A 54,490-nucleotide genomic window follows, 5' to 3' on the forward strand; every position below is an offset into this window, starting at 1 on the left:
CCGCCGCCCGCTCCCGCGAGCGCTCACGCAAGCGGCCGGTCGGCGCATGACGCCCGGCCTCCTGGCCGGCGGCCAGAACAGCGTCGTGACCGACCCGGGCGCCTTCGCGGCCATGAAGCCGGAATGGGACGCCCTGTACGAGCGCTGCGCCACCTCCACCCCCTTCCAGTCGCACGCTTGGCTCACCTCCTGGTGGCAGTGGTACGGCGGGCGGTCCCGCCTGAACGTCCTGCTGCTGCGCCACCAGGACCGGCTGGTGGCCGCGCTGCCGCTGATGCGCACGCGGCGCTGGGGCTGCCGGGTCCTGAGCCCGCTGGGCGTCGGCCTGTCCGACTACACCGACGTACTCCTCGACGAGGCGCATCGCGACGGCCTCGCCCGTACCGCGGGCGAGGCGCTGCTCGGCCTGCCCGGCTGGGACGTCATGGATTTCCCCGAGGCCCAGCCGGGCGCCGCCCTGGAGACGTTGCACGCGTGCTGGCCGGGCCGCCGCTGGCTCATGGAGGGCTCCTCCTGCCTGTACATGCCCGCCCTTCCGCTGGAGGACCAGCTGGCCGCGCTCGGCACGCGTACGGCCGGAAAACTCCGCCGCGGCCTCTACAAGATCGACAAGCTGGACCTTCAGGTGCACGCGGTGACCCCGGAACAGGTGCCCGCGGCCATGGAGGACCTCCTGCGCCTGCACGCCCTGCAATGGGCGGGCCGGCCGATCAACAAGGAACACCTCAGCTCCCGCTTCCAGGCCCACCTCACCAGGTCCGCCACCGAGCTCATCGCCACCGGACGGGCCGCGCTGACGGAGTTCCGGGTCGGCGAGCGCCTCGTTGCCGCCGACTTCTGCCTCATCGGCGCCGACTTCGCCGGTGGCTACCTGTACGGGGCCGACCCCTGGCTGCGTACCCGCGTCGACACCTTCGCCATGGTCCTGCGGCACGGGCTGCGCCAGGCGCACGCGCGCAGGCTGGAGAAGCTGAGCCTGCTGCGCGGAGCCGAGCCGCACAAGGCCAAGTGGGGCGCAAAGGCCATCGGCAACCGCCGCATGATCTTCGGCAGGACGCACCGGGCCGGCCTCTACGCGGCGCTGGTGCGCGCCCGCATCCGCGCGGCCCGCACGCTCAAGGAACGCCTCCCAGTGAAGGCCGGCTCATGACCATCTCAGTCCTGCACGTCAGCCAGCCCGTCGAGGCGGGCGTGGCCGCCTACGTCAGCGCCGCCGCCGCCGACCAGGTACGGCGCGGCTGGCGGGTCACGGTGGCGGCGCCGTCGCGCGGCACGCTCCCCGACCGGCTCGCCGAGCAGAAGATCCCGCACGCGGCCTGGGAGTCGGCCCGCTCCCCCGTGCGCTCGTGCAAGGACGAGACCGTCGCGCTGCGCCGGATCGTCGACGAGCTCGAACCCGACATCATCCACCTGCACTCGGCCAAGGCGGGCCTGGTGGGACGCCTGGCCGTACGGGGCCGGCGGCCCACGCTCTTCCAGCCGCACGGCTGGTCGTGGCTGGCCTGCCGGGGCGCGACGGCCAGGACCGCGATCGCGTGGGAGCGCACCGCCGCGCGCTGGGCGGCCGCGATCGTGTGCGTCGGCGAAGGCGAGGCCGAGGCCGGGGCGGCGCGGGGGGTGGCGGCCCGGCTCGTCGTCGTGCGCAACGGCGTCGACCTCGACCACTTCACCCCCGCCGGCATCGAGGCGCAACTACGGGCCCGCGCCGAACTCGGCGTCCCCGAGAACGCCCGGCTCGCCGTCTGCGTCGGCAGGCTCACCCGGCAGAAGGGCCAGGACCTGCTGCTGCGTGCCTGGCCCCGGGTGCTGCGCTCGTGCCCGGACGCGCGACTGACGCTGGTCGGAGACGGCGAGCTCAAGGCCCAGCTGGAGGCCGACGCGCCCCCCGGAGTGCACTTCGCCGGCCCCAGCGCCGACGTGCGGCCCTGGTACGCGGCCTGCGACCTGGTCGTCATGCCGTCCCGCTGGGAGGGGCTGCCGCTGACCGCGCTGGAGGCGATGGCCAGCGCGCGTCCCGTCGTCGGCTTCGACATCCCCGGGCTGCGCGAGGTGATCGGCGAGGAGACCGGCGCGCTGGTGACGGCCGGCGACCTCAGGGGGCTGGCCTACGCGCTGTCCTCCCGCCTGTCCTCCCACGACGGTACGGCGTGGCGCGAGGGACAGGTCGCCGCTCTGCTCAGCAAGGAGTTCGACGCCCGGGTGACCATGGAGGTGCTGGCCGGGGTGACCGCCAGGGTGCTCGGGCGGGGCTGACCCCGGGTTCGCCGCCCGAGCGTCCGCGTTCAGGTCGGCAGCTCGTCCCCGGGTACGGCCGGCGGCATCACCGTGGGACTGGGCAGGTTGCCCGGCACCTCCAGCTGTACCGGCGGCGGCACGACGACCATCGTCAGCAGGCTCCGCCACAGGCCGACCAGCCAGGTGAGCATCGGCTCCCTGGTGACCTGCGGGGGCAGGGTGATGGCCGGGAGGGTGGGCGGCATGGGGTTCTGGATCGACGGCGGCACGGGGTTGGACGTCACGCCCAGAGGCGGGATCGCCCCGGTCGGCACACTGGTCGGCGCACCCGGCGCACCCGGCGCACCGGGGTCACCGGCGCCGAGCGGGATCGCGGGTGCGCTTGGAAGCGCGGACGTGCCGGGCAGGGCGGGCGCCGACGGCAGCGCCTCCGTGCTGGGCAGCGCGGGCGCGGACGGTAGCGCCGACGTGCTCGGCAGCGCGGGCGCGCTTGGAAGGGCCGACGTGGACGGGAGCGCGGGCTTCGACGGCAGCGCCTCGCTGCTGGGCAGCGCGGGCGCCGACGGCAGCGCGGAGGTGCTGGGCAGCGCGGGCTTCACCGGCAACGCCGACGCGCTCGGCAACGTGGAGGCGCTCGGCAACGCCGGTGCGCTCGGCAACGCCGACGTGCTTGGCAGCGCCGGCTTCGACGGCAGCCCCGGCGCGCTGGGCAGCGCGGGCTTGGGCGGCAGCGCGGGCGCGCTTGGAAGCGCCGACGTGGACGGGAGCGCGGGCTTCGACGGCAGCGCCTCGCTGCTGGGCAGCGCGGGCGCCGACGGCAGCGCGGAGGTGCTGGGCAGAGCGGGAGCTGAAGGGAGGGCGGACGTGCTGGGCAGCGCGGGCGCCGACGGAAGGGCCGACGTGCTCGGGAGCGGAGGGGTGGTCGGTGTGGGCGCCGCCGGGGTCGGCAGCATCTGCTGCAGCAAAGTCCGGAACCCCGCGGCCGACCGCGGGTTGGACGAGCACTGCCACACCCCGTGCGGGCAGTAGTCCGACAGCGAGTGGTAGGCGACGTTGTGCCGCCCGATCCAGTCGAGCATCTGCCGGACGTAGGTGGGCCGGTCGCCGTACCGGAACAGGCCCCACTCGGGGAACGACATGGGCTTGCCGTGGGCGGCGGCGAACTCGGCGTGGTGGCGCAGGCCGTACGGCTGGGAGACGTAGGACTGGAAGCCGTTAGAGGGCGGCTGATCGTAGTTGTCCATGCCGATGATGTCCACGACGTCGTCGCCGGGGTAGCACTCGGTCCACGGAATCGCGTCGCGCCCGCGGTTGGCGGTGAAGTCGAAGCGGAAGCGCTGCCCGGTCACGGACCGCATGCTGGTCACGATCCGCCGCCAGTACGCCTTCCACGCGGTCGGGTCGGGCGCGCAACGGCTGGAGTACGTCGTGCCGTTCATCTCCCAGCCCAGGACGATGATCGAGTCCTCGGCCCCCTCGTCGACCAGCCGGTCGGCCAGCTTCTTGAAGGTGAGGTCGAAGGCGCCGCTGGCTCCGGCGTTCAGCAGCACGGAGACCGCGGCGTCGGACAGCTTGCCCTCGTTGGGCGCCACCATGGGCACGTTGATCGCGAGGATCCTGCCCGGCTGGGCCGCGCGCCACTGGGTCCAGGGCTTCAGGATGAAGTCGGGGCCGTGGAAGGCCGCCCAGGTCTCGCCGGGGATGTAGGTCCTGCCGACGGTCACCTCGCGGCCGAGCCAGCGCTCGAAGCCGGGCAGGCGGGCGGCGCCGTTGGCGTCGGAGCCCATGAAGACGCCGAGCGCCGCCCGCTGCTTGGTCACCGCGAGCAGCTTGGGCTCGGGCTCGGCGACCGCGTCGGGCTGTACGGCGACGGCGGCCACGAGCAACACGGCGGCTCCAAGCGCGCCCCTGTGCCTAAGTCCGGGGAACATGTGCCTTCTCATCCGGCTAACTCACCATTCCTGCCCGTCAAAGCATTACTGCGTGGTTCCATTCCCCTTCCTGCTTGATGAGAACATCAAATCTCCTCCGGAATTTCGCAAGCAATGCACAGGATGACCGTTTCGTCACATAAGAGCTTTTCGCACCAGCTCGTCCCTGACATTGGAGAAACAATAACGCCCTCATGAAAAACAATTCACCGTGTCCATGATAGGAAAGACCGGTGAACGACGCTCCCCAACAGAAGCGGAATAACGATATCCGCAACTGCCTGCCCGTCGCCCCGAGGGCCCCGGCACTGGTCGTCAGGATGGATCGCAACCCATTCCATCACGGCACCCTCGCCGCCATTCGGTCGCTGGGTCGCATGGGCGTCGAGGTGCACGCCGTTCTCGAAGGCCCGCACGGTCCTGCGGCCCAGTCGAAATACCTCTCCAGCTGCGGCCACTGGGACACGGCGCCCACCGCGCCCGAGAGCTTTCTCCGCACAATGCTTTCCGCCGCCGACCGCATCGGCGGAAATCCGGTCCTGCTGCCAATGGACGACATCACCGCCATCTATACGGCGCAGCACGCACAGGACCTGTCCCCCAGATTCCGGATATCGAATCCGGCCGGCGAGCTCCCCGCCCAGCTCGCCGACAAGCACGCGCTCGCCACCATCTGCGCCCATCTCGGCGTCGCCCACCCGGACACCCACGTGGCCGAGACCCAGGACGACCTGCGCTTCGCCGAGCGCGCCTACGGCTTCCCGATGATGGCCAAGTGGGCCAGGCCCTGGCTGGCCGCCGGCGCCCGCGGCCTGCGCAGCACCACGCTCCTCCAGTCGCACGACCAGCTCCGCGCCCTGGCCGCACGGGCCCCGGAGCAGGACAGCGAACTGCTGCTGCAGCGCTACATCCCGCCGACCCGCGACGCCGACTGGTTCTTCCACGGCTATTTCCGCGAGGACTCCACCTGCGACTTCGCCGGCTCGGGCAGGAAGGAGCGCGCCTATCCCCCGGCGGCCGGGATCACCACGCTCGGCCGATGGCTGCCCAACCCCGAGATCGACCACACCGCCAGGACCCTCGCCAAATCCCTGCGCTACGCCGGAATCCTCGACATGGACTTCCGCTTCGACGTCAGGGACGGCAAGTACTACCTGCTCGACTTCAATCCCCGCGTCGGCGCGCAGTTCCGCCTCTTCGGCGACTCCAACCGCATCGACGTCATCAGGGCCGCCTATCTGGACCTGACCGGGCAGGACTCAAACTTCGGTTCTCCCCAATACGGCAGGACGTATCTGGTGGAGAATTACGACCTCTTGCGGAAGCTGGCCAGAAAGCCCGGAGGAAACGGCCGCCGCCGCCCGGGATGGCTGTCGTCCCTGCGCCGGGCCGACGAGCTGGCCTGGTACGCGAGGGATGATGTCAAGCCCTTCACCGGAATGGTGAAACAAACGTTTCTACGCGCCATGAGGGCATGCACACCAACGATCGAAAGAATGCCATGAACACCGAAACCGTCGACGTCGCGGTCATCGGAGCCGGGCCCTACGGCCTTTCCGTCGCCGCATACGCCATCAGCGCCGGCCTTGAGGCCCAGGTCTTCGGCCAGCCGATGAACGCCTGGGACAAGCACATGCCCACCGGCATGCTGCTGAAGTCCGAGCCATTCGCCTCGCACCTCGCCGACCCCGCGGGGGATTTCACGCTCGCGGCATACTGCCGTGCGCACGGATTCCCCTATGCCTATGCCCGGCCCACTCCCGTGGAACGTTTCGTCGACTACGGGAGATGGTTCTGCGAGCAGGCCGTCCAGGACCGTGTCACGCCGGTCAACGTGGTGGACGTCGCCAAGCAGGACGAGTTGTTCACCGTCACGCTGGAGACGGGCCGGCAGGTCCAGGCGCGGGCCGTGGTGCTGGCCGTGGGCTTCCTGCCGTTCGCCCGCATTCCGGCGGCGCTGGCGTCGCTGCCGTCGTCGGTGCTGGCCCACAGCTGCCAGCTCAACGATCTCAGCTGCTACGCCGGCGAGAAGGTGGCGGTGATCGGCGCCGGGCAGTCGGCCATCGAGACCGCGTGCCTGCTGCAGGAGGCCGGCGCGTACCCCCATCTGATCGCGCGCACGGCGGCGCTGAAGTGGAACGAGACGCCCGTCGAGGAGCGCACGATGCTGGCGCGCTGCCTCGCCCCGCGCTCGGGGCTGGGGACCGGCTGGCGGTCCTGGATGTGGTCGGAGAAGCCCGCGCTGGTGCGCCATCTGCCCGGACGCGTGCGGCGGCGCATCGTGCGCACCACGCTCGGCCCGGCCGGCTCCTGGTGGCTGAAGGACCGCTTCACCAGCGTCCCGACCAGCCTCGGCGCACGGCTGCGGCGGGCCGTCCCCGGCGAAGGCGTCGACCTGCGCCTGCAGGACGCGGCGGGTGGCCTCTTCCACCTGCACGCCGACCGCGTCATCGCCGCGACGGGGTACGTCGTCGACGTGCGCCGCTTCAGCGTCCTGGAACCGGGGCTGCGTGACTCCGTCGCGCACGTGGGCCACGCGCCCGTGCTGAGCAGCACGTTCGAGTCCTCCGTGCCCGGCCTGTTCGTCGTGGGGCTCGCGGCCGCGCCCACGTTCGGGCCCGTCATGCGCTTCGTGCACGGCTCCCGTTTCGCCGCGTCCACGGTCGCCCCCGCGCTGGTCGCGCGGGTGTCCGGCCGCCGTTCTTCCTCCTCCGTCACTGTGGAGCCGTCATGCCGATGACCAACCGCCGCGCGGCGTTCGCGATCGCCGCGGGTCTGTGCGCGCTCGCCTGGCTGGGTTCTCCCGGTACGGCCGCCGCCACCGCCACCCCGACCATCGTCGTCACCTCGCCCGCGGACACCCCGATCCGGGCGCGCACCCTCGGCACCCCGGTGACGGTCGAGCCGAGGAGCCCCGGTCAGTATTCGATGTCCGTGGTCAGGGCGAGCGACTTCTCCGTCACGGCTCCGGCCGCGCGTACGGGACCCGGCAGCGCGATGCTGCACGGCGACCCCTACGTCGCGGTCCTGGGCCCGGCCCGCTAGTACGGGTAGTTTTGCCGTAAATGATCAGCCTTTGAGGCTGATCGACCGCGCCCGCGGGCACCCTTCCCGTCAACTACTTCGACGGGGACAGGTGCCATGAAGCTCGAGTTCATCATCGGCGGAGCTCTGTTCGTGGGCGCGGTCCCCCCGTTTCCGCTCGACCCCGTTCCCGAGCTCTTCCAGTGGTGCGCCTCTTGGTACACCTCGGCCTGCGAGCGGTCGGCGGGAGTCGCCCGCGGCCGGCTGGCGGCGAACACCGCGCTCGGCACGCTCGGCACACCCTATTCATGGGGCGGCGGCGGGCCCTCAGGAGCCACTTACGGAACCGGCAGGGGAAAGCGCGTCAAAGGCTTCGACTGCGCAGGACTGACCGAGTACGCGTGGTCTCAGGCCGGTGTGGGAATCGGTTCGAGCACCTATGAACAGTGGCGCTCGGGAACCCGGATTCCCAGGACCCGAATTCAGGTCGGCGACCTGGCCTTCTTCGAGACCGATTCCAAGCGCCCTGGTCCTGACCACGTCGGCGTCGCCATCAAAGCGAACCAGATGGTGGTCGCGCCATTCACCGGCGCCGTCGTGCGCATAGAGGCGATCGACCGGCGCAATTTCGTGGGGCTGGTCAGGCCCGCGCGGCAGAAGCCCGGATGATCTTCACGGGCAAAAAGAAATGCCCCTGATCCGGCTCCTCGGGAGTTGGGAGCCGCATCAGGGGCATTGTCGACTGTCGGTGAGGGAGAGTGCCCGTCTACCGCTCACCAGCCGGTTCGCGTGCGGCCTCCTGACCTGCCGTCACCCGAGGTCCGCGCGAATGCCGGCGCGCTGTCATCTCTGCCAGCGCGCCGGCACTTCACACGGACTTTCTAGCGTCCTGCTCAGCCGTCCCGACCCTCGATGTCGGTCAGGCTGGTGTTGTTGGTCAGGAGCTGCAGGTTGATGCGCTCCAGGTGCGCGATCGTGAGGACGTCAATCTCGTTGTTGTTGAGTGCGTGGTTGAGCACCGGAACGACGATCGACGCCGGGCTGTGGGCGTTGCCGACGTTGTCGTCGTTGCCCTTCTCCCACGTGGCCGCAGAAGCTGCGGTGGACGAGGCAGCCAGGAAAGCGCCTGCGGCGAGCGCACCGATGACAATGCGACGAAGCATGTTTACTTCCTCCAGTGTGCGAATGGAATTGGTGGCGCCGCCTGTTGAGTTGGCAGCTGCGCCATGCATGACTACCTTGCCGCGCCACGCATACTAATTCCACCGATCCTTGCCGTATTAAAGTCAAAGACCGCCATGGATTCCTTGGCACAGCAGAGCGAATACAATCAGCCATTCGGCCTTTTCTCAGAGTGCCAAGAAAGGCTGTTGTCCGCCGCCCGATATATGTCCAAATCGGGCCATATCACACCCCAGAGTCAGAGCTTGGGTTCGGTATCCCCAACGTAAAGCAGCCTGTTGGGGGTATCACGCCGGAGTCCCGATACGACGTTTCTCGTCGACGTCTCCATGAGCACCGACGCGATGTCGGCAGGAGTGGCGCGCGGGCTTGTGGCCAGCAACAACGCCACCGCTCCCGAGACGTGCGGCGTGGCCATCGAGGTGCCGCTCGCCGACCGCGCCGAGGTGTCGTCGGTGAACCACGCCGAGTCGACGGCGACCCCTGGAGCGAAGAGGTCCACGCACCGGCCGCCGTTGGAGAACGGGGCCCGCTCGTCCGCGCGCGTGGTGGCCCCGACCGTGATGGCCTCCCTGGCGCCCGAGGGTGAGGCCTCGCAGGCGTCGGCGTTCTGGTTGCCCGCCGACACCACGTACGGGATGCCGGTCGCGATCGAGCTCCGCACGGCGCGGTCGATGGCCGAGCTCCTGCCGCTCTGCAGGCTGATGTTCACCACGGCGGGACGCCGGGCGTTGGCGGTCACCCAGTCGATCCCGGCCACGATCTCGGCGGTGGTGCCGTAGCCGGCGCAGTCGAGCACGCGTACACCGACCAGCTGGACGTCTTTGGCCACGCCGTAGGTGGCGCCGCCGAGGATGCCCGCCACGTGTGTGCCGTGGCCGTAGCAGTCCTGGGCGACGAGGTCGGAGTCCACGGCGTCGTAGCCGTAGCGGGCCCTGCCGCCGAACTCCGTGTGCGAGAGCCGCAGGCCGCTGTCGATGACGTACGCGGTGACCCCGGCGGCGCTGCCGCCGCGCACGCCGATCCCGTCCAGGGGCAGGCGGCGCTGGTTGACCCGGTCGAGGCCCCAGGGGCTCGCCTGGGAGGTGAACACCTGGTTGTGCTCGATCGTGGCCACCCGCCGGTCGGCGGCCAGTCTCGCCGCCTGCTCCGCGCTCATGGACGCGGAGAACCCCCGCAGTGCGGAGGCGTAGATGTGGTGAACCTCGCCGCCGTACTGCTTCGCCAGGGCGGCGGCCTGGGTCTCGACGCCCGCCTCGTCGCCGTCCGGCGGGAGCCGTAGCGCCACGACGAACACGTCGCGGTCGACGGCGCCGCGCACGGGCGGCGCGGCGAGCAGCCCCAGGCACAGGGCGAGGAATGCTGCGGAGAATCTGGCCCAGATCACATGCGTCTCATTTCTACGATCGGCAGGCGCGGCGCCTGCCCTGAGGGCCGGCACCGCGCCTGCGTTTCACGTGATGGTCTGGGGGTTTTTCGGGGAGTTCGTCAGTCGCGCACGGCCACCGAGGCGCCGCACCTCTCCCCCCCGCACGTGCCCGGCCAGCGCGTGGCCACCTTGCCATTGCCGAGGTCGCCGCGCTTGACCTGGACGCGCACGCGGATCTCGCGGGTGGCTCCGGGTTCGAGCGTGCCCTGCCACGTGAGGGCGGAGCGCGTACGGGAGGCGGGACGAGGGTTGATCGCCCGCACCTTCGCGTCGTCGAGCACGTCGTCCAGGCGCATCGACAGGTGGTAGGGAAGGGCCGTCTGGCCGCTGTTGCGGACGCGCGTGGTGAACGTCAGGCGCTCTCCCTTGCCGATGCGGTTGGGGGCCGTGTGCGAGAGGCGTACCTGTCCGGGGATCAGAAGGTTGACGCGGTGGTCCTCCACCTCGCCGGTGGCCGCCCAGCCGGTGGGCACGCTCACCTCGGCGGCCGCCTCGGCCAGGCGCAGGCGCAGCCACGACGGGCCCGGCTTGGCGTCCTGCGGCGGCGCCCAGGTCAGGACCGCTCGCGCGGAGTTGGCCGGCAGCACGGCCGAGGCGCGCTCGGACGGCTGGAAGCGGCCGTCGCGGTCGAAGTCCACCCATCCGGCCAGCACGCCCGATGACGTGGTCCGCACGGGCACCGTGAGCTGGAGGCGGCCGTCCTGCCCGGCCTCCAGACGTCCCGCCGAGGCGTCGTCCTGGTCGTCGTCGCGCCGGCGCGGGGTGAAGCTCACCATGCCCGGCCGGTCGGACGTGGCCGAGGCGCCGATCGACTGGTCGGAGATGGAGTGGGAGGCGGCGCCGTACGAGGCCGGGGCGTCGGAGTCGTCCTGCTCGAAGGTGACGCGGAAGACGCCCCACATGAACGGGTCGCCGGCGGGCAGCGTCCGGCGGACGTTGCGCGCGCGCACGTCGACGGTGAACGACGAGACCATGCCGTTGACCTGCGCGGTGCCACACATGTAGACGACGCCGCAGGTGGTCTCGCGCTGGCGGCCGCCGGCGTTCGGAACGATGGCCTGCCGGTCGACGTCGAAGCCGGGGAATCCCGCGATCTTGCTGAACGTCGGCCGGGACGGGGTGCCGCCCAACAGGCGCAGCCCGGTCCAGTACTCCTCCCGGTTGCCCGCCGAATCCACCGTCGCGCCGCCGGTGCCCGCGACGTGCAGGCGCGGGTTGCGCACCGGGCTGGAGAACCTGAACGTCAGGGTGGCGACGTCACTCCAGCCGTTCGGCTGGACCGCGAACCCCTCGTAGAGGTCGCTGATTCCGGCGGCGGCCTTGGCGTTGACCGGGTCCAGGTACTCGTCGGCCGGGGCGCCAGGGTCGGCGCGCAGGGTCTCGGCCTTGGCCACCCGCGTGCCGGACGCCATCTTCTTCTCGACCGTCATGATGATGCCCGACGGCGCGACGCCGCGGGCGTTCTCGACCGTGTTCGCCATCGTCCAGGTGTTGCGCTTGCCCTTCGACGCCATCGCGCCGGCAACCCCTGTCCCGTGGCTCGTCGAGGGTCTTTCCTGATCTACGGCAAGTGCCCCCGGGGAGCCCAGCGTGCTGATTAGCATCGCGGCCATGACGTTGACCACCGCGACACGCCGCAATCCACCCCATACGGAAACCACACTTATTACCCTTCCGTCCTCGACGCAGGTTCTCTACTTTCGCGCGCTCTTGCGGAGGCAGACCAAGGAGGCACTACTGCGGATCAGCAGGGAAAGTGAGCTCCGATATCAGCTGGCCTCGCTGAGGCGCGATCAGCGCCGCCAGTACGGCGGATCGCCCTGACGAATCCTGCCAGCGCGGAACACGTGGAGAACCGGCCGAAAGCATATCCAGATCAAAAACATCTTCAGTTCCCGGCGATGCGCCACACATATCCAGAAATGCCCACATATCGACGGCAGCGGGTGACGGCGGTGCTCTGCCCCCGTACATGAGCCTTTACACCGGGCTCGGGAGGGCACCGCGGGCCGCTTTGCAGACCGGCCAAGCTATCGATCCGGTCGCGCCCATTCCACAACGCGTGGTTGCCGTGTCGGGGCATTACCCGCCCTTGACGCGAAGAATCGCCCCACCCCAGCACGCCCCGCCATACGGGCTTCCACCACGCGGCACAACCCAGGCGGACAGACAGCTCGTGCGGCCGCCAGACCCCCGGCTCCGCCTCCCGGCGTGACCCCTGCCGGGTACCCCGCCGCGTGTGGGTGCCCCGCTGTGTGCGGATGGCCAGGCCGTGCGGGGTGGAACGGTGCGGGTGGGCCGAGCGGTGCGGGTGACCGAGCGGTGCGGGCAGCCAGGTGGGACGGTGCAGGTGGGCGGGCCGTGCGCGCGGCCGTGCGGGTGGGCGGTGTGGGTGGGTGGGCGGTGGGGGTGATTCGGCGGGTCTCTCGCGGGTGGTTCAGGGGGCCGGGGGTTGTCTGGTGGCGTAGTCGTGGCGCCACTGCTCGGCGGCTTCGATCATGGCCTGGCCCACGTGGCCGAAGAACTGGCCGATGTCCTGGAGGCGGGTGCCGGCCGGGGTGGTGTCGCCCAGGACCTGGGCTCCGTCTCGGGCGAAGTCGGCCAGCAGGATGTTCTGGCGGGCGCTGGCCGTCCAGCCGCGGAACCAGGCGTCGGCGTCGATGATGTAGCGGTCGCGCCGCCGGCGGGGGTCGCGTTCGCGGCGGATGAGCTCCTGCTGCTCCAGCTCGCCGACGGCCTTGGAGATGGACGCGGGGCTCACCTGGAGGCGCTGGACCAGCTCCGCGGCGGTCAGGCTGCCGCTGTCGGTTACGTACAGGCAGGTCAGGACCCTGGCGGTCATCCGGGGCAGGCCCGTGGCGACCATGATGCCGGTGAACCGCTCCTCCAGGTCGTGGACGGCCCGCGGGTCTCGGCCGGAGGCGAGCCGGTCCTCCACGCGCGCGGGAGGAGGCGTGGCGGGCTTGCCGCGGCGGGCCCGGCCCTGGGTGGCCCGCTGGGCCTGGGCCGCCCGGTAGCCGGACGGGCCGCCGTTGCGGGCCACCTCCCTGGTGACGGTGGAGATGGGGCGGTCCAGCTGGCCCGCGATCTCCGTGTACGTGAACCCCTTCGCCAAGCCGTCGGCGATCGTCTGCCGGTCCTCCTGGGTCAGCCTGCCTCCGGGCATCGGGTCCCGCCTTTCGTGTCGTGTCCGCCTGCCGTCCCCCATTCTTGCGTTCGACTTCACTCCATTGCAAACCATCGGCGTCCGCTCTTGCGTTTAACTTCATCATCATTGCAAAACTTTATGGCTTTGAACTGCATAATCGCAGGCTCTAGCAGTTTCTGCGTTGACGAAATCTTAAACGCAAGATAGCTTTCAGTTGTTCGCGAAACAGTGAACGACAGTGAACGGAGCCCCTCATGACTTCCTTCCTCGCCCCCGTGCGCACCTGGCACCGTCCGTTGATGGTGTGCGCGGCGCTCATGCTGGGCCTGATGCCGGTCGCCGGCGTCGGGCTCGTGGTGGACGACCGGACCCTGCTGAACGAGTCGGTGTGGATCAAGCCGCTCAAGTTCGGCTTCGCCTTCGCCCTGTACGCCCTCACGCTGGCCTGGCTGTCGACCAAGCTGACCCGGGGCAGGCGGCTCGGCCGGTGGGTGGGCAACGTGTTCGCGGTGACCGCGGTCGTGGAGGTCGGCGCCATCACGGTCCAGGCGGCACGCGGCACCTTCAGCCACTTCAACGCCGACCTGGCCGATCCGGTCACCGCGGCGCTGGTGCCGATCCTCACCTACGGCGTCATGATCATTCTGATCGCCCAGCTGGTCCTCGGGGTGGTCGTGCTGATCCAGCGCACCGGCGGCGCGGCGCTGAACCGGGCCATCCGCACCGGGCTGGCGCTGGCCACGTTCGGCATGGTCCTGCCCGTCTACTGGCTGGTCGCCCAGGTCACCCCGCGTACGGTCACCGACGCCAACGGCCGGCAGGTGCCCATGTACCAGGGCCACGGCATCGGCGACCCCGACGGCAACGGCATGTTCCTCACCGGCTGGAGCGTGACCGGCGGCGACTTCCGTGCGCCCCACTTCTTCGCCCTGCACGGCATCCAGGTGCTCCTCCTGCTCGCCGCGGCGCTGGCCGCGCTGGCCGCCGAGCGTGCCTGGCTGCGTCCCGAGAAGGTCCGCGCCCGGCTCGTCGGCAGCGCCGCCCTCGGCTACACGGGGCTGGTCGCGGTGGTGACCTGGCAGGCGGTACGCGGCCAGTCCCTGATCCACCCGGACGCCGCCACCCTCCTCGCCCTGTCCGCGGTGCTGCTGATCGCCGCGCTGGCCGCGGCCGGGTCGGTCGTCGCCGCCAAGCGCGCGGCGGCCGTACCGCTCCGCGTCGCCCGCTGAAACAGACCATCTGAGAAACGCTCGAAAGGACACCGACATGACGATCTTCAAGGCCGGACTGCTTCTCTCCGCCGTGGTGATGACCGCTACCGCGCTCGCATCCCCGGCTGAGGCCGCCCACGACCGCGCCGACGTGCGGCGCTCGCTTGAGCGGGCCGTCGAGGGCGGGGCGCCCGGCATGGTCGCCGAGATCCGCGACCACCGCGGACGCTGGTTCGGCTCGGCGGGCGTGGCCGACCTCAAGACCGGTGAGGAGCGCCGCTCCGGCGAGCGGTTCCGGATCGGGAGCACGACCAAGACGTTCACCGCGCTGCTGGTCCTGCAACTGGCCGCCGAGGGCAGCCTGAGCCTCGACGACAGCGTGGACACGTGGCTGCCCGGCCTGGTGCGGGGCAACGGCTACGACGGGCGCGAGATCACCATCCGGCAGCTGCTCAACCACACCAGCGGCATCTTCAACTACGGCAACGACGCGGAGCTGATGAAGACGGCCGTGGGCGCCGCCTGGTACGAGCACCGCTTCGACGCCTACACGCCCGCGGAGCTGGTGAAGATCGGCCTGTCCAACCCGCCCTACTTCGCCCCCGGCGCCGGGTTCGGCTACTCCAACACCAACTACTACCTGGCCGCCATGATCATCGAGAGGATCACCGGCCGGAGCTACGGCGACGAGCTTGAGCGCCGCGTCCTGCGCCCGCTGGGACTGTCCCGCACCTACCTGCCCGGCCGCGACACGAAGATCCGCGGCGAGCACCCCGTCCACCACTCCACGCTGTTCTCCATGGACGCCGATCCCGAGATCCACGACGCCACCGAGATGAACCAGTCCTTCGCCTGGGCCGCGGGTGGCATCGTCTCCACCACCGGCGACCTGCAGCGCTTCTTCGGCGCGCTGCTGGCGGGCAAGCTGCTGCCCGCCGCGCAGCAGCGCGAGATGTTCACCACCGTGGCCACCCAGGGCGGCCCGCCGTGGATCCCCCACACCCGCTACGGGCTGGGCGTCTTCTCCCAGGAACTGCCGGGTGGCGTCACGCTCTGGGGGAACGGCGGCGCCACCTACGGCTCCTGGACCTTCGCCATGGGCACCCGCGACGGCGGCCGCCTGCTCACCACTCAGATCAACGGCGACTGGAGCGGCCTGGCCCCCTTCGACGACCTGTTCACCGCCGCGTTCAGCTGACCCGCCCCCCGAGGAGACCCGCCGAGCCGTCGGCGGGTCTCTTCTCTTTGGGCACGGCGAACGCCCCCACCAGAGCGAGTACCGCCGCACCCGCCCCGAGCACGAAGGCCAGGCCGAAGCCCGCCTCGGCGGGTACGCCGGTCGCGGGGTCGAGGCGGGCGGCCAGGATCGACAGCCCGGCCTGACTGCCCAGCGTCTCCCCGAGGGTCCTCGCCAGGGTACTGATGCCCGTGGACACCCCGGTCTCACCTGGGGCGACCGCCCGGACGATCAGGCTGGTCATGGCGGTGAACGCGAGGCCGTACCCGACTCCCATGACGGCGCCGGCGGCCATGAGCTGCCACGGCTCGCGGTGCCACAGGGCCAGAGCGGCGACGGACAGGGCCATGAGGAGAGCGCCCCCGATGATCACGGCCCTGGGTGGCAGGACCCGCTCCAGCGCCCCGGCGGCCGGGCCGGCGACGAGGAAGGCCAGCGCGGTGGGCAGCAGGTACAGGCCGGCCTGGGCGGTGGTGCCGCCGAAGCCGTACCCCGTCTCGACGGGGAGCGTCACCAGCTGGGGAACCACGACGAAGACCACCACACTGGAGAAGCCGACCGCCAGGGCGATCAGCGACGGCGCCAGCACCACCCGGCGGCGCAGCAGCGCCATGTCGACGAACGGCCGCGGGTGGCGGGACTCGTACCGGATCCATCCGGCGGCGCCGGCGACGGCGAAGGCGAGCAGCGGCGTGACGCGCCAGGACAGCCAGCCGTCGTCGGCGGCGTAGGTGACCGACAGCAGCAGGGCCACGACCGAGGCGGCGAACAGCAGGACCCCGCCGACGTCGAGCGCGCCGCCGAGGCGGAGGTCGGAGCCGGGGATGACCAGCCGCGCGGCCACGGTCGCGGCGAGCATCGCCGCCCCGGCGCCGAGCAGCCAGCGGTGCGAGAAGGCGTCGGCCAGGCCGCCGCCGACCAGGTAGCCGATGAGCCCGCCCGCGGTGGCCACGCCGCCGATCGTGCCGATGGCGACGCCGACGGAGCGCGCCGGCAGAACCTCGCGGGCCAGCCCGTACGCCAGCGGGTAGATCCCGGCTCCCACACCGAGCAGGAGCTGACCGGCGATCATCACCGGCAGGCCCGGGGCCAGGCCCGACACCAGGGCGCCGGCGGCCATGATGGCGAAGGTCCAGGTGACCACGCGCCGCTTGCCGTACATGTCGCCCAGGCGCCCGGCGACCGGGGTCGCGATCGAGGCGGCGAGGAGGAAGCCGGTGAACAGCCACGCGGCGGCGGACGGCGAGGCGCCGAGATCGGCCTGGAAGCGTACGAGGCCGGGCACGATGGCCGAGCCGAGCGTCGTGTAGATCAACACCCCGGCCAGCAGAACGAGTAGCGTCGGCATACGAAGGCCTCCTGTATGAACGTTTATGCACTACGATGAAGAGGTCACCCAGAAACCTGAGGAGAGTCCGTGCCGCCTCGCTCGCGCGCCACCGTCGCGACGCCCGTCAAGAAGCCGCCGGCGGAGCGCATCCTGGCCGCCGCGGAGGAGCTGTTCTTCACCCAGGGCTTCAAGGGCACGAGCGTCAGGGACATCACGGCGGCCAGCGGCCTGACGCCCGCCGCGCTCTACAACCACTTCCCCTCCAAGGAAGAGGTCCTGTTCACGCTGGTCAGCAGGGCGACGGACGAGGGTGAGCGCATGCTCAACGACGCGGTCGCCGACGCGGCGGCCGACCCGGAGAGCCAGCTGAGGGCGCTGGCGTACGCCTCGGCCCTCTTCCATGCCCGCCACCGCGCCTCGGCCATGATCGCCACGTTCGAGTACGTCCATCTGCCCGAGGCCCAGCGGGCGGTCATCGTCGAGCGCCGCCGCGGCCTGCGGACCCGGCTGGAGCGCACGCTGGAGCACGGCGTGCGTTCGGGGGTCTTCGAGCTGCCCGCCATGCGCGGTGACGCGACGAAGCTCACCGCCACGGCGATCGTCAACCTGGTTCTGCGGGCGACCGAGTTCTTCGGCCCGTTCCCGGCGGTCAAGGACGAGGAGCTGGCCGGGCTCCACGCCGACCTGGCCTGCCGGATGGTGCTGGCGCGCTAGGCGCGTACCCAGCCGCCGTCGACGAAGAGGGCCTGGCCCGTCACGTAACGGGCCTCTTCCGACGCCAGCCAGCAGACCGCGTTCGCGATCTCCTCCGGCCTGCCCATCCTGGCGATCGGCTGGGTGGCCGTCTGTTTGGCGGCGATCTCCCGCAGGTTGCCGTGGTCGGCCATCTCGGTGTCGACGAAGCCGGGGCAGACGGCGTTCGCGCGGATGCCGCTGCGGCCGAGCTCGACGGCGAGCGCCCTGGTCAGCGAGAGCAGGCCGCCCTTGGAGGCGTCGTAGGCGATCTGCCCGAAGAAGCCGATCACGGCCACGGAGCAGATGTTGACGATCGCGCCCGCGCCCGAGCGCGCGAGGTGGTCGAGCGCCGCCTGGCTGAGGACGAACGGGGCGCGCAGGTTGACCGCGAGCACCCGGTCCCAGTCCTCCAGCGTGTAGTCGCGGATCTTGGCGCGGGCGCCGGTGGCGGCGTTGTTGACCAGGATGTCGAGTCCGCCGAGCCGGTCGGCCGCCTGCGCGACGACGGCCTTGGCCGCGCCGGCGTCGGAGACGTCGGCCTCCTGGACGATCCCCTTCCCGCCGTCGCGCTCGATCCGCGCGAGCGTCGCCCGCGCGCCCTCGGCGTCGAGGTCGCACAGGGCGACCCGCGCGCCTTCCGCCGCCATCCGGGTGGCGATGGCGGCGCCGATGCCGCGGGCCGCTCCCGTGATCAATGCGGTACGGCCGGCCAGAGTCATGCCCCGCCTCCTTCCGTGATCGGTGTCTCCAGGTGGCGCAGCCGCCATTCGGTCCGCCCGCGGCGCCGGTAGTCGGTGGTGAACCAGCGCGGCACGTTGTGGGTGGCGCCGCCGTCCACGAGGTGCGCGGCCCCGGTGACGTAGGAGCTGTCGTCCCCGGCGAGGAACGCGACGGCGGCGGCCACGTCCTCGGGGCGCCCGACGCGGCCGAGCGGCGTCTGCGACTCGATGAGCCGGTCCATGCCCTGCTCCAGCAGGTTCTTGGTCATCGCGGTGTCCGTGACCCCCGGCATGACCGCGTTGACCCGCACGCCGTGGGCGCCGAGTTCGCCGGCCATGACCTGGACCAGCATGTTGAGCGCGGCCTTGGTGGCGCAGTAGGCGGAGAACAGGGCAGCGGGGGCGACCGCGCCGTTGGAGGAGTTGACGATGATCGATCCGCCGCGGCCGCCGTCGGCCATGTGCCTGGCGGCGGTCTGGCACACCAGGAAGGTGCCGGTCAGGTTGACGGCGACGTGCCGGTTCCAGGTGTCAAGCGGCAGGTCGATGAAGGCGTCGACGCGGCCCCAGCCGGCGTTGGCGAAGCAGATGTCGAGTCCGCCGTGCGCTTCCACCGTCTCGGCGAAGACCCGCTCGACCTGCTCGGGGTCGGTCTGGTCCATCGTGGCCGCCCGTACGGCGAGGCCTTCGCCGCGCAGGCCGGTGGCCACGCGTTCGGCGGCCGCGCCGTCCCGGTCGGCCACGACGACCGCGGCGCCTTGCCCGGCGAGCTTGCGCGCGGTGGCGGCGCCGATCCCGCCCGCGCCGCCGGTGATCAGCGCGACCCGGTCGCGCAGTGGGGTGTGCATAAGCGTCTCCATGAATAATCGTTCATACTTGCTTGAGGCGGGTGCGGCGGACTTTGAGCCCGGCGGCCTCGCGGTCCCAGGTGTCGGGCGTGACGCCCTCGCGGCGCAGGCGCCGCTTCTCGATCTTGCTGGTGGGGGTCTTGGGCAGCTCGCCCAGCACGCGCACGTACCGGGGCACCATGAAGTGCGGGAGCCGTTCCACGAGAAACTCCAGGAGGTCGCGCGGGTCGAGACGCGCGCCGTCGACGGGCGCCACGGCCGCGAGCACGTCGTCCTCCCCGTCCCCGCTCGGCACCGCGACGGCCGCGGCCTCCCGGACCGCCGGATGGCGCAGGATCTCCGCCTCGACCTCGCTGGAGGAGATGTTCTCCCCGCGCCGCCTGATCGCGTCCTTGATCCGGTCGACGAAGAAGTGGTCGCCGTGCTCGTCCCTGCGGAAGGCGTCGCCGGTGTGGAACCAGCCGTTGCGCCAGGCCGCCGCCGTCGCCTCGGGGGCGCCGAGGTAGCCGCTGGTCATCGCCCAGGGCAGGTCGGTGCGGATGACGAGCTCGCCGATCTCCCCCTGCGGGACCTCCTGGTCGTGGGCGTCGACCACGCGCACCTGGACGCCAGGCCGCGGGCGGCCGCAGCTGCCCGGTGTGGCCGGGTTGAGCTCGGAGACGAGCGGCACGCTCACCTCGGTCATGTTGAACACCGTGAGGATGTCGCAGCCGAAGCGGCGGGCGAACTCCCCCGCGTTGTCCGTGAGCGGGACCAGGTAGACCAGCCGGAGCGTGGTGTCGCGCTCGCCCGGCCGGGGCGGCTGCTTGAGCAGGAACGTCGCCATGACGCCGAGGAGCGTGCAGCAGGTCGCGCCGGTGCGCTCGATGACGTCCCAGAACGAGCTCGTGTCGAAGGACTCGACCAGCACCACGGACGCGCCGACGATCAGCGCGCCCGCGATGTCCTGCAGCCCGCCGCCGTGGAAGATCGGCAGGCTGGTGAGGCAGCGGTCGTCTGCCGACAGGTGCTCCTCGACGGCGGTGACGGTGGCCCACAGGTGTACGTAGGAGGAGATCACGCCCTTGGAGGGGCCGGTGGTGCCCGAGGTGAAGATCACCGCGTACGGATCCCAGGGCTGGGCCGGGCACTCCTCGGGCTCCTCAAGCTCCGCGGGATGCAGAACGGCGACGCCGTGCGCGGCGACCCCCGGCAGAGGCGCGCACGGGCCGCCGGCCACGACGACGTGCTCCACCCCGGCCAGGTCGAGCCCGGCCAGCCGGTCGGCCAGGTCCGCGTGCACGACGACGACCTTCGGCCGGACGAGCGTGAGCACGTGCGCCAGGATGTCGCCGCGGTAGGCGGTGTTGACCGGGACGAACACGGCGCCGAGCTGGTTGGCGCCGAACCACGCGCGCAGGATCTCCGGGCCGTTGGGCAGCCACACGAGCACGTGGTCGCCCGGCTCCACCCCTAGGGAGCGCAGGCCGCTCGCGGCGGAGAGCGTCTCGTCCCAGGCGTCGCCGTACGTCCACGCCGTCCCGTCGGCGAAGGCGACGAAGGGCCGGTCGGGCTCCTGGCGTGCCCGATCCCGCAGAAGCAGCGGAAGCACGCACTGTTCGCGGGGTGGGAGCTTCGCTGTCATCGCTCTCCCTGAACGGTGGCAAATGTATGAACGTTTGTATAGCATGCTGCCATTCACACAGACAATACCTGGCCAAATAACCATCAGCTAGGCATGTACGATCGTTCATATTGAGGAGTCGCGGATGATCGAGAAGACCGCTGACGCCGTCGTGGTCGGCGGCGGCCTGTCCGGCCTCACCGCCGCCTACCGGCTGGCCTCCGGCGGCGTGGACACGGTCGTCCTCGAAGCGGGCGAACGCGTCGGCGGCCGCGTGTGGAACATCCCCCTCACCGGCGGCAAGGCCACCGAGGCCGGCGCCATGTACGTGTGCGCGAGCCAGCGGGAGATCCTCACCCTCGCGGCCGAACTGGGCGTCGAGCTCTTCCCCTCTTACAAGGACGGCCTCGGCGTCGCCCACCTGGGCGGCCGCCGCTTCGAGTACGCGGACGGCCTGCCCGGCCTGCCCCGTGACGCGGTCCGCGAGTACGCCGGAGCGCTCAAGGCCATGGAGCGCACCGACCACGACGACCCGCGCCACGACACCCTCGACCTCGCCGCCTGGCGGGACGAGCAGATCCACGACCCGCTGGCCAGGCAGTTGTTCGACAGCTCGGTCTCCGCGTGGTTCGCCGCGCCGCCGGACGAGATCTCCTTCGCCTACGCGCTGCACGCCACCGCGACCTGCGGCGGGATCCGGCCGATGCTGCGCGACCAGGACTCCGTGCTGAGGTTCGCCGCCGGGTCGCAGGCGCTGCCCGACGCGCTGGCGGCGTACCTGGGCGAGCGGGTGTGCCTCGGCGAGCCGGTCCGCGAGGTCGAGCGGGACGGGAGCGGCATCGTGGTCGGCACGCCCGGCCTGCGCGTGCGGGCCCGCCGGGTGATCATGGCGATCGGGCCGGCCGCGACCGGGCCCGTCTCCTTCCGTCCCGGGCTGCCGCGCGCGCGGGCGGCGCTGGCCCGCGGCTGGGTGCGGGGGCCGCTCATCAAGACCAACGTGGTCTACGACGAGCCCTTCTGGCGGAACCACGGGCTCTCGGGCTCCGGCTTCACCGATCTGGGCGCGGTGCCCGGCTTCCTGGACGCCTCGCCGCCGGACGGCTCGCCCGGTGTGCTCGCGCTCACCGCCTTCACCTTTTCCGAGCGGCATTTCCGCGGCAACCCGCCGGCCTTCTCCACCGACCATCAGGTACGGCGCGCCGCCACCCTGGAAGCCCTGGCCGCCTGCCTGGGTCCCGAGGCGGCCAGCCCGGTGGCGTACCTGGAGACCGACTGGCGGCGGCAGCCGTACATCTTCGGCTGTCAGGGCGGGCTGCGGCCCGGCGCGCTCACCGCGGCGGGACCCGCGCCGCACGCGCCCGCGGACGGCCTGCACTGGGCAGGGACGGAGAGCGCCGACCGGTGGACGGGCTGGATGAACGGCGCGGTCCGGGCGGGCGAGCGCTGCGCCCGCGAGGTCCTCGACCGGCTCTGAGGAGAGATCATGACCGAGGTCCTGCCGTTCGGCGACGACCCGTCGGGCTACCACGCGGTGCCCTTCGCCAGGAACCTCGCGGTGTCCTTCCCCATGGACACCGCGGGCTTCCTGCGCTTTTCCGGGGACGGGCACCTGCGCGAGTGGACGCTCACCTACGACGAGACGCTGTACGTCATCGAGGGCGAGCTGACCGTGACCGAGGGCGGGCGGGACGTGCGGGTCGCCGCCGGTTCCGCCTGCTTCATCGGCGCGGGCGCGACGGTCGACTATCGTGCGACCGCCGGCACCCGCGCCTTCTTCGTCATCCGTCCACGAGTCATCCGTCCATGAGCCATCCGTCCATGAGTCATCCGTCCGCGGCCGGGAGGCGCTCCCGCCTGACCCGGATGCCGGCCGCCTCGCGATCCCACGTGTCGGCGGTGACCCCGGCGGCGCGCAACAGGTGCTTGCGCACCTTGTTCGTCGGCGTCTTGGGCAGCTCGGCCACGACGCGGACGTAGCGCGGCACCATGTAGTGCGGCATGTGCTCCACGCAGAAGGCCAGGAACCCGGCGGGATCGATCGTCCGGCCTGGGACCGGTGCCACGACCACGAGCACCTCGTCCTCGCCGTGCTCGCTCGGCACCGCGACGGCGGCCACCTCCCTGACCCCGGTGTACGCGGCGGCGCCGGTCTCCAGCTCGAAGGAGGAGATGTTCTCGCCCCGGCGGCGGATGGCGTCCTTGACCCGGTCGACGAAGAAGTACTCGCCGCCCGGCTCACGGCGGAAGGCGTCGCCGGTGTGGAACCAGCCGTTGCGCCAGGCCGCAGCGCTCGCCTCCGGCATCGCGTGGTAGCCGTGGTTCATGGCCCAGGGCGCGGCCGTTCTGACGATCATCTCGCCGGTCTCGCCGTCGGGCACCTCCCGGTCGTGGGCGTCCACCAGCCGCACCTCGACGCCGGCGCGCACCCGGCCACAGGCCCCCGCCCTGTCCGGGTTGCGCTCCGACAGCAGCGGCGTGCTGACCTCGGTCATGTTGAACAGCGTGTAGACGTCGACGCCGAAGCGCCGGGCGAAGTCCTGGGCGTTCTCCCCGAGCGGCACCATGCAGACGGTGCGCAGCGGGTGGTCCCGGTCGTCCGGTCCCGGCTCGCGTGCGGCCAGGAACGAGGTCATGGCGCCCAGCAACGTGCAGGCGGTGGTGCCGGTACGGCGGACCAGTTCCCAGAACGAGCGGGTGTCGAAGCCGTCCACCACCGCCACCGAGGCGCCGGCGTACAGGGCCAGGGCGACGCCGATCGTGCCGCCGCCGTGGAAGAGCGGCAGCTGCACCAGGTAACGGTCCCCCGCGCCGATGACGCCGGCCGATGCGGCCACCGCCGTCGTCCACAGGTGCGCGTACGAGCACAGCACGCCCTTGCTCGCCCCGGTCGTGCCGGAGGTGTAGAGCACGCCGTAGGTGTCCCAGGGTCGCGGCGTGTGCGTCGAGACCCGGCGCGGCGCGGCCGGGAGGTCACCGACCGGCACCGTGTCGAGGCCGGTGACCTCCGGCGCGGTGCGGCCGGGGACCAGCACGGTACGCAGCGCCGCCGTCTCCACCGAGGCCAGCCTGGGCGCCAGAGCGGGATGGACGACCGCGAGCCGGGCGCCGGAGTTGGCCAGCACGTGCTCCAGGAACCTGCCGCGCAGGGCGGTGTTGACCGGCACGTAGACGGCACCGAGCTCGTTGAGCCCGAACCAGGTGCGCAGGGCGTCCGGTCCGTTGGGCAGCCAGGAGACGACGAGGTCGCCGGGCCGTACGCCGTGCTCGTGCAGGATCTCGGCCATGGCCAGGGTCTCGTGGAGCACCCGCGCGCCCGTCCACTCCTCGCCGTCCTGGAAGACGGCGAAGACCTCGCCGGGACGCTCCTCGGCGCGGCGGCGCAGCACCAGGGGCACCACGCACTCCGCGGCCTCGGGGGTCGCGGTGAAGGCGGTGCTCATGCCGCCGTGCCCAGGACGCGGGTGGCGTTGGTGTACAGCCAGCGGCGCACGGTGCCCTCGTCGAGCGGCAGCGCGCGTACCTCGTCGGCCAGTTCGCCCGCGGACATCTCGTGCACCCAGCCGACGCTGCCGAACAGGACCTTGTTCCTGATCGTGGCCCGGCCGTGGGCCAGCAGCGGCTCCCAGCCGGAGCCCGCGGCCGCCATGTGCAGCGGCCGGTGGGTGGAGAACTCCAGGTAGACGTTGGGATGGCGCTGGCAGAGCGCGACCATCTCCATCATCCAGGGCCAGCCGCCGTGACCGGCGACGATCACCAGGTCCGGGTGGGCCCGCGCGATCGCGTCCAGTTGCCGCCACGCGCAGTGGTCCACGGGCACCCGGGGCGAGAGGTTGTGCCCGGCGTGGATCCAGACCGGCACGCCCAGGCGCTCGGCCTCGGCGTAGACCGCCCGGCTGGCGGCCGAGAGCGGGTCGGCGACGTCGGTGAAGTGCGTCACCGACACCCCGCCCATGCCGAGGTCGCCCACGCACCGGCGCATCTCCTTCAGCGCCGCCTGCTCGTCGCGCAGGCTCAGCCCCGCCCAGGCGCGCAGCCGGTCCGGGTGGCGGCGGGCGAAGGCGGCCGCCCGGTCGTTGAGCAGCCCGCCCGAGCGCAGCGGCGTCATGCCGCCGTGGATCACCTGCAGCGCCACCCCACCGGCGGCCAGTTCCTCCACATACCCGTCGATGTCCACGTCCAGCCGGCCGGTGGACAGCAGCAGCCGCACCACCTCGTCCGGTCCGCGCTCCAGCGCCTTCTGGTACGCCGCGTGCCCGACCCCCGCCAGGCCGCAGAACCGCCGCCCGAACAGCCGCAGGTAGTTCGGGCAGTCGGCGGCGAACCAGCTCAGGTACGACTCCCACGACTCGGCGTCGAGCACGACCCCTGCCATGTCGATGACCGCGTTGTCACTCACCGGGAAGGCCCCTCGAGGATGGTGATGAGGCAGACGCATTCGCCGGGATCGCCGCCGATGTTCTGGGTGAGCGCGAGCCTGCGCCCGTTGTCGATCTGCCGCTCCCCGGCCTCGCCGCGCAGCTGCAGCCAGCTCTCGAAGATCATCCTGATGCCGGAGGCGCCGAGCGGGTGACCGAACGCCTTCAGCCCGCCGTCCGGGTTGACCGGCAGCGCGCCGTCGCGGTCGAAGACCCCGCCCACCATGTCCTTCCAGGCGGTGCCGCGGGCGGAGAAACCCAGGTCCTCCATCAGGACGATCTCGGTGATGGTGAAGCAGTCGTGCACCTCGGCGAAGGACAGCTCCGCCCGCGGGTCGCCGATGCCCGCCTGCGCGTACGCGCTGCGCGCCGCGGCCACCGCCTCGGGGAAGGAGGAGAAGTCGTGGCCGGGGTCCATCGCGCCGGTACCCGGGCCGGCCGCCAGGGCCAGCGCCTTCACCAGGACGGGCTTGCCGGTGTAGCGGCGCGCGTCCTCGGTTCTGGTGATCACGACGGCGGCGGCGCCGTCGGCCAGCCCGCCGCAGTCGAGCAGGCTCAGTTTCCCGGCCAGCAGCGGCTGCCGGTCGATCACCTCCTTGGGGATCTCCCGCTGGAAGTAGGCGCGGGGGTTGAGCGCGCCGTTGCGGTGGTTCTTCCACGCGACGTGGGTCATGGCCGCGCGCAGGTCGGCGTCGGCCACGCCGTGGCGCTGGGCGTAGCCGGTGGCCAGGTAGCCGAAGGTGCCGGGGGGCGTGTGCGGCACCGCCGTACCGTCGTCGAAGAACTCGAAGAACGGGATGCCGGCCTGTCCCGAGTCCATGACCTTCTCCACGCCGATCGCCATGACCACGTCGTACGCGCCGGCGGCCACGGCGTAGCAGGCGTTGCGGAAGGCGTCGGAGCCGGTGGCGCAGAAGTTCTCGACCCGGGTGACGGGCTTGTTGTCCAGCTTGAGCGGCTTGGACAGCGCGGTGCCCGCGTGCCCGGAGCCGAACGTGCCCAGCCAGAACGCGTCCACGTCGGCCAGGTCGATGCCCGCCGACGCGGCGGCCTCGTTGGCGGCGGCGATGAGCAGGTCGTCGGCCCCGGCGTCGCGGCGCTCGCCGAAACGTGTGCATCCGGCGCCCACCACGGCCACTCTGCCGGTGATTCCCCTGTCGGCCATCAGTACTGCTCCCCTCGCTCCGGGCGGGCTTTCCAGTAGTAGTTGTGCACGCCGTCGCGGCTGTGTGTCCTGCGTACGGCCATGCGCACCCGCAGCCCGGTCCGCGCGCCGTCCGGCAGGGTGTCGGTGAACTCGCACTGCAGCCGGCCGCCGCCGTCGAAGTCGACGGTTCCGTAGATCAGCGGCGGGTTCGGCGACCAGGCCAGCCGGTCCACGGTGGCGATCGAGACGGTGGCGGGCATGCCGGCCACCGGGTCGGGCCGCATCTGGTCGAGCGCGCGGCAGGCGCCGCACACACGCTGGGGCGGCAGGTGGCGGGTGTCGCAGGCGAGGCAGCGCGAGCCGACGAGGCCGAGCTTCCACGCGCCGATCCGCCGGGCGGCGGGGGCGGCGAGCTGCGGCGGCAGCGGGCGGCGCATGGGCTCGCGCGGCAGGAATCCGCGCCAGGTGGCGTAGGCGGCGTAGCTCAGGTCGTCGCTGGAGTGCTCGATCTGGGCGGCGGTCGGCCAGGCGCTGCGCCGTCGGGCGAGCAGGTCGGTGGTGCGGAACAGGAGCGCGTCGGCGCCTTCGGTCAGGGCCACGAGCGCGATCACCTCCCCCGGTCCCGCCCGGTCCAGGATCGCGGCCAGCCGCAGCGCCGGGTGGGCGGTGCCGGTCTCGCCGACCGAGTCGAGCAGGTCGTCGGCCGCCGCGTGTTCCTCGACGCCGGCCGCGGCGCGGACCGCGGCGGCGATCCGCCTGCTCGCGCCGGTGACGACGAGGTGGTCGACGTCGGCCGCGGTCAGTCCGGCGGACTTCAGCGCCTCCTCCAGCACCTGCCGCCCGGCGGGCACGTGGACCTCTTCGACGAAGCGGTCCTCCCAGTGGCGGGAGTGCCGCTCGCCCGGCTCGCGCCACCGGCTCAGGAACTCCTCGGTTCTGGCCGCGTCGCCGATCCATTCCGCCACGACCTCTCCGTCGGCGCCCACGACGAGCGCCGCGGCGCCGTCGCCGCCGTCGCGCTCGTCGGCGCCGCCGGGCAGGCCGGCGCGGATGTCGGACAGGACGACGAGTGTGGGCGGGCCCGCGTGCAGTCCGGCCCGCAGGGCGCCGACGCCTGAGCGCACCGCGCCGCCCATGTCGACGGCGGGCACGGACGGGTCGAGCGACAGCACCGCGTGGATGGCGGCGGCGTTGGACCTGTCCAGGTAGACCGGGTCCGCGGTGGCGAAGTAGAGACTCCGCACCTCCTCCGGTCCCGGCAGGCCGTGCAACGCCACCCTGGCCGCCTCCGCGCCCATGGTGGTGGTGTCCTCGTCGTAGGAGGCGACCGTCCTGGAGCCGGTCGCCGGCCTGGTGCCGAGCGCCTCCCCGATGCGCGAGCGGCGGATCCGGTGCGCAGGGAGGTAGCCCCCGTACGCCATGATTCCAGCCAAGATTGAACTCCTTGCTCTATGAACGTTCATTCATATTAAGCATCCGGAGCCGGGATGGCCAGGGGCAGGCCGAGAAGAGCCGCCGCGTTGTCGTGCAGCCAGGCCCGCTCGTGCCGTTCCTCCAGGCCCAGCCCGCGCACGGCGGCGATCGAGCGCTCTTGCGTAGAGGCGTGGGTCCAGGCCGCGCTGCCGAACACCACCCGGTGGCGCAGCGCCCCCCGCAGATGGAACAGCAGCGGCTCCCACCCGGAGCCGGGTACCGCCATCGCCCGCGGGTCGTGCCCCGAGGTGTCGAGATAGACGTTGGGCTGGCGCATCATCACCGCCACCAGCTCTCCCACGTACGGCCAGCCGCCGTGCCCGGCCACGACCGGCATCCCCGGATAGCGCCCGGCGACCAGGTCAAGCTCGGCCGGGGTGGTCATCGGGCTGGTGCGCGACAGGTTCAGCCCGCAGTGCAGCCACAGCGGCAGCCCCAGGCCGGCGACGTGCCGGTAGACCAGGTGGCTCGCGGGGTCGTCGGCGGGCACGCCGGCGGCGAAGGGCAGCATGACCACCCCGCGCATGCCGAGCGCCACACAGCGGTCGATCTCGGCGACCGCCGCCGCCGGGTCGCGCGCGTCGACGCCGCACCAGCCGCTCAGCAGGTCCGGATGCCGGGCGGCGCGCGCGGCCACCCGGTCGTTCACGCTCTCGCCGCCGGGCAGGCGGTAGGGGGAGCCGTGCAGCACCTGGTGGCGGACGCCGGCGGCGCGCAGCCGTTCCACGTGGGCGCCGGGGTCGACGGCCAGCCCGCCGGCCAGCGCGGCGAGGGCCCGCGCGGGATCGCGGGCGAGCTGGTCGCGTACGCCCGCCGGGTCCAGGCCCGCCACCACGCTCATGGCGCCCGCCAGGAACTCCAGGAAGTGCGGCGCGTCCGCCGACAGCCCGCGCAGCAGCGCCAGCCATGAACCGGAGTCGTGGACGCCGTCACAGATGTCAATGACGGGATTCTCTGTATGAACACTCATTTATATGATGGTGGCAGAAAGGGGCCGACATGGACAGACGGATCTCGGGACGGCTCGTACACGCCTGCCTCGCCGGCGCCCGGCGCCGCGGCCTCGACGTCGGCCGGGCGCTCGCCCGCGCGGACATCGAGCCGGAGGCCCGCACGGTCACCACGCGGCAGTACGCCCGCCTGGTCCGGCACCTCTGGACCGCCCTCGACGACGAGTTGCTCGGGTTCGGCCCTGCCCCGAGCCGGCTCGGCACCTTCGCGACCATGGCGGCGCTCGCCGTGCACGGCCACGACCTGCGCACCGCGCTGCTGCGCGGGGCCGCCTTCTACGACCTGTTCGCCATCGGGGTGACGATCAGGCTGGTGGAGAGCGGGCGGGAGGCGCGGCTGGAGTTCACGCTGACCGGGTTCCCACAGCCTGCCGATCACCTGGTCGAGCTTGTGCTGGGGGCGTGGCATCGGTTCGCCGGCTGGCTGGTCGGGGGCGGGCTGGAGCTGCGGCGGGCGGAGTTTCCGCATGGGCGGCCGCCGTACGTGCTGGAGTACGACGCGTTCTACGGGTGCGGGTGCCTGTTCGGGCGGGCGCGGCCCGCGATCGGGTTCGACCGGGCGGCGCTCGACCGGCCGGTGCTGCGCGACGAGGCGGCGCTGACGCCTTTCCTGCGGCGCTACCCGGCCGAGCTGGTCGAGCGCGGAGACTACTCGGGCGACGTCGCCGGGCAGGTCAGGAAAGTGCTCGCCGAAGGCCGTCCCGACCTGGCCTCGACCGCCGCCCGGCTGGCCGTCAGCCCCGCCGGCCTACGGCACCGCCTGCGCGCCGAGGGCACCTCCTACCAGCGCGTACGCGACCGGTTCAGGCGGGACGCCGCGGTGTCCGCGCTGGCCCGCGGCGACCTGTCCATCGAGGAGCTGAGCAGGCGGCTCGGGTTCTCGGAGCCGAGCGCGTTCCACCGCGCGTTCAAACGCTGGACCGGCACCACCCCGCGCGCCTACCGGCCATAGGGAGAGCCCGCTGGGGGACGCCAGGGTCAGGCATCACGGACGGCAGGGTCATTGGCCGGTTGGGCCGCCGTTCCTACCGTCGGGACCGTGGAAGCCCTCATCTTCGACGCCGTGCGCACGCCGCGCGGCCTCAGCAAACGCGGCGCGCTGCGCGGCATCCGCCCCGTCGACCTCGCCGCGCAGGTCCTGCGCGCCCTGGCCGGCCGCAACCGCCTGGACGGCCCGGAGGTCGACGACGTCGTCCTCGGCTGTGTCAGCCCCGTCGGCGAGCAGGGCAGCGACATCGCCCGCATCGCCGCCCTCGTGGCCGGGCTCGACCTCGACACCCCCGGCGTGCAGATCGACCGGTTCTGCGGATCGGGCCTGGAGGCGGTGAACCTGGCGGCCATGAAGATCCGGTCAGGGTTCGAGGACCTGGTGATGGCGGGCGGCGTGGAGTCGATGTCCCGCGTGCCCATGGGCTCGACCGGCGGCGCCTGGATGGACGATCCGGAGACGGCGCTGCGTACCGGGTACGTGCCGCAGGGCGTGGCCATCGACCTGCTGGCGACCCTGGAGGGCTACACCCGCGAGGAGGTGGACGCCTACGCGCTGTCGTCGCAGCGCCGTGCCACGCGGGCCAGGGACAAGGGGTACTTCGACCGCTCGCTCGTCGCGGTGACCGGGCCTGACGGCCTCGCCGTACTGGATCATGACGATGCGATCAGGCCCCGGACCACGATGGAGGGGCTGGCCGGGCTGTCGCCGAGCTTCGCCCTGGCCGGCGAGACGTTCGACGCGGTCGCCGTCGGCCGCTACCCCCAGGTCGAGCGGGTCGAGCACATCCACACCGCGGGAAACTCCTCCCAGATCGTGGACGGCGCCGCCGCCATGCTGATCGGCGGCGCGGCGGCGGGCGAACGGCTGGGCCTCACGCCACGCGCCAGGATCGTCGCGACAGCCGTGGTCGGCACCGAGCCGACGCTGATGTTCACCGGCCCGGTGCCCGCCACCCGCAAGGCGCTGGCCAGGGCCGGCCTCACGCTCGACGACATCGACCTCTTCGAGGTCAACGAGGCGTTCGCGGCCGTGGTGCTCAAGTACGCCCGCGACCTCGGCCTCTCCCCCGACCGGATCAACGTCAACGGCGGCGCGATCGCGCTCGGGCACCCGCTCGGCGCCACCGGCTGCATCATCCTCGGCACCCTGCTGGACGAGCTGGAGCGCCGGAACCTGCGGCGCGGCCTGGCCACCCTGTGCGTGGGCGCCGGCATGGGCATCGCCACGATCATCGAGAGGGACGTGTGATGGCGATCGGCTACCACCGCGACGACGACGGCATCGTCACGCTTACGCTCGACCGGCACGACCGCCCGGTCAACACGCTCGACGCCGCCTTCGGCACCGCCCTGGCGTCGGCGCTCGACCGCCTGGACTCAGAGCGCGAGCACGTCACCGGCGTGATCGTCGCCTCGGCGAAGCCCACCTTCGCCGTCGGCGCCGACCTCGACCAGGTCTACGCCCTCACCCCCGCCGACGCGGCCGGGTTCGCCGGGCAGCTCGACCGCACCAAGGCCGCCTTCCGCAGGCTGGAACGTCTCGGCCGGCCCGTGGTGGCCGTGATCGGCGGCACCGCGCTCGGCGGCGGGCTGGAACTGGCCCTCGCCTGCCACCACCGCCTCTGCGCCGACGACCCGGCCATCCGCCTCGGCCTGCCTGAGGTCACGTTCGGGCTGCTGCCCGGCGGTGGCGGGGTGGTGCGGACCGTCCGCCTGCTGGGCCCCGCCGCCGCCCTGCCCCTGCTCATGGAGGGAGAACGGCTGCCGCCCCGTCGTGCGCTCGACGCCGGGCTCGTGGACCGGCTCGTCCCGGCCCGCGAACTGATCGGGGAGGCCCGCGCGTGGATCGCCGCCCACCCCGAGGCCGCGCAACCATGGGACACCCCCGCCCCATCCGAGGCCACGCAGCCGTGGGGCACCCCCGCGCACCAGGCCCCCGCCGCTCCCCCGCGCTTCTTCGAGACCGCCACCGCCCGCCTGTACGCCAGGACCCACGGCACGCTGCCCGCCCAGGAGCGGATCCTGGCCTGCGTGGCGGAGGCCGTCCGGGTGGACGTCGACACCGCCCTGCGTACCGAGACCCGGCACCTGGTCGCGCTCGCCACCGGCCAGGTGGCCAAGAACATGATCGGCTGCCATTGGCACGATCGCAACGAGGTCACCCGGCGGGCCCGGTCCACCGGCGGAGTACGGCGGCTCGGCGTGATCGGCGCCGGGATGATGGGCGCCGGGATCGCCGCGGTCGCCGCCGCGGCGGGCATCGAGGTGGTGCTCACCGACGTGAGCGCGGAGGCGACCGAGCGCGGGCACGACGAGGTCGTCCGCCGGCTGAGGCGGCAGGTCGCCCAGGGCAGGATGAGCGCCGCCGCCTGCGGCGCGGCCATCGACCACCTCGCCGGTCCTGGCACCGCGATCGCCGGGTGCGACCTCGTGGTCGAGGCCGTCTTCGAGGACCGCGCGCTCAAGCGCCGTGTGCTGGCCGGCGCCGAGGACGGCACCGCCGTGCTCGCCTCCAACACCTCCACGCTGCCGATCACCGGGCTGGCCGAGGGGCTGCGGGCCCCCGGTGACCTCGTGGGTCTGCACTTCATCTCGCCCGTGGAGCGCGTACCCCTGCTGGAGGTCGTGCGCGGCGAGCGGACCGGGGACGCCGCGCTCGCGCTGGCCTTCGCCTTCGCCCGGCAGATCGGCAAGACGCCGATCCTCGTCAACGACGGCCCCGGCTTCTACACCTCGCGGGTGTTCGTCTCCTACACCGCCGAGGGCGCGGCCATGCTCGCGGAGGGCGTGCCGGCGGCGCTCGTGGAGAACGCCGCCCGCGGGGCCGGCATGGCCGTGGGCCCGCTGGCCGTCAGCGACGAGGTCGCCCTGGCCACCATGCTCAGGGTGCGCCGCCAGAACGAGGCGGACGCGGCGGCCGACGGCCGCGAGCTGGGCCACGCCACCGCCTACGGCGTCTTCACCTGGATGGTCGAGCAGATGAACCGGCCTGGGCGGGCCGGGGGCGGCGGCTTCTACGACTACCCCGATCGGGCGCGCAAGCGCCTGTGGCCGGGGCTGGCCGAGCGCTTCGGCGGCGACCGGCCCATTCCCGAGCGGGACGTGCGCGAGCGGCTGCTGTTCGCCCAGGCGCTGGAGAGCGTGCGCGCCCTGGAGGACGGGATCCTGACCTCCACCGCCGACGCGAACGTCGGCAGCGTGCTCGGCCTCGCCTTCGCGCCGTGGTCGGGCGGCACACTCCAGTTCGTCAACCAGTACGGCCCGCGCGCCTTCACCGAACGCGCCGACCGGCTGGCCGACGCCTATGGCGAGCACCTGCGCCCGCCGTCCCTGCTACGGGGTCGGACCGAGCCCTTCTGACAGGACCGGCAGCTCCAGCCGCGACGGATACAGCACGCTGTGGTGCACGGTCTGGTGGGCGACCACCCCTGCGGTGTCGGAGCCGACCGGCTCGCCGGTGTTCATGTTGCGGTCGTAGGCGGGGAAGTCGCTGCTGGTGATCTCCAGGCGGACGCGGTGCCCGGCCGGGAAGCGCCACGCGGTGTGGCCGAGGCCGATGGTGTACTCCTCGACCGTTCCCGGCTCCAGGAGTTGCTCGATGTCCGGTCCGTGCCGGTGGCGGGCGCGCTGCACGCCACCGGCCGCGGCCAGCGCGCGGCCGTCGGGGAAGACGTCGACGAGCTTGGCGGCGAAGTCGGTGTCGCGGGCCGACGACGCCGCGAACAGCCGTACCGCCACCTGGCCCACCACGTCGAGCGGCTCGTCCAGGACGGGCGAGGTGTAACACAGGACGTCGGGGCGCTCCTGCAGCCGGGAACGGTCGAGCGGGCCCGGCACCAGCCGGCCCAGGTTGACCACCCGGCCGCCGCGGGTGGGCACGGGGTCGTCCGGGTCGTAGGCGTAGTGGTCGGGATGCTCGTCCGCGGGCGGCTGTGTGCCCAGACGGCCGTCGTCCTCCAGGTACAGCGTCCTGAGCTCGCCCGGCGGCGGCCACCGGTCCGCGTCGCGCCACTCGTCGGCGCCCATGAGGAAGTACCGCACGGCGGGCGCCGCGGACGGAGTGCCCCGCACGTGTTCGTCGAAGAAGGCCAGGTGCTGGGCGGACAGGCCGAGCACCGTGGCGTCGCCGCGGGCGGAGAAGCTGACCTCGCCCTGGCAGTAGCCGAGCCGGCCGTCGTGCGACCAGGGGCCCACGATGAGCCGGTGCCGGTCGCCGTGGATCGCGCGCAGGCGCAGGAAGCCCTCGATGGTGGAGTCGCAGTGGTTGTCGAACCAGCCGGTGACGCTCAGGGCGGGCACCTCGACGGCCTCGTAGGCGAACGACTCGGCGATGCCAGGCGTGCCGTACGCCAGCATCTTCCCCACGTCGAGCGGGAAGCCCGGAACCGCGGCGAACTGCGGCAGGTCCTTCAGCGGCAACGTGCGCAGGGCGGCGGCCGGGTCGGTGGCGAGCTCCCACAGCTCGTAGGCGGCGCCGGGGTCGGCCGGACGCCCGGCGGCCCGCTCGCGCTCCAGCCAGTCCATGGCCATGAACGCCAGCCACGCCATGACCTCGTTGATGCGCATGACGCCGCCGGCGGCGCGGTCGAGTTCGGCGCTGCTGGTCATTCCGGGCGCGATCGCGCGCAGGTGCGGCGGGCGTTCCGCGGCGCCGAGCAGCTGCACGATCCCGAGGTAGGAGGCCCCGGCCATGACGACGTTGCCATCGCACCACGGCTGCGCGGCGGCCCATTCCACCGTGTCATGGGTGTCGCGGGCCTCCTGCTCGGCCATGAAGATCGTCCACTCGCCGTCGGAGCCCGCGCGGCCGCGCGTGTCCTGCACGACGCAGGCGTAGTCGCCCTGCACGCACTCCAGCGGGCGCAGGAAGTCGTTGTTGGTCCCCGTCCGTCCGTACGGCGTGCGGATCAGCACGGCGGGGCGGCGCCGTCCGTCGTCCGGCGTCCAGACGTCGCCGCGCAGCACGACGCCATCCCGCATGGGCATCTCCGCGTCGCGCACGATGGTGATCGGGGCCTTCACAGCACGGCCTTGTAGACGGCCTCGACCAGCGACTTGACCCGGAAGTCGCCGCCTTCCAGCAGCTCGGAGCCGCGGTTGGGCACGTAGCCGAACCCCATCCCGCGCTCGGGGTCGGCGAAGGCGAACGAGCCGGTGGCGCCGCTGCCGCCGAACAGGCCCTTGAGGTGCTCGGGCGCGGCCCAGAAGGGCCCTCCGGGAACGAGGAAGCCGAGTCCCCAGGCGGTGCGGACCTTGAGGAGCTCGTCGATGCCGTCCGACTCGGGGGTACGGATCTTGTCGACCAGCCAGGGCGAGAAGAGCCGGATGCCGTCGACCTCGCCGATCATGGCGGCGAAGTAGCGGGCCAGGGAGTGGGCGGAGGCGACGCCGTCCATGGAGGGGCTCTCCACCTGGTAGGTGCGGGGGTTGTTGGAGTCGTCCCACTCCTGGGTGACGCTGCCGTAGAAGGCGCGGAAGCTCAGGGTGTCCGGGTCCCCCAGCGCCTGGACGAAATCCGCCATCTCCGGCACCTGCATGCCGAGCTGGACGGACCGCTCGTCCGGCAGGACCATCTTGGCCAGCCGGGGCAGCGCGGCGTCGGGCACGCGGACGTAGCAGTCGAGGCCGAGCGGGCCGGTGATCTCCGCTTCGAGGAACGCGCTCAGCGTCATCCCGGACACGCGGCGGACGATCTCCCCGGCGAGGTGGCCGATGGTGACGCCGTGGTAGCCGTGCCGGGTGCCGGGCGGCCATTCCGGGGCGGCCGCGGCGAGGGTGTCGGTGATCGGGGTCCAGTCGCGCAGGTCCTCCCAGGTGACCGGGCGTGTGTGCATGCTGGGCAGTCCGGCGCGGTGGGCGAGCAGGGTGCGGACGGTGATGCCGCCCTTGCCGTTCTGGACGAACTCGGGCCAGTAGCGGGCGACCGGCGCCTCCAGGTCCACCTCCCCGCGCTCGACCAGCCGCAGAAGCGCGCCCGACGCGAACGTCTTGCAGGTGGAGGCGATGGCGGCCAGCGTGTCCCGGTTCCAGGGGCGATGGGTGTCCGGGTCGGCCTCGCCGCCCCACAGGTCGACGACGGGGCGGCCGTACCGGTAGACGGCGAGACCGGCGCCGACCTCGCCGCTGTCGGTGAAGTTGCGCTCGAACGCCTCGCGGACGGCCTCGAAACCGGGGGCGACGGTGCCTTGGACATGGGTCATGGCGGATTCCCTCCACAGCTCTACCGACCGGTCGGTCGATACCATAACGATATCGACCGACCGGTCGGTCGGCAACTTTCGGAGCCCGGGATCTGCCTACCGCGCGCGTTCGAGCAGGGCCCGCACCTCGTCCGCCTCGGGCACGCCGAGCTCGCCGTACAGGTCAAGGGCCAGCCGCCCGTGCTCGCGGGCCTGGTCGGAGTGTCCCAGCGTGAGATGGGCGCGGGCCAGGCCGTCGTGCGCGCGGGCCTGCTCAGGCCGGTTGCGGGAGGCGTCGGCCAGCGCGAGCGCCGCCTCGTGCTCCTCGACCGCCCGTGCGGGATCGCCTGCCGCCTCGGCCAGCCCGTTGAGCGCGACCGCCTCGTCCGTGATGTTGCCGAGCTTGCGGTAGAGCGCGGCGGCCTCCTGGTGCCGGGTGCGCGCCTGGTCGAGCAGGCCCTGGTGGCGCGCGACGACGCCGAGGTGGTTGAGCACCAGCGCCTCGCCGCCCGGGTTGCCGATCTTGCGGTGGAGCGCCAGCGCCACGTCGAGGTGCCTGCGGGCCTCCTCCGGGCGTTCGGCACGGTCGAGGACGAGGGCGAGGTAGCCGAGGACATGGGCCTCGCCCCACGTGTCGGCCCCGATGCGGGTCAGGTCCAGCGCCCGCTTGAGGTACTGCTCCGCCTGCTCGTCCTGGCGCCTGCGCTGAGCGACGTTGCCCAGGGTCAGCAGGGCCCGCGCCTCCTCATGCGGCTCCTCGCACGCCTCCAGCGCCTGGTTCGCGTGCTCCTCCGCCTGCTCGTACCGGCCGAGGCGCCAGTACGTCCAGGACAGGTCGGTCAGCGCCTGCGCCTCGAAGCCGTGGCTGCCGAGCGTGCGGCTGCGCCGCAGGACCAGGTTGTGCAGGGTCAGGGCGTCGTCGTGGTGCGCCTGCCGGTCGAGGTACGGGCGCAGCGCCAGGCCCATGAAACCGAGGCAGACCTCCGGTCCGTGCAACGCGGTCACGATGATGTTGGAGCGCTCGGCGTCGAGCCAGGTGAGGGCCTCGTCGGCGTCGCGGATGGGCGGGATCGGGGACTGCGGCTGCGGGATGCCCTCGCGCTGCACGATGCTGTCGGGGAAGAGCCGGTCCATCGCCGCACGCGAGCGGTGCAGGTAGTAGACGAGCAGCTGCAGGATCGCGCCGTCGTCGGCGCCGAGTGAGCGGGCGTGCTCGCGGAGCAGGTCGTGGAAGGTGTACCTGCCGGGTTCGAGCTGCAGGAGCATGTGGGCGTCCAGCAGGCTTTCGAGCAGATCCTCCGCCTCGTCCTCCGAGATCCCGGCCAGGGCGGCGGCGCCGTTCGGGTCGATGTCGCGGCCGGGGACCAGCCCGAGCAGGCGGAACAACCGCTGCTCGTCCTCGTGGAGCTGCTCGTAGGAGATGCTGAACGCGGCCGACACCCCGTCCAGCAGCCGTCGCTGGTCGCGCAGTTTGCCGGCGAGGTAGGCGACCGTCCAGCGCTGGCGGTGCTGCAGGCGGGCGGCCGAGATCCGGATGGCGAGCGGCAGATAGCCGCACAGCTCCAGCACCTCGCGGACCGCGTCGGGTTCGTCCCGCGCGCGGTCGCCGACGATCCGGCCGAACAGCTCCACGGCGTCCTGCTCATCCAGAACCTCGACGGACAGGGCGCGGGCGCCGTCCAGGCCGACCAGCCGCCGCCTGCTGGTGACCAGGACGAGGGTGTCGGAGCCGCCGGGCAGCAGGGGGCGTACCTGGTCGGCGTCGAGGGCGTTGTCCAGGACGACGAGCACCCGGCGGCCGGCCAGCTCGGCCCGCCACAGGGCGCTGCGCTCGGCCGGGGTCGCCGGGATCTGGTCCACGGGCACGCCCAGCTGGCGCAGCAGGGCCTCCAGCGCGGCTGCGGAGTCGACCGGCGTACTGCCCGCGGTGTGGGCCTGCAGATCGAGGAAGAGCCGGCCGTCCGGGTAACGGCCGGTCAGCTGGTGCGCCACGTGCACGGCGAGCGCGGTCTTGCCGATCCCGGCCATGCCGTCGATCGTGACGAGCGCCGCCTCCTGCTCGTCGGCGAGCCGTTCCAGCTCAGCGGTACGTCCGGAGAAATCCGGAATGTCGTAAGGCAGGAAGGTCCGCCGCGGCGGCGCGGCCGGTGCCGGCGGCTGGACGGGCCCGGCCGCCTCGGCCAGGCGCAGCGAAGGATCGTCGTTCAGCACCGCCCGCTCCAGTTCGGCGAACGCGTGCCCCGGGTCCAGCCCCTGCTCGTCGGCCAGCGCCGTACGGTAGGCGCGCGCCGCGGCCAGGGCGTCGGCCTGCCGGCCCGAGCGGTGCAGGGCCAGGACCAGGTGGCCGTTCAGCTTCTCCCTGATCGGGTTGGCGGCGACCTGGGCGGCCAGGTCGTCGAGCAGCTCCGCGTGGCGACCGGCGGCGAGCTCGGTCTCCGCCAGGCGTTCGCAGGCCGTCAGCCGCCGGTCGTTCCAGAGGTCGCGGACTCCGGCGACGTAGTGCGCGTGCACGTCTTCGAGGGCTTCGCCGTTCCACAGCTTCAGTGCCCCGCGCAGGTCGCCGAGCGTCACGAGCTCGGTGAACTCCTGGGCGTCCACCTGCCCCTGCGCCGGGTTCACGACGTAGCCGCCGGCCCGGGTCTCCAGCAGGTCGCCGTCGCCCGCGCCGCGCAGTGCCTTGCGGATCGCGGTGATCGAGGCGTGGACCTGCGAGCGGGCGGTGTCGGGCTGGTCATAGCCCCACATGGCCTCGATCAGCCGGTCGATGCTGATGACCCGTCCGGCGTTGAGCAGGAGATAGGCCAGCACCGCGCGATGCCGCGGGGCGATGCCCGCGAGAGGACCCCCGTCGACGATCACTTGGACCGGCCCGAGAAGCGTAAACCGCACCATTGTCACCCCATCGTCGACGCATAGCGAATGTATCAACTCGGGCGACCAATCTGTTCTCACAGCAACAACGACGAAAGAGGACAAAATGGAAGCCCGGATGAAGAACCCCGCGACGATCATCCCCGCCGCGATGAAGCCGATCATGGAGCTGATGAAGGCCGCGCAGTCGCAGGGCCTGCCCCAGGAACTGCTGGAGATGATCCACCTGCGCGTCAGCCAGGTCAACGGCTGCAGCTTCTGCGTCGACGCCGGCCTCAAGAACCTGCGCAAGCTCGGCGAGAGCGACGAGCGCGTCGGCCTGGTCGCCGCCTGGCGCGAGGCCCCGTACTACACCGACTCCGAGCGCGCCGCCCTGGCGCTGGCCGAGGCCGCCACCCGGCTGGCCGACCGCCCCGACTCCGTCTCCGACGAGATCTGGAACGACGCCGCCGACCACTTCGACGAGCAGCAGCTCGCCGCGATCCTGCTCATGATCGCCACGACGAACCTCTTCAACCGCCTCAACGCCCCGATCCGCCAGGTCGCCGGCACTTGGTAGAACCGGCCCTTCCCACCCTGTCAGGAGCTCACCATGAAGGTCCTCTGACTCACGCCATGGCCGAGAGGTACCCGCTCGACTTGCGGATCCACCAGGAGTACAGGACGCTCATCGGCCCGCCGGGCATTTTCCTGCCCGGCCGGTTGGCGATCTCGTCACCGGCCAGCCTGGCGGGCAGGCGCAGTTGCCTGGACCGGGTCCGCTCGTAGCCCCGCAGGTCGCCCAGTGAGCGGGTCAGCAGCCAGGCGTCTTCGATCGCCTGGTTGGTGCCCTGGGCGAGGCTGGGGGGCATCGTGTGGGCCGAGTCGCCCAGGAGCGTGGTGGCCCCGCGCCCCCAGACCTCCGGCACCTTGTGCCGCCAGTGCGGGAACGCCTGCATCTCGGTCACCGACGACAGCACCTCGGGGACCAGGCCCTTCCACCCGCCGAAGACCTCCTTGAGCCGGCCGATCGGGTCGACCTCGTCCAGCCAGAGCGGACGGCCCGGCGCCGTGCGCAGCTCGAACCAGTTCAGCACCCTGCCGGGGCCCGCCGGGGTCAGGCCCATCATCCCCTCCTTGCCGGTGATGACCAGGGAGCGCCCGGTGCCGACCAGCTCCAGGGGCACGTCGGCGAAGGTCTGCCAGGTGACCCATTCGGTACGCCGGGCCGGATCCTCCTTTCCCAGCGCGTGCCGTACCGCGGAGTTGCGGCCGTCGGCGCCGATCAGGACGTCGCCGCGGACCGTGCTCCCGTCGGCCAGCGTGACCTCGGCCCGGTCGGGGTCGACGCCCACGACCTCGCTTCCGTAGCGGACGGGCACCCCTTCGACCAGACGTTCGACCAGGTCCCGGCGGGCGATGTGCACGCTGGGAGCGCCGTACTTACGTTCGAGACGCAACAGGTCGATGTTCATCAGCGATACGCCCTCCGGCGACCACCCCTCCAGCACCGTCAGCCGGCTGCCCAGGTCGGTCGGGTCCGCCCCGAGCTCGCGCAGGATACGGATCGAACCCGGCCACAACGTGACGGAGCCGCCCGCCGTCCGCAACTCCGGCGCCCGCTCAAGGATCTCCACGTCGTGTCCGGCCGCCGCGAGCGAGCGCGCCGCGACCAATCCGCCCGGTCCCGCGCCTATGATGATGATTCTGATACGCATAGTATCTGATACTAGGAGTCTCACTTATGGCGCGCAAGCCCGATCCGGAGGTCGATGTCCGCATCAAGCGGGCGGCGACCACCCTGATCTTCACGAAGGGCCTGGACTTCACCATGGACGAGGTGGCCCAGGCCGCCTCCGTGGGCAGGGCGAGCGTGTTCCGCCGCTACGCCACTAAACGGGACCTTCTGCTCGACGCGCTCGGCTCGGCCATGGACGCCAAGGTGGCGATGCCCGACACCGGGTCGTTCGCCGGCGACCTGCGCGTGGTCGTCACCGAGACGATGGAGGCCTGGAAGGCCATGGGCCCCATCGCCAGGCAGATGTACGGCGAGGCCGGCCGCGACCCCGCCGTGGCCGAGATCCTGCGCGAGGCGATGCGGTCGAGAATGGCCCGCGCATGGGAGATCTACGACAACGCGCTCGCCCGCGGCGAGGTACGCGAGGACGCCGACCTGTGGCTGCTGAGTGACATGTTCGTCGGCGTGGTCGTCTACCGGGGCATGCTGGAGAAGGAGTTGCCCACCGTGGAGGCCGTCGTCGAGGCCCTGCTGCACGGCTTCGCTCCCCGCTGAGCCGTTCAGCAGACTCCGGGAAGGGAGCAGACCTTGGCGGCCATCTTCCTGGTGGTCTTGGTCAGCCCGCCCGGGTTGTAGTCGCCGGCGGAGGTGGTGTAGATCATCAGGGCGCTGCCCCTGCGCGCGACGACGCCGGTGACCGTCTCGTTCACGTAGCCGTCCTGCCAGGTCCGGTAGCCCATGCCGATCGACTCGTCGCCCGCCTTGACCTTGCTCGTCCGCCACCGGATCTTGAGAGCGGGAGAGGCCGGATCCCCCTTGCGCGCGCACCGCTTGACCTCGGCGCGCAGCTTGGCGAACGCGGCGTGGGCGGCACGCGGGCTCTTGTACAGGACGAGTTGTTCCGACTCGCCGCTCGGGGCGCTGGTCCAGAGCGTGATCGTGCGGGCCGCCAGGCGGCCGCGGTCGATGGCGCGCCGGTGTACGCACGGGTTCAGCTCCAGCGGCCTGGTGAGCTTGTCGCTGATCTTGTAGCCCATTTCGGCCGCGTCGTCCGGAGAAAGGACCTTGCGTGCGGCGGGCTCGCTGAACAGGAAGTTCTTCGGGATCTCGGTCGCGGTCGCCGGCGAGAGGGCCAGCACCATGGAGAGCGTCACGGTGATCATGCAACTTTGGACTCCGCCGTGGACCCCTTGGTTCGCCTCACCCCCTTGGGTACAGCGCACCCTTGATGAGCACGTTGTACCCACATGTTCTTGGTGTTAACAAGCCCATTCCCATCCCATACCGTGGGAGGAATGCACGGAAAGATCGAAGCAGCACTGGAAAAGACGTACGGCACGGCCCAGCCGTGGGGAGAACTGGCCGGAGGCGCCATCCGCGCGTACGCGGTCGACCTCCCGCGCCCCCACTGGCACCTGATCACCATCGGGACGGGCCGGCACGGCTACGAGCTCAGCCTCCGCGTGGCCCGCGGCCCCGCGGACGCCGCCCCGCCCGACTGGTGCATCGGCATCCTGCTCGACCTGCGCGAACGGCCCCTGGCCCCCGGCCAGCTCACCCGCATGAACCCGCGAGGATCACTGACGGCGCTGGCCCTGACCGTGGACCCCGAGTTCGACGTCCTGGACACGCTCACGTTCTTGCAGGTCGCCGCGCTCACCGAGGCCGAGTACGAGCGGGCGCGGGCAGGTCACGTCATCCCCACCCTGTGGCAGATCGGCCAGGACGTGCCCCTGCACATCATCGATGACTCAGCACGTTGATCACCCGGCCGTTGGGGTCACGGACGAAGAACCGTCGCACCCCCCAATCCTCATCGCGCAGGTCGTGCACGATCTCGGCGCCACTCGCACGCACGGCCGCGTACGCCGCGTCGACGTCATCCACCTCGACGCTCACGTCCGGCGTGACCGGGGCGGTCTTGTCACCGGTCATGAAGCTGATCTGCGCCGCCGGCGTGGACGGCGAGGCGAGCGTCACGATCCACCCGTGGTCCATGACCTCCTCGAACCCCAGCAGCCCGTAGAACTCCCGGCTCTCCTGCAGGGCCTTCGACCGGATGACGGGCATGACGCGGCTGACGGACATCGAAAACTCCAGATCTGTATGGAAACTCTTCCCCGAAGGGCGGTCCCCCGGCCAAAGCACCCCCAACCGCCCTCGGCACCGCCACAATCCTAAGCGCCACCGCCGGACAGGAACCGGCCCTCGCGGGCGTCGAGAGGTTCGCCCTTCTCGGCGATCAGGACACCACGCAGATACGTCCGCACCACCAGGCCGGTGACGGCACGGCCGTGGTACGGGGTCCAGCCCGCCTTGGACAGCATGTTCTCGTTGGCCAGCGTGCGCCGGCCGCCGGGATCGACCAGGACCAGATCGGCGTCGGCCCCCACACCGATCCGGCCCTTGCGCGGGTACAGGCCGTACGTGCGGGCCGGCGTCTCTGCGTACACGCGGGCGACGTCCTCGTGGCTCAGGTGGCCACGGGCGGCGGCGTCCAGCAGGACCGGCAGGGTGGTGTCGAGTCCGGGCAGGCCGAAGTGAACGTTCCAGATGTCGCCGGCGGCCTTCTGCTCCAGGGTGGACGGGGCGTGGTCGCTCGACATGTGCGTCAGCGTGCCGGAGCGCAGCAGCCGCCACATCAACGCCTCGTCGGAGTCGGTGCGCGCCCTGGCCGGCGGCGTGAACTTGCGCAGCGCCCCGTGCTCGTGCACCTCGTCCTCCCGCAGCAGGAAGTACTGCGGGCAGCCCTCGGCGCCCAGCCGGGCGCCGCCGGCCCGCTCGCGCGCGAGGTAGTCGGCGACCTCGGGGTGGCTGACGTGCGCGACGACGGCCCGCGCTCCGACGCGCCTGACGAGCAGCGCGGTGACAGCCGCTGCGACGACTTCGGCGTCACGGTCGCGCCAGTCGGGGAGCAGGCCGGGGTCCGTGCGCCCGGATCCGCGCAGCAGACGCTCGGCGTCCGCGGTCAGCGACTCGTCCTCGCAGTGCACCAGGCTGACGGCGTCCGCCAGTGCGGTGGCGTTGAGGTGGGCGCGCAGCGCGGCGGCGTCGTGGCCGGGGATGCCGTGCGTGGTGCAGGTGAACACCTTGAAGAAGGCGACGCCCGCCCGCCACAACCCGGCGACGTCGCCGGCGGCGCCGGGCCAGGCGTGCGCGGCCAGCCCGAAGTCGACGTTGGAGCGGCCGGTGAGGTACGACTGCTTGCCGCGCAGATCCGCCACCGTGCGCACGGGCGCGCCGTGGCTGTGCTCCACGATGGTGGTGACGCCGGCCACCGCCGCTGCCGCCGTACCGGTCGGGAAGTCCTCGCGCTCGATGCTGCCTGGGTCCATGAGATGGACGTGGGTGTCCACCCCGCCGGGCAGAACCAGCAGGCCCGACGCGTCGACCTCCCGGCGGGCCGCGGGCCGGTCGGTGCCGATGACCGCGATCCGGCCGTCGGCGACGCCGATGTTCTGCCGCCGGCGGCCGCCCGGGGTGACGACCATGCCACCGGCGATCAGCAGGTCCAGCGTCATCGGTGAGTTCCCTTCTCCGTTTTCACCAGCAGGAGCGTGGCCAGGGCCACGATAGGCAGAATCCCCAGCACGCCCACCGCCGCGCCGCCCCAGCCGAAGTGTCCCTTGAGGGCCGTGAACAGGTATCCGGCGAAGGCCGACGGAATGTAGAAGCAGGCCACGAACAGGCCGGAGACCCGCCCGGCCAGCTCCGGGCGGACGGAGCGCTGAATGGCCGAGTAGAGGTTCACGAACAGCACACCGCTGGCCAGCGCGCCCTCGGCGAACGAGAGGGTGTACTGCATGCCGTGCCCGCCGGGTACGTGGAACATGACCAGGCCGACGACGCTGAGCCCCACCAGGCAGACCAGCATCAAGCGGCGCTGGTCGAGGCGGTCACCGAGGTATCCGCCGACGATGCTCAGCATGGCGCCGCACCCGAACATGGCGGCGGCGAAGCCCGCCTCGGTCCTGGTGAAGCCGAGCTCCTCCTGGAGATAGGTGGGGTAGATCCCGAGGTAGCTGTAGAGCATGACGCCGACCACGCCGGCGCTGACCGCGAGCAGCACGGTGTTGCGGTTGAGCAGGAACGCCGGCAGATGGGCACCGCCGGCGGCGGCCGCGGTCCCGGCCGGCTCCGCCCGCTCGGAGAAGACCTTGGGGACCCCGAACCACAGAACCACGATCATCACCAGGCCCAGGAGCCCATAGGTGATGAACGGCGTCGTCCAGTGACCGGAGGCGGTGGCGAGCATGGCGCCCAGATAGGGGCCGAGTACGCTGCCCAGCCCGAACACCGTGTTCAGGTAGCCCAGGGCCAGGGCGCGTGAGGCGTGGAAGTAGGCCCCGACGGCGGCGAACAGTGCGGTGATCTGCATGGCCTCGCCGACGCCCGACAGGGCCCGGTAGGCGAACATGTCGAGGAATCCGACCGCGAACGCGGTGAGCAAGGTGAATCCCGAGTAGATCAGGATGCCGATCGCCATGACCGCCTTGCGGGACAGGCGGTCGAGCAGGATGCCGGTCGGGACGCCGGCCAGGCCGATGCCGAGGGTGAAGACGGTCGCGAGCAGCCCGCCCTGGGACAGGGCCAGGCCGAGATCGGCGCGGATGTCGGGCAACAGGACCGGGAAGAGCTGCCGGTCCATCGCGTTCAGAATGTAGGACACGCCGAGCATGGCCATCGTGGTCAAGGCCACCGTCCGGGTCAGCCGGGCGGGTGTCGCCTTGGTCTTCTCTGTTGTCATCACTCCTCCATCGCCTCGCTGTTCCCCGAGGTATGTGGATGTTATAAAATGCACCCCATAACCTGTCAATGGAGGATGTGCCCATGACCGACCCCCTGGTCCGCGTCCTGTCCCTGGGCGGCACGATCACGATGACCCCGACCGAGAGCGGCGCGGTCGCACCCACGCTCGGCGGTGACGCGCTACTGGGCGCGGTCGCACCGGCGTTGCGGAGCATCCGGGTCACCGCCCAGACCCTCGGCCGCACCCCGGGCGCCGCGCTCACCCCCCACCTCGTCCTCGACGCCGTCCGCGCCGCGGCCGCGGCGATCCGCGACGGCGCGCACGGAGTGGTCGTGGTCCAGGGAACCGACACCATGGAGGAGTCCGCCTATCTGGCCGACCTCGTCTGGCGTGCGCACGAGCCCGTCGTGTTCACCGGGGCGATGCGGCCCGCGGGCGCGCTCGGCGCGGACGGCCCGGCCAACCTCGCCGCCGCCATCAGGACCGCGGCCGATCCCGAGGCGCGCGACCGCGGCGTGCTCGTGGTCATGAACGACGAGATCCACGCCGCCCACCGGGTCCGCAAGGTTCATGCCGGGGCGTTGCAGGCGTTCGAGTCGGGAGAGTTCGGGCTGCTCGGGCGCGTGGTCGAGGGTCTGCCGTGGTTCGCGGGGGCGCCGGTGGGGAGCGGGGCGCCGCCGTGGTTCGCGGGGGCGCCGGTGGGGAGCGGGGCGCCGCCGTGGTTCGCGGGGGCGCCGGTGGGGAGCGGGGCGCTGCCGTACCCGTCGGGACCGGCCTTTGTCCCTCTGCTTGAGACGCACCTCGGCGACGACGGCGGCGCGCTGCGGGCCCTGCTCGACACCGGGCTCGACGGCGCGGTGATCGCGGCGTACGGCGTCGGCCACGTCTCACCCGCCCTGGCCGACACCATCGAGAAGGCGGCGGCCAAGATCCCGGTCGTGCTCGCCACCAGGACCGGCGCCGGGAGCACCCTGCGCGCCGCCTACGATTTCCCCGGCTCCGAAGCCGACCTGATCGGCCGGGGCGTCATCACCGCGGGACGGCTCAACCCGCGCCAGGCCCGGCTGCTGCTGTGGCTGCTGCTGGCCTCGGGCACCCCTCCGGCCGAGATACCGTCGGCGATCGTCGCACGCGGTGGCGGCTATGCTGAACGGGCGCTGTCGTGGCCGCGTCCAGCCGGATCGGAGGCGAAAAGTGTTGCCCAACAAGCAGCCGAACCGATCAAGGACGGCGCACGAGTACGCCAGGGAGAGGATCCGCACGGCCATCCTCTCGGGTGAGCTCGCGGCCGGCACCCGGCTGCTGCAGCGGGAGATCGCCGCCGACCTCGACGTCAGCACCACCCCGGTCAGGGAGGCGCTGCGCGACCTGGCCACCGAAGGGCTCATCTACCTCGACGCGCACCGGGGCGCCGTGGTGCGCAGCCTCGATCTGGACGAGGTCCGCGAGATCTACGAGATGCGCATGGCGCTCGAACCGCTCATGATCAAGCGGGTGCTCGCCGCCGTCACCGACGAACGGCTGGCCGCGGCGGCTGACCTGTGCGAGCGGATGGCCGTCGAGCCGGATCTGTCCGTCTGGGTCGACCTCAACCGGCGCTTTCACGGCCTGCTCTCCGACGAGGGCGACGACGGCAAGCTGGCCCAGACGCTACGCAGCCTGCGCGCCAGCGCCTCGGCCTACGTCAGCCTGTCCCTGGACGCGCGTCCCGAGCAGGTCGGCGAGGCCAACGCCGAGCACCGCCGCCTGGTCGAGCTCTACCGTGCCCGTGACCTCGACGGGATCATCGCCGTCACCCTCCAGCACCTGCGCAACACGCTGGCCGCCATCGAGGCCGTCCACCAGGAGTTCTGAGTCAGCCGATGCGCGGCCCCAGGTGGACGCCGCCGCTGGCGTCCACCACCTGCCCGGTCACCCATCGGGCCGCGTCGGAGGCGAGGAATCCCACCACGTCGGCCACGTCCTCGGCCCTGCCCACCCGGTCCAGCGCCGTATGGGCGGCGAAGAAGGCCGATGCCTCAGGGGTGAAGAGGGAGGCGTTGGCGCTGGTCCGAGTGGCGCCAGGGGCGACGACGTTCACCGTGATGCCGCGGCTGCCGAGCGCCTGGGCCAGGGAGAGGCTCATGGTCTCCAGCGCGCCCTTGGTCATGGCGAAGGAGGTCTGCGTGGGATAGGCCATGCGGGTGGCGACGGTGGAGATGCTGATGATCCGCCCGCCGTTCCGCATGAGGGGCAGGAGCCGCTGGATGAGGAAGTACGGGGCTTTGACGTTGACCGCGAACAACCGGTCGAACTGCTCAGGGGTGTCCGTCTCGATCGGCCCGGCGGGCGGGGCGGCCGCGTTGTTGACCAGGATGTCCAGTTCGCGCTCCGCCAGCGCGTCGGCCAGTTCGCCCACGCCGGCCATGGTGGCGAGGTCGGCCCGCACCGGGAAGGCGCGCTCGCCGATCCGGTCGACCGTCTCGGCCACCTCGGCCTCACTGGTGCTGTAGTGCACGGCGACGCGGGCGCCATCGGCGGCGAGCCGTTCGGCGATGGAACGGCCGATGCCGCGCGAGGCTCCGGTCACCAGCGCGGTCTTGCCGATCAGTCGTGTCATCGGACCCTCCAGAAATGTTAGTTACTACCACTTTGGTACTGTCTACCACATGACGAGCCTGCGTGACCGGCGCCGTATCGAGACAAGACAGGCGATCCAGGCGCACGCCATCCGCCTCTTCCTCGACCAGGGCTACGACGCGACGACCGTGACCGGCGTGGCCGAGGCGGCGGGCGTCTCCGCGATGACCGTGTACCGGCACTTCGCCACCAAAGAGGACCTGGTGCTGTACGACGACTACGACCAGGTGACCGCCGCCACCGTCACCGCCCGGCCCGAGACCGAGTCGCTCCACGAGCGCATCGGCCTGGCCCTCGTCGAGATGGCCGCCACGGCGATCGCCGCCGAGAAGGCCATGCTCCTGGCCCGGCTGAGCCTGATGATCTCCGTCCCGGCACTGCGCGCCCACCACCTGGACAGCCAGTACGCCACCCAGTCCGCGATCGTCACCGCGCTCTGCGGCCCGTCGCCGGACCCCGCCGAGGAGTTCCGCGTACGCGCCACGGCCGGAGCCTGCCTGGGCGCCACCCACGTGGCGCTGGTGCGCTGGGCCGAGAGCGACGGCCACGCCGACCTGCCCGGACTGATGCGCCAGGCCCTGGGCTTCGCTTTCGAAAGGTGAGGTAAGGTGCAGTTACCGAGGACATCTCGAGCGTTGGCACTCAGGTCGGCGTCGCCCCCGGCGATTCACCACCGGCCCGTTTGCGCGGGCCCGGACAGGTCAGGCGACGAACATGACGCCGACACTTCTACCGCTCCACCCCGTCCCGCGGCTCAGCCTTGACCCTACGCCCAGCCGAAGAGCCGTCGTGAACGGTGCCTGGTGGCCTCGCTCCCGCGACGCCGCCGCCGAGTTGCCCGGCCTCGTCGCCGCCGGCGACCAGCGGCTGGGGCGCACGACGTTGCTGGTCGGCCTGCACCCGGACGCGTGGCGACACATACCGGACCGGATCCCGGCACGCGGGCGACTCGTCCGCGTCGGCCGCTTCCGCGGCGCGGACCCGCACGTGGTCGTGCTGTTCTTCGCCGCCGTCGAGCCGGTGGCCCTGCTGCTCATCCCGCCGGACACCGCCGCCGGACCCGCCCAGAACGCCCTGACGCGCGCCGCCCGGCACACCGCCGACCTGACGGCCGACGACCTCCTCGCCCTCACGCGCCTGCCGACCGCGGTGTGATCCCGCATCGGTTTCTCCGAAAGGAGACCTTTCATGGCCGTCATGTCTGGCATCGCCGAACCGTCGACGCCGACCGTCATTCGCCTGACCGGTGAGATCGACATCTTCACCAGCGCGGCGCTTCGCCGCCGGTTGCTGGGCGCGCTGGACTCCAGCACGAACCTGCTCGTCCTCGACCTGTCCCAGGTGTCGTTCTGCGACGCCTCCGGCCTGGCCGTCCTGGTCGGGATCCAGCACCGCGCCAGGCCGCTGGGCATCACGGTGGTGCTGACCGCACCCCGTCCGTTCATGTCCCGGCTCCTGCGCATCACCGGCCTGGACCGCGGCCTGCCGGTGATGAACTGAATCGGGTACGGCTCAGCAGGGCGTGAAGAAGACCCGCAGCGTGCCGTTCAGGGTTCCCCACTGACCCGCGGGCTGGTTGCAGCCGAACCAGCGCTGCCCGATGACCTGTTCCCCGCTGTAGTAGGTGAAGACGATGAGGTTGTCGCCCCCCGGCGGAGGAGGAGGAATGGCGTGAGCCGGGGTCGAGCCGAGAGCGAGCACGCCGGCGGCCAGCACCGCCGCTAAAACCCCTCGCCTGATCTTCATGACGTTCCTCCCGGGCTTTCCCTGTGGATGATCCGCCATCAAGGTAACCCGGCCGGTGGCGTTTTTCAGCGGGTCCATTCGGTGCGGAATTCGGTTTCCGGCGGAGGCGGGCTCGTCCGGATGTGCTTCATTCCGGTTCCATGAGCGGGAAGTTCGACCGCCAGATGGACGACGGTGCCCTCCTCGCCGGTGGTGATGTCGACGCTGCTGACCAGATGATGGATCAGCCACAGTCCGCGCCCGCCCAGTGCGTCGGGGCTGATCCGGGAGACATTCAGCCCGTCGAGGGGAATGCCGGGGCCGCGGTCGGAAATCGTGCAGTGCACGTGACCGTCGCTGCGCCACAACTGGATCTCGCCGTGATTGCCGGCGTGCTTCACCACGTTGGCGACGCTCTCGTGAACGGCCAGCACGAACTCCAGCAACCGAACCCCGTTGAGGCCGAGGGATTCGGCGTGCTCGGCCGTCGCGTGCCGGATCATGTGCAAGGAGGAGCCGGTAAAACGATCGGCCATCAGGAATGGCGTGCCATGCTCGGGGAGCGGCGATTTCCCTGCGGTCATCACAGACCCTCACCGTTTCACCAAGTGATGAGACAGCTCGCCCGCCGGGGTCTGGGGCGGTACATATTTTCTCCGCCATGGCGGCGGCCCAACATTCAGTCGCAGGCGAATTATCCGGCCTGACTGACCGACGGTCAAGGTCACGATTACCGGACGGGTCCGCGCGCCTCCAGGAGGTGTAATCTACTTAAGCACTCTTTTGTCGATCTTCCGTGTCGTCGGACCTTGCGCCACCTCGGCGACCCGGCTCCGCGCTGCCGCCTGGGATTGTGGAAGATCATCCATGGACGCATTGACGCTCTCGACCCGGGAGCGGGACGGCACGGCCACGGTCAGCGTGGCAGGAGAAATAGACATCGCCACCATCGGGCAGTTGCGCCGGTATGTGCTGGAGATCGTGGGCCGGGGCGTGCGCCGGGTGGTGCTGGACATGACGAAGGTGTCGTTCATCGACGCGGCCGGGCTGGGCGCGATGGTGGGGCTGGCGACCTTGGCCGCGCAGGGAGGGGTCTCGCTGGTGCTGGGCGAGGTCTCCACGGCGGTGACGCGACTCGTGGAGCTGACCGGCCTTGGCGACCGCTTCGCCGTACGGGCTGGGTGAGATGCCCCTCGGGCATCGGAGGCGCCCATAACGGGCAGGGGTGAGACGCCCCGCGCGGCCATGCCCGCACCGCCGGCACCGGCATGGCGGCCGTCGCCGCCGGAGTCATCGGCGACGGCCTCCTCTCCTCAGCCCTTCACTCGCTGACGACGTCCACGACCCAGGTGACGCCGAACCGGTCCTTCAGCATTCCGTAGAGGGGCGCCCACTGCGCGGGGCCCAGCGGCTGCTGGACGGTCGCGCCGTCGGAGAGCTTCTCCCAGTACGCGGCGACCTCCTCGGCCGTGTCACCGCGGAGCGAGACGAAGAACGCGTTCTCCCCCTGGTTCCAGGGCAGGCGCGACGGGACGTCGTAGGCCATGACGCGAAAGCCGCTGTCGGCGGCCACCTGGCCCCACATCACCTGCTCGGCCTCGGTGGGGTTCTGGACGTTTCCCGCGTCCTTGTACGTCACCGCCACCATCTGGCCGCCGAAGACGGACTGGTAGAAGGTGAGCGCGGCCTGGGCGTCGCCGCGGAAGTTCAGGTGGGTCACAGAGTTGACGGACATGATCGGCTCCTTGCTCGTCGGTTCCTCGGTGACCACCCTCGCAAGGGAAGCGGCCAGGGTGTGGCCGCTTCTCAGACGGATTCTCAGACGGATTCTTCGTGGAGAAGACCTGCGGGGTGACACCCTCGGACCGACCCGAGGTGACGCTCTCAGGGCGAGCTGGAGATGGGGGCGCCGGGGGGCGGGGCGGCGGGGTGCAATTCCGGTTGTCTTTACTTGTCAATACTGGGTGGAGCCAGAAACGGGCGCGAAGAAAGGCCGTAACGGATTACGGGCACGCCGCCCTGGGTGGGAAATGGCTGTTCAGCGGGTTTTGGATGCTTTTGGACCGATACAGCATCTGTCGTCGATGAATTTCCAAGTATTTCCGCACATATTGACGCCCTTTTAGATCTCACGTCAGATGCAGGAAGCTCCGTCTTCCTCCCTTCCTGATTGATCACCGCGGAGCGACGCCAGAGATCTCTGGGGAGATCTCGCACACCCCCCGGCGGCCGACGTACCCCCAGCCGCGGCCGCTCACCCAGAAGGAGCACCGCGTGAAACGCAAACTCGCGTTAGCGCTCGTCGCGAGCACCACCAGCCTGCTCGTGGCGATGTCGGCCTCGATCGCCTCGGGCCAGACCGCCCTGGCGGCAGAGACCGCCGCACCTCCGGACCCGGCCACCGCGGCCGTCCAGGCGGCCGACCGCCTGGTGGAGTCCGAGCCCGGCGCTCTGCGCGTCTCACCCAAGGACGCCTTCGTCCGCCAGGGCGTGACCGCCGGTCAGAACGGACTCAACTACGTCTCCTACGCCCGTACCCACGCCGGCCTGCCGGTGCGCGGCGGCGACTTCGTCGTCGTGACCGACTCCGCGGGCGGCGTGCTGAGCACGTCCATCGCGCAGACCCAGGCGCTGGAGGTCGCCACCAAGCCGGCCATCGGCGCCGACCGGGCGGCCGACGTCGCGCGCGCCCTGGTTCCCGAGGTCGCCTCGGTCTCCGCGCCGCAGCTCAGCGTCTTCGCCGAGGGTGCGGGGCGCCTGGCGTACGAGGTGCGGGTCGACGGCACCGACAAGGGACGCGAGACGAAGCTGCACGTGTTCGTCGACGCGATGAACGGCCAGGTCATCGAGAAGTCCGACCTGGTCATGGACGGCACCGGCAACAGCTACTACAACGGCAACCCGGTCACCATCGGCACCTCCGGCTCGGGCTCCAGCTTCTCGATGACGGACCCGGTCCGTACGGGAATCCGGTGCGGCGGCCAGGACGGCGCGGCGTACACCGGGACCGACGACAACTGGGGCAACGGCTCCGGCACGAACCTGGAGACCGCCTGCGTGGACACGCTGTTCGCGGCGGGCAAGGAATGGGACATGCTCAGCCAGTGGCTGGGCCGTAACGGCATCAACGGCACCGGCGGCGGCTTCCCCGCACGAGTCGGCCTCAACGCCGTCAACGCCTACTGGAACGGCAGCTACACGAACTTCGGCCGCTCCCAGGACAACCAGCGCCAGGTCACCCCGATGGACGTCGTCGCGCACGAGTACGGCCACGCCATCTTCCAGACCACCCCCGGCGGCTCGACCGGCAGCAACGAGAAGGGCGGCCTCAACGAGTCGACCGGCGACATCTTCGGCGCGCTGACCGAGTGGTTCGCCAACGAGCCGGCCAACCTCGACCCGCCCGACTACAGCGTGGGCGAAGAGGTCAACCTGGTGGGCAGCGGCCCGATCCGCTACATGCACCAGCCGTCGCTGATCTCCGGCAACCCCAACTGCTTCTCCGCCTCGGTCCCGAACATGGAGGTCCACGCGGCCGCCGGCGTCCAGAACCACTGGTTCTACCTGCTGGCCGAGGGCACCAACCCGACCAACGGCCAGCCGCAGAGCCCGACCTGCAACTCCACCACCCTGACCGGGCTGGGCCCGCGCAAGGCCGGCCAGATCTTCATGGCCACGCTGCTGCGCAAGACCGCGACGTGGACCCACTCGCTGGCCCGCAAGGCCTCGCTGGAGGCCGCGATCCAGTCGTTCCCCGGCTCCTGCGCCGAGTTCGACGCCACCAAGGCCGCGTGGCTGGCCGTGAGCGTGCCGGCCGCGGCCGGTGAGCCGGCCACCTGCCAGGGCGGCGGCCCCGGCTTCTCGATGGAGCTGAACCCGACGTCGGCCACCGTACAGCCTGGTCAGACGACGACCTCGACCGTGAGCACGGCGACCACCACGCCGCCCGCGCAGACGGTCACCTTCTCGGCCACCGGCCTGCCCGCGGGCGTGAGCGCGACGTTCAACCCGCCGAGCGTGACGTCGGGCGCGTCCTCGACGATGACGATCAACGTGCCGGCGGGCACACCGAGCGCCACCTACAACGTCATCGTCACCGGTGACGGCACCTCGATGGACCGCACCGCCCCGTTCACCCTCAACGTGGGCACGATCAGCAACGTGGTCTTCAACGACACGTTCGAGACCTCGCTGGGCTGGACCACGAACGCCTCGGGCACCGACACCGCCACGTCCGGCGCCTGGGAGCGGGGTGACCCGGCGGCCACGAGCTCCGGCATCGGCCTGCAGCTCGGCACCACCGTCAGCGGCGTCAACGACCTGGTGACCGGCCGCCTGGCCGGCAGCGGGGCGGGCACGCACGACGTCGACGGCGGGGCCACGAGCATCCGCTCGCCGGAGATCGCGCTGCCGTCCGGGACGCTCACGCTGACGTTGTCGTGGTATCTGGCGCATCTCAGCAACGCGAGCAGCGCCGACTACTTCCGCGTCCGCGTCGTGTCCGGCTCGACGAACACCGTCGTGCTGCAGCAGCTCGGCTCGGCCGCCAACCGGGCCGGCGCCTGGCAGCCCGCGACGATCAACCTGTCCTCCTTCGCGGGACAGACCGTCCGGCTGCTGGTCGAGACGGCCGACGCGGGTACGGCCAGCCTGATCGAGGCGGGCGTGGACGACGTGAAGATCACACGTTCCTGACCGCCATCTCCTGACGGTCCCGGCGCCCAGCGGGGCGCCGGGACCCCCGACCGGAAGGGACACCATGAGAAGGAGCATCGTGGCCGCCGCGATGGCGGCCGCCCTGGCCTGCACGATCACCACTCCGCCGGCGTCCGCGGCGGCGGCGATCTACACGTGCGCCAGCGGCAACCGCTTCCTGCTGTCCGACATGCTGGGATATTTCATCATCGCCAGCGGGTGCACCGGTCCGGCCGGCCCCGGCGGCGGCACGGTCTCGATCCCCTC

The 54,490-nt window shown here is 71.6% G+C and carries 52 protein-coding genes (2 of these 52 only partly in view); 26 read left to right on the forward strand and 26 right to left on the reverse strand.

Annotated features, from left to right (window positions below; translation table 11 throughout):
* The 3 genes in view from ACIBI5_RS39465 to ACIBI5_RS39475 are tightly spaced (each overlapping or abutting the next) and all read left to right on the forward strand, a layout consistent with a single transcriptional unit that may run on beyond the window.
* Positions 1 to 50, forward strand: the 3' portion of a protein-coding gene (locus ACIBI5_RS39465) for a hypothetical protein (protein WP_397254552.1). Its footprint begins 595 nt before the window's first position; the window shows 50 of its 645 coding nt (coding positions 596–645); its start codon lies beyond the left edge, outside the window; its stop codon occupies positions 48 to 50.
* Positions 47 to 1,150, forward strand: a complete 1,104-nt coding sequence (locus ACIBI5_RS39470) for a GNAT family N-acetyltransferase (RefSeq protein WP_397254554.1) — start codon at positions 47 to 49, stop codon at positions 1,148 to 1,150. The genes ACIBI5_RS39465 and ACIBI5_RS39470 overlap by 4 nt, the downstream gene beginning before the upstream one ends.
* On the forward strand, positions 1,147 to 2,253 hold the full coding sequence (locus ACIBI5_RS39475; RefSeq protein ID WP_397254556.1) for a glycosyltransferase: 1,107 nt from the start codon (positions 1,147 to 1,149) through the stop codon (positions 2,251 to 2,253). The genes ACIBI5_RS39470 and ACIBI5_RS39475 overlap by 4 nt, the downstream gene beginning before the upstream one ends.
* A 29-nt stretch (positions 2,254 to 2,282) precedes the next feature.
* On the opposite strand, the gene ACIBI5_RS39480 is transcribed toward ACIBI5_RS39475, so the two are convergent.
* Complete coding sequence (locus ACIBI5_RS39480; protein WP_397254558.1) at positions 2,283 to 4,124, reverse strand: glycosyl hydrolase; 1,842 nt, start codon at positions 4,122 to 4,124, stop codon at positions 2,283 to 2,285.
* A 362-nt stretch (positions 4,125 to 4,486) separates the two neighbouring features.
* On the opposite strand from ACIBI5_RS39480, the gene ACIBI5_RS39485 reads away from it, so the two are divergent.
* The 4 genes from ACIBI5_RS39485 (at position 4,487) to ACIBI5_RS39500 (ending at position 7,859) form a co-directional block, all read left to right on the forward strand.
* Positions 4,487 to 5,671, forward strand: a complete 1,185-nt coding sequence (locus ACIBI5_RS39485; RefSeq protein WP_397254560.1) for an ATP-grasp domain-containing protein — start codon at positions 4,487 to 4,489, stop codon at positions 5,669 to 5,671.
* Positions 5,668 to 6,906 carry an NAD(P)-binding domain-containing protein gene (locus ACIBI5_RS39490; protein ID WP_397254562.1) on the forward strand — a complete coding sequence of 413 codons (1,239 nt, stop codon included), beginning with the start codon at positions 5,668 to 5,670 and terminating at the stop codon, positions 6,904 to 6,906. Before ACIBI5_RS39485 ends, ACIBI5_RS39490 begins: the two co-directional genes overlap by 4 nt.
* Positions 6,897 to 7,211, forward strand: a complete 315-nt coding sequence (locus ACIBI5_RS39495) for a hypothetical protein (RefSeq protein ID WP_397254564.1) — start codon at positions 6,897 to 6,899, stop codon at positions 7,209 to 7,211. The genes ACIBI5_RS39490 and ACIBI5_RS39495 overlap by 10 nt, the downstream gene beginning before the upstream one ends.
* A gap of 96 nt (positions 7,212 to 7,307) precedes the next feature.
* Positions 7,308 to 7,859 carry a C40 family peptidase gene (locus ACIBI5_RS39500; protein ID WP_397254566.1) on the forward strand — a complete coding sequence of 184 codons (552 nt, stop codon included), beginning with the start codon at positions 7,308 to 7,310 and terminating at the stop codon, positions 7,857 to 7,859.
* A 224-nt stretch (positions 7,860 to 8,083) separates the two neighbouring features.
* On the opposite strand, the gene ACIBI5_RS39505 is transcribed toward ACIBI5_RS39500, so the two are convergent.
* The 4 genes from ACIBI5_RS39505 to ACIBI5_RS39520 all read right to left on the reverse strand — a co-directional run bounded on the left by ACIBI5_RS39505 (position 8,084) and on the right by ACIBI5_RS39520 (position 12,967).
* Positions 8,084 to 8,353: a hypothetical protein gene (locus ACIBI5_RS39505; RefSeq protein ID WP_397254568.1), complete on the reverse strand. Its 270-nt coding sequence runs from the start codon at positions 8,351 to 8,353 to the stop codon at positions 8,084 to 8,086.
* A gap of 257 nt (positions 8,354 to 8,610) precedes the next feature.
* The gene (locus ACIBI5_RS39510; RefSeq protein WP_397254570.1) at positions 8,611 to 9,759 is read right to left on the reverse strand and encodes a S8 family serine peptidase; all 1,149 of its coding nucleotides are present in this window, start codon (positions 9,757 to 9,759) and stop codon (positions 8,611 to 8,613) included.
* A 101-nt stretch (positions 9,760 to 9,860) separates the two neighbouring features.
* Positions 9,861 to 11,315, reverse strand: a complete 1,455-nt coding sequence (locus ACIBI5_RS39515) for a GEVED domain-containing protein (protein ID WP_397254572.1) — start codon at positions 11,313 to 11,315, stop codon at positions 9,861 to 9,863.
* 923 nt (positions 11,316 to 12,238) lie between these two features.
* Complete coding sequence (locus ACIBI5_RS39520; protein ID WP_397254574.1) at positions 12,239 to 12,967, reverse strand: MarR family transcriptional regulator; 729 nt, start codon at positions 12,965 to 12,967, stop codon at positions 12,239 to 12,241.
* A gap of 236 nt (positions 12,968 to 13,203) precedes the next feature.
* On the opposite strand from ACIBI5_RS39520, the gene ACIBI5_RS39525 reads away from it, so the two are divergent.
* Entirely contained in the window at positions 13,204 to 14,178 is a 975-nt protein-coding gene (locus tag ACIBI5_RS39525; protein ID WP_397254576.1) for a hypothetical protein, read from the forward strand.
* Between the two features lie 37 nt (positions 14,179 to 14,215).
* Complete coding sequence (locus ACIBI5_RS39530; RefSeq protein WP_397254578.1) at positions 14,216 to 15,358, forward strand: serine hydrolase domain-containing protein; 1,143 nt, start codon at positions 14,216 to 14,218, stop codon at positions 15,356 to 15,358.
* Here the strand turns inward: ACIBI5_RS39530 and ACIBI5_RS39535 are convergent.
* Positions 15,351 to 16,745, reverse strand: coding sequence for an MFS transporter (locus ACIBI5_RS39535; protein WP_397254579.1), 1,395 nt, complete (start codon positions 16,743 to 16,745; stop codon positions 15,351 to 15,353). The two genes, ACIBI5_RS39530 and ACIBI5_RS39535, sit on opposite strands and share 8 nt — an antisense overlap.
* 69 nt (positions 16,746 to 16,814) lie before the next feature.
* On the opposite strand from ACIBI5_RS39535, the gene ACIBI5_RS39540 reads away from it, so the two are divergent.
* A complete protein-coding gene (locus tag ACIBI5_RS39540) occupies positions 16,815 to 17,441 on the forward strand; it encodes a TetR/AcrR family transcriptional regulator (RefSeq protein ID WP_397254581.1) in 627 nt (208 codons plus the stop codon).
* Here ACIBI5_RS39540 and ACIBI5_RS39545 read toward each other — a convergent pair.
* From ACIBI5_RS39545 to ACIBI5_RS39555, 3 genes are read right to left on the reverse strand one after another with little or no spacing between them, the layout of a single operon-like run.
* A complete protein-coding gene (locus ACIBI5_RS39545) occupies positions 17,438 to 18,181 on the reverse strand; it encodes an SDR family NAD(P)-dependent oxidoreductase (RefSeq protein WP_397254583.1) in 744 nt (247 codons plus the stop codon). The genes ACIBI5_RS39540 and ACIBI5_RS39545 overlap by 4 nt on opposite strands.
* On the reverse strand, positions 18,178 to 19,029 hold the full coding sequence (locus ACIBI5_RS39550) for an SDR family NAD(P)-dependent oxidoreductase (RefSeq protein ID WP_397254585.1): 852 nt from the start codon (positions 19,027 to 19,029) through the stop codon (positions 18,178 to 18,180). The genes ACIBI5_RS39545 and ACIBI5_RS39550 overlap by 4 nt, the downstream gene beginning before the upstream one ends.
* Positions 19,030 to 19,051: 22 nt before the next feature.
* Positions 19,052 to 20,653 (reverse strand): AMP-binding protein, encoded by a 1,602-nt coding sequence (locus ACIBI5_RS39555; protein WP_397254587.1) that lies wholly within the window; start codon positions 20,651 to 20,653, stop codon positions 19,052 to 19,054.
* 124 nt (positions 20,654 to 20,777) lie between these two features.
* On the opposite strand from ACIBI5_RS39555, the gene ACIBI5_RS39560 reads away from it, so the two are divergent.
* Both ACIBI5_RS39560 and ACIBI5_RS39565 read left to right on the forward strand, forming a co-directional pair.
* The gene (locus tag ACIBI5_RS39560; RefSeq protein ID WP_397254589.1) at positions 20,778 to 22,106 is read left to right on the forward strand and encodes a flavin monoamine oxidase family protein; all 1,329 of its coding nucleotides are present in this window, start codon (positions 20,778 to 20,780) and stop codon (positions 22,104 to 22,106) included.
* 9 nt (positions 22,107 to 22,115) lie between these two features.
* The gene (locus ACIBI5_RS39565) at positions 22,116 to 22,439 is read left to right on the forward strand and encodes a cupin domain-containing protein (RefSeq protein ID WP_397254591.1); all 324 of its coding nucleotides are present in this window, start codon (positions 22,116 to 22,118) and stop codon (positions 22,437 to 22,439) included.
* A 16-nt stretch (positions 22,440 to 22,455) separates the two neighbouring features.
* On the opposite strand, the gene ACIBI5_RS39570 is transcribed toward ACIBI5_RS39565, so the two are convergent.
* The 5 genes from ACIBI5_RS39570 to ACIBI5_RS39590 are packed head-to-tail and all read right to left on the reverse strand — an operon-like array spanning position 22,456 to position 28,637.
* Complete coding sequence (locus ACIBI5_RS39570) at positions 22,456 to 24,072, reverse strand: AMP-binding protein (RefSeq protein ID WP_397254593.1); 1,617 nt, start codon at positions 24,070 to 24,072, stop codon at positions 22,456 to 22,458.
* Positions 24,069 to 25,028 (reverse strand): amidohydrolase family protein, encoded by a 960-nt coding sequence (locus ACIBI5_RS39575; RefSeq protein ID WP_397254595.1) that lies wholly within the window; start codon positions 25,026 to 25,028, stop codon positions 24,069 to 24,071. The genes ACIBI5_RS39570 and ACIBI5_RS39575 overlap by 4 nt, the downstream gene beginning before the upstream one ends.
* Positions 25,025 to 26,212 (reverse strand): acetyl-CoA acetyltransferase, encoded by a 1,188-nt coding sequence (locus tag ACIBI5_RS39580; protein ID WP_397254597.1) that lies wholly within the window; start codon positions 26,210 to 26,212, stop codon positions 25,025 to 25,027. Before ACIBI5_RS39580 ends, ACIBI5_RS39575 begins: the two co-directional genes overlap by 4 nt.
* Positions 26,212 to 27,627, reverse strand: a complete 1,416-nt coding sequence (locus ACIBI5_RS39585) for a 3-oxoacyl-[acyl-carrier-protein] synthase III C-terminal domain-containing protein (protein ID WP_397254599.1) — start codon at positions 27,625 to 27,627, stop codon at positions 26,212 to 26,214. The genes ACIBI5_RS39580 and ACIBI5_RS39585 overlap by 1 nt, the downstream gene beginning before the upstream one ends.
* A gap of 35 nt (positions 27,628 to 27,662) precedes the next feature.
* Positions 27,663 to 28,637, reverse strand: a complete 975-nt coding sequence (locus ACIBI5_RS39590) for an amidohydrolase family protein (protein WP_397254601.1) — start codon at positions 28,635 to 28,637, stop codon at positions 27,663 to 27,665.
* A 29-nt stretch (positions 28,638 to 28,666) separates the two neighbouring features.
* On the opposite strand from ACIBI5_RS39590, the gene ACIBI5_RS39595 reads away from it, so the two are divergent.
* The 3 genes from ACIBI5_RS39595 (at position 28,667) to ACIBI5_RS39605 (ending at position 33,027) form a co-directional block, all read left to right on the forward strand.
* Entirely contained in the window at positions 28,667 to 29,629 is a 963-nt protein-coding gene (locus tag ACIBI5_RS39595) for an AraC family transcriptional regulator (RefSeq protein WP_397254603.1), read from the forward strand.
* A gap of 87 nt (positions 29,630 to 29,716) precedes the next feature.
* A complete protein-coding gene (locus ACIBI5_RS39600; protein ID WP_397254605.1) occupies positions 29,717 to 30,916 on the forward strand; it encodes an acetyl-CoA C-acetyltransferase in 1,200 nt (399 codons plus the stop codon).
* Entirely contained in the window at positions 30,916 to 33,027 is a 2,112-nt protein-coding gene (locus ACIBI5_RS39605) for a 3-hydroxyacyl-CoA dehydrogenase NAD-binding domain-containing protein (RefSeq protein ID WP_397254607.1), read from the forward strand. Before ACIBI5_RS39600 ends, ACIBI5_RS39605 begins: the two co-directional genes overlap by 1 nt.
* Here ACIBI5_RS39605 and ACIBI5_RS39610 read toward each other — a convergent pair.
* From ACIBI5_RS39610 to ACIBI5_RS39620, 3 genes are all read right to left on the reverse strand, one after another.
* Complete coding sequence (locus ACIBI5_RS39610; protein ID WP_397254609.1) at positions 33,001 to 34,689, reverse strand: CocE/NonD family hydrolase; 1,689 nt, start codon at positions 34,687 to 34,689, stop codon at positions 33,001 to 33,003. The genes ACIBI5_RS39605 and ACIBI5_RS39610 overlap by 27 nt on opposite strands.
* Positions 34,686 to 35,867: a serine hydrolase domain-containing protein gene (locus ACIBI5_RS39615; RefSeq protein WP_397254611.1), complete on the reverse strand. Its 1,182-nt coding sequence runs from the start codon at positions 35,865 to 35,867 to the stop codon at positions 34,686 to 34,688. Before ACIBI5_RS39615 ends, ACIBI5_RS39610 begins: the two co-directional genes overlap by 4 nt.
* 96 nt (positions 35,868 to 35,963) lie before the next feature.
* A complete protein-coding gene (locus ACIBI5_RS39620; RefSeq protein ID WP_397254613.1) occupies positions 35,964 to 38,738 on the reverse strand; it encodes a tetratricopeptide repeat protein in 2,775 nt (924 codons plus the stop codon).
* Between the two features lie 97 nt (positions 38,739 to 38,835).
* Here ACIBI5_RS39620 and ACIBI5_RS39625 point away from each other — a divergent pair, with 97 nt between their 5' ends.
* On the forward strand, positions 38,836 to 39,276 hold the full coding sequence (locus ACIBI5_RS39625; protein WP_397254615.1) for a carboxymuconolactone decarboxylase family protein: 441 nt from the start codon (positions 38,836 to 38,838) through the stop codon (positions 39,274 to 39,276).
* 49 nt (positions 39,277 to 39,325) lie between these two features.
* Here ACIBI5_RS39625 and ACIBI5_RS39630 read toward each other — a convergent pair whose 3' ends face one another.
* Positions 39,326 to 40,414, reverse strand: coding sequence for an FAD-dependent oxidoreductase (locus tag ACIBI5_RS39630; protein WP_397254618.1), 1,089 nt, complete (start codon positions 40,412 to 40,414; stop codon positions 39,326 to 39,328).
* Between the two features lie 26 nt (positions 40,415 to 40,440).
* Here ACIBI5_RS39630 and ACIBI5_RS39635 point away from each other — a divergent pair, with 26 nt between their 5' ends.
* On the forward strand, positions 40,441 to 40,989 hold the full coding sequence (locus ACIBI5_RS39635) for a TetR-like C-terminal domain-containing protein (protein ID WP_397254620.1): 549 nt from the start codon (positions 40,441 to 40,443) through the stop codon (positions 40,987 to 40,989).
* A 5-nt stretch (positions 40,990 to 40,994) separates the two neighbouring features.
* Here the strand turns inward: ACIBI5_RS39635 and ACIBI5_RS39640 are convergent, their stop codons facing one another.
* Positions 40,995 to 41,597 (reverse strand): hypothetical protein, encoded by a 603-nt coding sequence (locus ACIBI5_RS39640; RefSeq protein ID WP_397254622.1) that lies wholly within the window; start codon positions 41,595 to 41,597, stop codon positions 40,995 to 40,997.
* A 132-nt stretch (positions 41,598 to 41,729) separates the two neighbouring features.
* Between ACIBI5_RS39640 and ACIBI5_RS39645 the strand changes: the two genes are divergently transcribed.
* Positions 41,730 to 42,197, forward strand: a complete 468-nt coding sequence (locus ACIBI5_RS39645; RefSeq protein ID WP_397254624.1) for a hypothetical protein — start codon at positions 41,730 to 41,732, stop codon at positions 42,195 to 42,197.
* Here the strand turns inward: ACIBI5_RS39645 and ACIBI5_RS39650 are convergent.
* The 3 genes from ACIBI5_RS39650 to ACIBI5_RS39660 form a co-directional block, all read right to left on the reverse strand.
* Positions 42,175 to 42,522 carry a VOC family protein gene (locus ACIBI5_RS39650; protein ID WP_397254626.1) on the reverse strand — a complete coding sequence of 116 codons (348 nt, stop codon included), beginning with the start codon at positions 42,520 to 42,522 and terminating at the stop codon, positions 42,175 to 42,177. The genes ACIBI5_RS39645 and ACIBI5_RS39650 overlap by 23 nt on opposite strands.
* An 89-nt stretch (positions 42,523 to 42,611) precedes the next feature.
* Positions 42,612 to 43,955: a dihydroorotase family protein gene (locus tag ACIBI5_RS39655; protein ID WP_397254628.1), complete on the reverse strand. Its 1,344-nt coding sequence runs from the start codon at positions 43,953 to 43,955 to the stop codon at positions 42,612 to 42,614.
* Entirely contained in the window at positions 43,952 to 45,181 is a 1,230-nt protein-coding gene (locus tag ACIBI5_RS39660) for an MFS transporter (RefSeq protein ID WP_397254630.1), read from the reverse strand. The genes ACIBI5_RS39655 and ACIBI5_RS39660 overlap by 4 nt, the downstream gene beginning before the upstream one ends.
* Before the next feature lie 83 nt (positions 45,182 to 45,264).
* Here ACIBI5_RS39660 and ACIBI5_RS39665 point away from each other — a divergent pair, with 83 nt between their 5' ends.
* On the forward strand, positions 45,265 to 46,464 hold the full coding sequence (locus tag ACIBI5_RS39665) for an asparaginase (protein ID WP_397254632.1): 1,200 nt from the start codon (positions 45,265 to 45,267) through the stop codon (positions 46,462 to 46,464).
* Positions 46,379 to 47,038 carry a GntR family transcriptional regulator gene (locus tag ACIBI5_RS39670; RefSeq protein WP_397254634.1) on the forward strand — a complete coding sequence of 220 codons (660 nt, stop codon included), beginning with the start codon at positions 46,379 to 46,381 and terminating at the stop codon, positions 47,036 to 47,038. The genes ACIBI5_RS39665 and ACIBI5_RS39670 overlap by 86 nt, the downstream gene beginning before the upstream one ends.
* A gap of 1 nt (position 47,039) precedes the next feature.
* On the opposite strand, the gene ACIBI5_RS39675 is transcribed toward ACIBI5_RS39670, so the two are convergent.
* Entirely contained in the window at positions 47,040 to 47,783 is a 744-nt protein-coding gene (locus ACIBI5_RS39675) for an SDR family oxidoreductase (protein ID WP_397254636.1), read from the reverse strand.
* 49 nt (positions 47,784 to 47,832) lie between these two features.
* Between ACIBI5_RS39675 and ACIBI5_RS39680 the strand changes: the two genes are divergently transcribed.
* The 3 genes from ACIBI5_RS39680 to ACIBI5_RS39690 all read left to right on the forward strand — a co-directional run bounded on the left by ACIBI5_RS39680 (position 47,833) and on the right by ACIBI5_RS39690 (position 49,303).
* The gene (locus ACIBI5_RS39680; RefSeq protein ID WP_397254638.1) at positions 47,833 to 48,405 is read left to right on the forward strand and encodes a TetR/AcrR family transcriptional regulator; all 573 of its coding nucleotides are present in this window, start codon (positions 47,833 to 47,835) and stop codon (positions 48,403 to 48,405) included.
* 112 nt (positions 48,406 to 48,517) lie between these two features.
* On the forward strand, positions 48,518 to 48,958 hold the full coding sequence (locus ACIBI5_RS39685) for a DUF5994 family protein (RefSeq protein ID WP_397254640.1): 441 nt from the start codon (positions 48,518 to 48,520) through the stop codon (positions 48,956 to 48,958).
* A gap of 33 nt (positions 48,959 to 48,991) precedes the next feature.
* Positions 48,992 to 49,303: an STAS domain-containing protein gene (locus tag ACIBI5_RS39690; RefSeq protein WP_397254642.1), complete on the forward strand. Its 312-nt coding sequence runs from the start codon at positions 48,992 to 48,994 to the stop codon at positions 49,301 to 49,303.
* Between the two features lie 12 nt (positions 49,304 to 49,315).
* On the opposite strand, the gene ACIBI5_RS39695 is transcribed toward ACIBI5_RS39690, so the two are convergent.
* Together ACIBI5_RS39695 and ACIBI5_RS39700 are read right to left on the reverse strand one after the other, a co-directional pair.
* Positions 49,316 to 49,549 carry a hypothetical protein gene (locus ACIBI5_RS39695; RefSeq protein ID WP_379614326.1) on the reverse strand — a complete coding sequence of 78 codons (234 nt, stop codon included), beginning with the start codon at positions 49,547 to 49,549 and terminating at the stop codon, positions 49,316 to 49,318.
* A gap of 65 nt (positions 49,550 to 49,614) precedes the next feature.
* Complete coding sequence (locus ACIBI5_RS39700; protein WP_397254823.1) at positions 49,615 to 50,112, reverse strand: ATP-binding protein; 498 nt, start codon at positions 50,110 to 50,112, stop codon at positions 49,615 to 49,617.
* A gap of 283 nt (positions 50,113 to 50,395) precedes the next feature.
* On the opposite strand from ACIBI5_RS39700, the gene ACIBI5_RS39705 reads away from it, so the two are divergent.
* The gene (locus ACIBI5_RS39705) at positions 50,396 to 50,713 is read left to right on the forward strand and encodes an STAS domain-containing protein (protein ID WP_397254644.1); all 318 of its coding nucleotides are present in this window, start codon (positions 50,396 to 50,398) and stop codon (positions 50,711 to 50,713) included.
* 136 nt (positions 50,714 to 50,849) lie between these two features.
* On the opposite strand, the gene ACIBI5_RS39710 is transcribed toward ACIBI5_RS39705, so the two are convergent.
* Positions 50,850 to 51,263, reverse strand: a complete 414-nt coding sequence (locus tag ACIBI5_RS39710; RefSeq protein ID WP_397254646.1) for a VOC family protein — start codon at positions 51,261 to 51,263, stop codon at positions 50,850 to 50,852.
* A gap of 539 nt (positions 51,264 to 51,802) precedes the next feature.
* Here ACIBI5_RS39710 and ACIBI5_RS39715 point away from each other — a divergent pair.
* Together ACIBI5_RS39715 and ACIBI5_RS39720 are read left to right on the forward strand one after the other, a co-directional pair.
* Positions 51,803 to 54,223, forward strand: a complete 2,421-nt coding sequence (locus ACIBI5_RS39715) for a M4 family metallopeptidase (protein WP_397254648.1) — start codon at positions 51,803 to 51,805, stop codon at positions 54,221 to 54,223.
* A gap of 64 nt (positions 54,224 to 54,287) precedes the next feature.
* Positions 54,288 to 54,490 carry the 5' portion of a hypothetical protein gene (locus ACIBI5_RS39720; protein WP_397254650.1) on the forward strand. It continues 70 nt past the right edge of the window, so 203 of the gene's 273 nt are visible here — the first part of the coding sequence; its start codon is at positions 54,288 to 54,290; its stop codon lies off the right edge, out of view.

This window comes from Nonomuraea sp. NPDC050540 (genome assembly GCF_044457485.1).
Lineage (GTDB): Bacteria > Actinomycetota > Actinomycetes > Streptosporangiales > Streptosporangiaceae > Nonomuraea.

Bases quoted from the DNA above. Each gene is read 5' to 3' on its own strand.
- ACIBI5_RS39630 (WP_397254618.1), bottom strand. From the start codon at position 40,414: ATGCGTATCAGAATCATCATCATAGGCGCGGGACCGGGCGGATTGGTC.
- ACIBI5_RS39485 (WP_397254560.1), top strand. From the start codon at position 4,487: ATGGATCGCAACCCATTCCATCACGGCACCCTCGCCGCCATTCGGTCG.
- ACIBI5_RS39590 (WP_397254601.1), bottom strand. From the start codon at position 28,637: ATGAGTGTTCATACAGAGAATCCCGTCATTGACATCTGTGACGGCGTC.
- ACIBI5_RS39565 (WP_397254591.1), top strand. From the start codon at position 22,116: ATGACCGAGGTCCTGCCGTTCGGCGACGACCCGTCGGGCTACCACGCG.
- ACIBI5_RS39595 (WP_397254603.1), top strand. From the start codon at position 28,667: ATGGACAGACGGATCTCGGGACGGCTCGTACACGCCTGCCTCGCCGGC.
- ACIBI5_RS39690 (WP_397254642.1), top strand. From the start codon at position 48,992: ATGGCCGTCATGTCTGGCATCGCCGAACCGTCGACGCCGACCGTCATT.
- ACIBI5_RS39650 (WP_397254626.1), bottom strand. From the start codon at position 42,522: ATGTCCGTCAGCCGCGTCATGCCCGTCATCCGGTCGAAGGCCCTGCAG.
- ACIBI5_RS39580 (WP_397254597.1), bottom strand. From the start codon at position 26,212: ATGGCCGACAGGGGAATCACCGGCAGAGTGGCCGTGGTGGGCGCCGGA.
- ACIBI5_RS39705 (WP_397254644.1), top strand. From the start codon at position 50,396: ATGGACGCATTGACGCTCTCGACCCGGGAGCGGGACGGCACGGCCACG.
- ACIBI5_RS39665 (WP_397254632.1), top strand. From the start codon at position 45,265: ATGACCGACCCCCTGGTCCGCGTCCTGTCCCTGGGCGGCACGATCACG.
- ACIBI5_RS39475 (WP_397254556.1), top strand. From the start codon at position 1,147: ATGACCATCTCAGTCCTGCACGTCAGCCAGCCCGTCGAGGCGGGCGTG.
- ACIBI5_RS39675 (WP_397254636.1), bottom strand. From the start codon at position 47,783: ATGACACGACTGATCGGCAAGACCGCGCTGGTGACCGGAGCCTCGCGC.
- ACIBI5_RS39660 (WP_397254630.1), bottom strand. From the start codon at position 45,181: ATGACAACAGAGAAGACCAAGGCGACACCCGCCCGGCTGACCCGGACG.
- ACIBI5_RS39635 (WP_397254620.1), top strand. From the start codon at position 40,441: ATGGCGCGCAAGCCCGATCCGGAGGTCGATGTCCGCATCAAGCGGGCG.
- ACIBI5_RS39680 (WP_397254638.1), top strand. From the start codon at position 47,833: ATGACGAGCCTGCGTGACCGGCGCCGTATCGAGACAAGACAGGCGATC.
- ACIBI5_RS39605 (WP_397254607.1), top strand. From the start codon at position 30,916: ATGGCGATCGGCTACCACCGCGACGACGACGGCATCGTCACGCTTACG.
- ACIBI5_RS39700 (WP_397254823.1), bottom strand. From the start codon at position 50,112: ATGACCGCAGGGAAATCGCCGCTCCCCGAGCATGGCACGCCATTCCTG.
- ACIBI5_RS39570 (WP_397254593.1), bottom strand. From the start codon at position 24,072: ATGAGCACCGCCTTCACCGCGACCCCCGAGGCCGCGGAGTGCGTGGTG.
- ACIBI5_RS39560 (WP_397254589.1), top strand. From the start codon at position 20,778: ATGATCGAGAAGACCGCTGACGCCGTCGTGGTCGGCGGCGGCCTGTCC.
- ACIBI5_RS39515 (WP_397254572.1), bottom strand. From the start codon at position 11,315: ATGGCGTCGAAGGGCAAGCGCAACACCTGGACGATGGCGAACACGGTC.
- ACIBI5_RS39695 (WP_379614326.1), bottom strand. From the start codon at position 49,549: ATGAAGATCAGGCGAGGGGTTTTAGCGGCGGTGCTGGCCGCCGGCGTG.
- ACIBI5_RS39615 (WP_397254611.1), bottom strand. From the start codon at position 35,867: ATGACCCATGTCCAAGGCACCGTCGCCCCCGGTTTCGAGGCCGTCCGC.
- ACIBI5_RS39625 (WP_397254615.1), top strand. From the start codon at position 38,836: ATGAAGAACCCCGCGACGATCATCCCCGCCGCGATGAAGCCGATCATG.
- ACIBI5_RS39545 (WP_397254583.1), bottom strand. From the start codon at position 18,181: ATGACTCTGGCCGGCCGTACCGCATTGATCACGGGAGCGGCCCGCGGC.
- ACIBI5_RS39525 (WP_397254576.1), top strand. From the start codon at position 13,204: ATGACTTCCTTCCTCGCCCCCGTGCGCACCTGGCACCGTCCGTTGATG.
- ACIBI5_RS39530 (WP_397254578.1), top strand. From the start codon at position 14,216: ATGACGATCTTCAAGGCCGGACTGCTTCTCTCCGCCGTGGTGATGACC.
- ACIBI5_RS39645 (WP_397254624.1), top strand. From the start codon at position 41,730: ATGCACGGAAAGATCGAAGCAGCACTGGAAAAGACGTACGGCACGGCC.
- ACIBI5_RS39710 (WP_397254646.1), bottom strand. From the start codon at position 51,263: ATGTCCGTCAACTCTGTGACCCACCTGAACTTCCGCGGCGACGCCCAG.
- ACIBI5_RS39685 (WP_397254640.1), top strand. From the start codon at position 48,518: ATGACGCCGACACTTCTACCGCTCCACCCCGTCCCGCGGCTCAGCCTT.
- ACIBI5_RS39470 (WP_397254554.1), top strand. From the start codon at position 47: ATGACGCCCGGCCTCCTGGCCGGCGGCCAGAACAGCGTCGTGACCGAC.
- ACIBI5_RS39500 (WP_397254566.1), top strand. From the start codon at position 7,308: ATGAAGCTCGAGTTCATCATCGGCGGAGCTCTGTTCGTGGGCGCGGTC.
- ACIBI5_RS39550 (WP_397254585.1), bottom strand. From the start codon at position 19,029: ATGCACACCCCACTGCGCGACCGGGTCGCGCTGATCACCGGCGGCGCG.
- ACIBI5_RS39490 (WP_397254562.1), top strand. From the start codon at position 5,668: ATGAACACCGAAACCGTCGACGTCGCGGTCATCGGAGCCGGGCCCTAC.
- ACIBI5_RS39655 (WP_397254628.1), bottom strand. From the start codon at position 43,955: ATGACGCTGGACCTGCTGATCGCCGGTGGCATGGTCGTCACCCCGGGC.
- ACIBI5_RS39505 (WP_397254568.1), bottom strand. From the start codon at position 8,353: ATGCTTCGTCGCATTGTCATCGGTGCGCTCGCCGCAGGCGCTTTCCTG.
- ACIBI5_RS39555 (WP_397254587.1), bottom strand. From the start codon at position 20,653: ATGACAGCGAAGCTCCCACCCCGCGAACAGTGCGTGCTTCCGCTGCTT.
- ACIBI5_RS39640 (WP_397254622.1), bottom strand. From the start codon at position 41,597: ATGATCACCGTGACGCTCTCCATGGTGCTGGCCCTCTCGCCGGCGACC.
- ACIBI5_RS39495 (WP_397254564.1), top strand. From the start codon at position 6,897: ATGCCGATGACCAACCGCCGCGCGGCGTTCGCGATCGCCGCGGGTCTG.
- ACIBI5_RS39620 (WP_397254613.1), bottom strand. From the start codon at position 38,738: ATGGTGCGGTTTACGCTTCTCGGGCCGGTCCAAGTGATCGTCGACGGG.
- ACIBI5_RS39535 (WP_397254579.1), bottom strand. From the start codon at position 16,745: ATGCCGACGCTACTCGTTCTGCTGGCCGGGGTGTTGATCTACACGACG.
- ACIBI5_RS39520 (WP_397254574.1), bottom strand. From the start codon at position 12,967: ATGCCCGGAGGCAGGCTGACCCAGGAGGACCGGCAGACGATCGCCGAC.